This window comes from Massilia genomosp. 1, assembly GCF_011682185.1.
Taxonomy (GTDB): domain Bacteria; phylum Pseudomonadota; class Gammaproteobacteria; order Burkholderiales; family Burkholderiaceae_D; genus Telluria_A; species Telluria_A rubra.
Map to the genome: position 1 here is coordinate 1 of NZ_WHJF01000061.1, position 42,070 is coordinate 42,070.

Below are 42,070 nucleotides of genomic sequence, written 5' to 3' on the forward strand. Positions count from 1 at the left end.
GCTTCATTGACTGTCCCGTTCAATTGGGTAGGGACGCTATCGCCCGCGACATTCCGATTCAAGTTGAAAAGGTCCTGCATCGGAAAAGCGGCGCTGCGGCGGTGGTTTGTGCAACATTCAGGCTAGGCGATGTTGGTAACGATATGGATAAAGTCGGCCAGCGCGGCCGGCGTGGCGCCGTCGCCGCGCGCGCCGTAGCGCGAACCGGACGGCAGCAGGTGCAGGCGCACATCGACCATCTCGGGCACGCTGCGGTTGCGGATGTCGGCCACGTTCGAGACCATGTGGCGCCCGTCGATCACGGTGACCGCGCCGGCGCCCAGGATTTCGATGCCGCCGCCGGCTTCGATCAACAGCGCCGTGTCTTCGTCGATGCCCACGCCCAGCAGGTAGGGGTTCTGCGCCACCACCGTCAACAGGCGCGCAAGGCGCTGGCGCTGCGAAAAGTGCTGGTCGATCACCACGCGCTGCACGAAGCCGATGCCGGCGCCCAGGCTGACCGCGCCTTTTTCGGGATGCAGATCGGCTTTGCCGTCGGCCAGCATGTGCGCGGACATGGCCGACGCGCCCGCGCTGGTGCCGGCGATGCAGGCGCCACGCGCGAGCGCGGCATGCAGTGCCTCGTCCAGCGTGGTTCCTCCGATCAGCGCCAGCAGGCGTTTCTGGTCGCCGCCGGTGATGAAGACGCCGTCCGCCTGCGCCAGGTCGGCCGCCACGGCGGCGTCGTTCGCTTCAAGGCGGCTGGAGACGCGCAGCTCGCTGCGGCGCGCCACGCCCATGCCGCCGAACGCGCAATCGTAGATGGCCCACATTTTTTCGGGCACGCGGCTGGCGGCCGTGAGCACCACGATGCGCTTGTCCGGCCCGCCGCACAGGGCGACGAAGCGTTCCAGTACCTGCATGTCGTCCTCGCGGTCTTCGCCGCCGCCGATGATCAGGAGCCTGCCGCGCGCCGGCTCGCTCATGCGGCAGCAAGCGGGCGCGTGGCGCACAGCCACACCGCCGCGATCCGGTCGGCGTAGGCATACGGGGCTTCGTCGAGTTCTTCGCCAAAGACGTCGGGGTCGATTTCGTCGTAGGTCCAGTGGAAACCGGCCGCGCGCAGGCGCGGTTCGACCGCCTGGCGGAACGGGTCGGCGCTGGCCACGATGGCTGCCCCCGTGTACAGCATCAAGGCGCCGCCGGGCGCGAGGCGCTTGATCGCTTCGTCCACGATCGCCACCGACAGTGCCGCGCCCAGGTCGCCGCCGCCGTGGCGGTAGGCGCGCTGTTCGCGGTCGATCAGGTAGGGCGGGTTGGCGACGATCAGGTCGAACTGGCCGTCGACCCGCGACAGCAGGTTGCTGTTCGTCGGCACCACGTTGGTCACGCCGGCGATGCGGGCGTTGACGTCGGCCAGCACCAGCGCGGCCGGGTTGATGTCGACCGCGAACACGCTGGCGTCGGGATGGGCCAGCGCGATCGTGATGGCGCCAGGTCCGGCGCCGCAGCCGATGTCCGCCGCGCGCCGCACGGGCAGGCTGCGCGCCGCCAGTGAAGCGCGCAGGGCGCGCACGAAGCGGTAGGTGTCGGGGCCGAAGAATACGGCGTCGGCCGCGCTGGTAGGGTAGGCCGAATGCAGGTACAACTGGCCGTCCAGCGTCGAGGCGCGCAGCACGCTGCGCAGCATGCCGTTATCGTGGTTGAGCACCTCGCCCTGGTGCAGCAACTCCATCAGGGTCGGGTTGACCACGGCCGGCTTGAAGGGGCGGCTCCAGCCGAAAATGCCGGCCAGGTCGTGCGCCCAGCCATTGGCCAGGCGCGCGTTGACGCGGCTGTGGGTGAGCGGCGTGACGGTGGTGAAGACGTAGCCGTGCTGCTTCAGGCCGCAGCCAAGCGCATACAGCGCGGCGCGGCGCTCGGCGCCGGCGATGCCGATCGGCGGCGCCTGGTCGAGCCGGTGCCCGTCGATGGAGATAATGGAGGCGCTCATGCGGGTCCTGTCGGTGAATCCGGTCATCCGAGCAAGCGCACGTACATGCGCGTTGCCATCAGGCCGGTGGGGGTGTGGTGGCGGGCCGGCGACATGTGCGCGGTCAACAGTTTCATGGCGGCGCTGGTCGACGGCGCCAGCGCGACGGCTTGTTCGAGCTTGCGCAGCTGGTCGTTTTCGGCTTCGTGCTCGCCGGCCTGGCCGGCGTACGGGTAGCGGATCAGGGCGCGCGCGCCATGCGCCTTGGGCGCCGCGTTGCGGGCCGGGGCCTGGGCGCGCTGGCGCGCGCGGAACGAGGCCACGCGCGGCGCGGCGCTGGCGCTGTCGCCGTCCTGCGCGGGGCTGGCGATCCAGTCAGCCAGCACCTGCTGTTCGTAGCTCGAGAACACGCCGAACATCTCGGCATGGTCGCCTTGCAGCAGGCCCCAGAAACGGCTTTCGTGCGGGGCGGCGCCGCGCTTGATCCAGCCGGTGCTTTGAAACGCGCGCAGCAGGGTGGGGATTTGCTGGGGATCGGCCAGCCAGGCGTTGATGGTCTTGCCGGCCACGCGGCAGTAATCGCTATGCATGTTTTGTCCGACCACGGCCTTGGCCGCGAGGATGCGCACCAGTTCTTGTTCCAGGTCGAAGGAGGCGATCACGGAACCGGTGTTCTCGCCCAGTTCATTGAGCTTGTAGCCTTCGCGCACGCGGCGATAGAATTCGGCCGGGTCGGCGGCGCGCGCGATCACCCGGGCAAGGGCGTCGACGGCGTCGCGCGCGTGCCCGGTGGAGCCATTGTCGACCGTGATATGCAGGGTGAAGTAGTAGGGATCGATGCCCAGTTCGTTCAATTCGTAGGCGGTGATGAGCAGGTGCAGCGGCAGCTGTTCGTAGCCGAGGTTATAGCCTATCATCTCGGGCAAGAAGGCGTCGCCCGCATACGCCAGCGCCAGTTGCAGCGCGCCCTGGGTGAAGTGGGCGCCGCCAAGGTCGTCCCACTCGGCGCAACCATGGTTGTCGAGCAGGCGCTGGTATAGCGTGACGTGGTTCTTGTGCGGCAGCCCGTCCCCGAGTTCTTCGACATAGGTCTTGACCAGCGGGCGGAAGTCGTTTTCTTGCCAGCGTTGCAGGGTGCTGTACAGCCAGGCGCCGTCCACCAGTTTGGTGGGGGCCACGCAGCGCAGGAAGTACAGCGCATGCGACTTGTTGCTAAAGAAGCGGCGCGGGGCGCCGTCGCGGCGGCCGGCCAGGTAGCGCTGGTACTCGGCGCCGATGGCGGCGCCGCGTGGCGCGATCCAGCCATCCAGGCCGGCCGGGGTGTCGGGCAGGTCGCACGGGAGCGCGGCGGCGCGCGCCAGTTGGCCGGCCAGGTACGCCTGGGCGTCGGCCCCGGCGCCGTCGGGCAGCTCGGCCTGGGAGAGCGTATCGTACAGTGCGCGGCAGGTGGTGGCGGCGGGCGCGCCGGGGCGCGCGGCGTCGAAGTGCGGCGGGACGAACACGGTGCTTTGCATGGTGGTCATGGGTGCGGGCGATCAGTTTTCGAGAAAGGCCTCATTATCTCCGTGGCCCGGCGCGCCTCGTATCGGTGACCAAGCTGTGCTTGGGTAGGACAACGATTACGCGGGCCGGCCCTCGGCCTGGCAAATCATGGCGCGGCCGGTGTGCGGCGCCACCCCCTGCGCCGCATTGCACGCCCCCGCTTAAACTGTTGGTTTGCCTGTGAGTGCGACTGCTTGTGTATCCTTGCGAACTGACAATGCACCAGACTCGGCGTAGACTCTTTCACATGGCCGCTTTGCGGCTTCTTACTTGGAGCGCTCAATGTCAGTGTCCGAAATTATTGCTACCAATCAACTTGAGTTGCGACCACGCAAACACACCGGCGATGCCGCCATCCGCGCCATGCCGCGCGTGGTCCCTCAGGATGGCGTGACCTTGCGCGACGCTTTGCGCGCCCGTTGCGAAGAAGCGCTGTTGCGCTGTTCGGCCCAGTCGGCGGGCATCAGCATTTTCGACAGTAATGACCTCGACGAACTGACCTGGGCCGCCACCGCCGGCGCGCTGGCGCCGTACGAAGGGCGCCGTTTTCCGCGTTCGAACAGTCCGTGCGGGCTGTGCTTTTCGTACCGCAGCACCCAGTTGTTTGTGCGGCCGCATCAGTATTTCCATTGGATGGCCGAGAACAACGTCCACATCAACGAAGCCCTGGTGACGCCCCTGATCGGCCAGTTCGGTGCCTTCTACGGCACCATCTGGGTGATGAGCCATGACGATATGGATATCCACTTCAACCGCGACGACGCCGACACCCTGGCCGACCTGAGCCGTGGATTGGCCAGCACCATCCGCCTTAACGATATCGGTCCCGCCCGGGACGGGCGCATCGTTTAACGCCTCGGTTAAGCAAGCCGTTCCTTCCTTCCCGCAGCCTGTCGCACGGCGCGTCCGGCACGCGCGCGGCGCTGTCATACTGGACGCCTTTTTACATCAAGGCTCCTTCATGAAAAAAATCGCGCTCCTTCATGCCATCGTGCTTGCCTCGGCACTGGCCGGCCCGGCGCACGGCCAGGGTTCGGGGCGCGCGTGGGCCAGCGCGGCCGACGTGGCGCGCGACGGGAACAAGCCGCAGGCCGCGCTCGAGGCTTACCAGAAGGCGGCGCAAAGCGCTTACGCCAGCATGGTAATGGACTATAGACATGCGGCCACCGCCGCCCGGCTCGGGCATACGGAGCAGGCGCTCGGCATCCTCGGGCAGGCCGTCGCCAGTCGCCAGTTCCGCTTGCTCGACGAGTTGGCGCAGGAGGACGATTTTGCCGCGCTGCGCACCGATCCGCGCTGGGCCGGCATTGTCGCGAGCGCCAGCGCGAACGAGCGCGCTTACCGCGCGGCCCATGCCAGCCCGGAAGATTTCCGCGTCATTAGCAGCGACATCGCGCGTTTCTGGACCGTGTATGACAAGCTGGACGGCGCCGCCGATCCGGGCGCCTTGCTCGAGCGCGAGTACCTCGACGGCGGCACTGTCGGCTTGCAGGGTTTTGTCCACATGCGCATCAACAATGGCGCCAGCCTGTACCGCCGCATCAGCAAGCACGCGCAGTATTACCGCGCCATCCGCGCCAATACCTTGCGCGCAGCCTCGTTCGAACCGGTGATCCGCGCGGACATGCGGCGCTTCAAGGCGCTGTATCCAGAGGCAGTGTTCCCGGATATTTACTTTGTGATCGGACGCCTGAGCGCTGGCGGCACCGCCTCCACCGACGGCCTGTTGATCGGCACCGAGATGTACGGACGCGGCCCGGGCGTGCCGACCGGCGAGCTGGACGCCTGGCTGCAGGCGGGCACGTCGACTATCGACACGCTGCCGGCCATTGTCACGCACGAGCTGATGCATTTCCAGCAGCGGCTCGATCCGCAAACCCTGCTCGGCCATGCGATCAAGGAAGGGTCATGCGATTTCCTCGCTTCGTTGGTGAGCAAGGGCAAGTTCAACGCAGCGATCTACCGCTATGGCTATGCCAACGAGGCGCGGCTGAAAACGGCGTTTTTGGCGGACATGGATGGCGCCGACCTCAAGCGCTGGCTGTACAGCGGCGCGCCGGAAGGCGAGCGCCCGGCCGACCTGGGCTACTTCATGGGTTTCCGCATCACCGAGGCGTATTACAAGCAGGCCAGGGACAAGCGCCAGGCCATCGTCGACATCTTGCACATCACCGATTTCAAGCGCTTCCTGGCCCAGAGCGGGTATGCCGGCCAGCCCTGAGGCGCGCTCAGGGTCGGCCGAAATCCCGGCTGTACAGATCATGCATCGGGTCGTCGGAGCCGGAAGTCAATGGATTTCCCGCACAGACATCCATCACCATGCCGCATGAGAAGTCAGGTGCGGCGCAAAAGAAAAAGCTGATCCGCTCCCTGGTCAGTGCGTTGAAGCGATACCACTGCGCGGCGCTCGCGCGCTGTATTTCCATGACGGGTAAATCGGAACGGATGTATTCCCGGCTGGCGTGCTAATGCGGGAAGAAACATCGTCACGCCGGCAGGTCGGGAAGGCTGGCGATTGCCGCCAGCGCTTTCTCATCGATCACATGGTAGCGCTGCGCGTAAAAGGTCTCTTTTTCATTCTTTCATCGCCAAGCATGGCAGTGATTTTTTGAAGAATGTCACTTGAGTCAGGAAAGTAGATCGCCTTGAGGAGCGATGTTCCTGGCGCGCCGCCGCGCTCTTGCGCAAGCAACTGCTTGAGATGCCGGCGCTGTGCATTCTGAACGATCTTTATCAGCAAATTTTCCTTGTTCACTTGTCCAGTCCCGTCACGTTCCCGGCCCGGCGCGCAGGTAGCCGTCCAGGGCGTCGACGATGCAGCGTTCGATGTCGGCCGGCGCGAAGCGCGCCGGCGCGTCCATCACGGCCGCGTGTACCAGCGACTCCATCATGCGCAGCAGGACCCAGGTGGCCAGGTCGAGGTCGGGCTGGCCGATCTCGTCGCGGTGCCTGCCGAGCATGTCCAGGATGCGCTGGAAGGAATTGTTGTCGGCCGCGCTGTCCTGGGCCGGCGCGTCGAAAAACGGAAATTCCTTTTCCAGCACCTTGTGCAGCTCCGGCTCGACCTGGTGCGCCACCAGCCAGGCATGCACCATGGCCGCCAGATGCTCGCGCAGGGTGTACGCACCGGCGTTGGCCAGCACCGCATCGATGGCCGCGTACATCTGCGCGCCATGGCGCTCGTGCAGCGCCGTGATCAGCGAATCCTTGTTCGGAAAATACTGGTACACCGAGCCCACGCTCACGCCGGCGCGCGCGGCCACCGCGTTGGTGTTCATGCCGGCGTAACCGCGTTCTTCCAGAATGCGAGCCGTGGCCTGCAAAATCTGCTCGACCATGTGCTGGGAACGGGCCTGGCGCGGCGCTTTGCGGGGCGTGGGAAGAGGGCGCATGCGGGTCCTTGGAATGCGAGTTTTCAATATGAGTAATTACTCGTATTCTCTCATATCGCGAGCATTTGCTCGTCTTTTATGTGAGGCATCGCCATGCAATCCCCTTCGAATGTCGCGGCCGCTTCGCCGCGCAGCCTGTTTCTTGAATTGCTCCCGATAACCCTGACGGTGTTCGTCGGTTTCCTCACGCTGGGGCTGGCGCTGCCGGTGCTGCCGCTGCACCTGCAGTCCGCCTTAAAAATGAGCCCGCTGGTCATCGGGACCGTCATCGCCAGCCAGTTTGCCGCCGCGCTCCTCACGCGCGCCTGGGCCGGCAGCATGGTCGACACGCGCGGCGCCAAGCGCGCCGTAGTCATCGGCCTGGCCCTGGGCGCCTGTTCCGGCCTGGCCTACCTGGCGTCGCTGGGCGCGCCGGCCGGCTATGCCGCGCTGGCCGTCCTGATCGGCGCGCGCCTGCTGCTCGGCTGCGCCGAAAGCCTGGTGGTCACCGGCGCGCTCGGTTGGGGCGTGGGCCTGGCCGGACCGAGCAAGGCCGGCAAGGTCATGGCCTGGGTCGGCATCGCCATATATGGCGCGTATGCCGCCGGCGCACCGCTGGGCGTGTTCGTGTACGGCCGTTTCGGCTTTGCCGGCATTGCGCTGGCCAGCGTGATCATTGCCTTGCTGGCGCTGGCCATCGTGGCGCGCGTGCCGGCCCTGGCGCCGTCGCACAAGGCGCGGGTGCCGTTCTATAAAGTGCTGCGCGCGGTGTGGCTGCCGGGCCTCGGGCTGGCGCTCTCGAGCATGGGCTTTTGCGCCATCACCGCCTTCGTGGCGCTGCTGTTCTCCAGCCGGGGATGGGGCGACGCGGCGCTGGCGTTCACTTCCTTCGGCGTCGCCTTCATCGGTGCGCGCCTGCTGTTCGGGCACTTGCCCGATACGCTCGGCGGGGCCAGGGTGGCGCTGGTGTGCGTGCTGATCGAAGCGGCCGGCCAGTTGCTGATGTGGAGCGCGCCGACCGCCTTGCTGGCCTGCCTTGGCGCGGCCGTTACCGGGTTTGGCTATTCGCTCGCGTTTCCCGGCTTCGGCGTGGAAGCGGTGCGCCGCGCGCCGCCGCAAAGCCGGGCGTCGGCCATGGGCGCTTACGTCGCCTTCCTCGATATATCGCTGGCTGTCTGCGGGCCGCTGGCCGGCCTGCTTGCCATGCGCTGGGACGTGGGCAGCGTGTACCTGGCCGGCGCGCTGGTGGTGGCGTCATCGGCCCTGGTGGCGCTGCGCCTGGTGCTGACCCGTCCCGCCTGACCATTCATTTTTTTCACTGTAACGGAGTCATGACTTATGCCGGACCATATCGATAACCTGCCCGCCAGCGCCCTGGCCAACCGCATCCACGCCGCACTCGAGGCCATGCGCGCCGGCGTGCCCGTGATCTTGATGGACGATCACGACCGCGAAAACGAGGCCGACCTGATTGTCGCCGCCGAGCGCCTGACGGTGGAGACGATGGCGCTGATGATCCGCGAATGCAGCGGCATCGTTTGCCTGTGCCTGCCGCCGGAAACGGTGAGCGCGCTGGCGCTGGCGCCCATGAGCGCGCGCAACGGCAGCCGCCACGGCACGGCCTTCACCGTGTCGATCGAAGCGAAGGAGGGCGTGACGACCGGCGTGTCGGCGTTCGATCGGGTGGCGACGATCCGGGCGGCGATCGCGCCGGGCGCGCGCGCCGGCGACATCGTCAGTCCGGGCCATGTGTTCCCGCTGGCGGCGCGTGCGGGCGGGGTGCTGGCGCGGCGCGGACACACCGAAGGCTCGGTCGACCTTGCGGTGCTGGCGGGCCTGCGCCCGGCCGCCGTGCTGTGCGAGTTGATGAATGCCGACGGCAGCATGATGCGCGGGGCGCAGATCGAACGCTTCGCGGCGGACCGGGCCTTGCCGCTGCTGTCGGTGGCCGATATCGTGGCCTGGCGCGGCGGCCTGGCGTAAGGTTTTCCGCGCCTGGCAGCCAGGCCGGTCAACCGGATCGGGCGGCTACCGCCGGTTGCGCCCGCGTCTCTCAGTCGCCCAGCACGGACGCGCGTTCGCGCCGCGACGACGCCGCCGGCGCGTCCGGGCAGACCCGGTTGCGCCCGGTCGACTTGGCCAGGTACAGGGCCTTGTCGGCCGCTTCGACCAACTGCTTGCTATCCATATCCTTGCCTGGCACCAGCGCATGTACGCCGCAGCTGATGGTGACGATGCCGGCCGGATTGGCCGCGTGCTCGCGCCCGGCCGTCGCGATCGAGCGGCGCACCGCTTCGGCCACCACGATGGCGCCGTACAAGTCGGTATTGGGCAGCAGGATCGCAAACTCTTCGCCGCCGACGCGCGCCGCCAGGTTGCCGGCGCGGCGCCGTCCGGTACGGATGCACTGGCCGATGAATTGCAGGCAGGCGTCGCCGGCCGGGTGGCCGTAGTGATCGTTGTACTTCTTGAAGAAATCGACATCGAGCAGCACCAGCGCCAGCGAGGTGCCGTCGCGCACGGCGCGGTTGAATTCGGCGTCGAGGCGGGCGTCGAACAGGCGCCGGTTGGCGATCCCGGTCAGGCCATCGTTACGCGCCAGCAGCTTGAGCGAGCGGTTCTTGGTCACCAGCGCCAGCTGGGCGTTGCGCAGTTGTTCTTCGAGCTCGTCGCGCAGGGTGACCTGGCGGAACAGGCGCAAGCCCATCCAGCACAGGATCAGCAGCAGGATCACCACCCACGCCGTCGAGAGGTAGGCGTTGGCCCACCAGTTCGACAGCGTTTCGTCGGTCGACAGGCCCACCGCCACGAACAGCGGATAGCGCCGCAGCTGGCGCAGGCTGTAGATGCGGTCGGCGGCGTCCATGTCGACCGGGATGGCGAGCGATCCGGGCGTGCCGCGCTCGCGCCACTGCTTGAACAAGGGTTCGGTCGCGATCGAGCCGCCAATCTGTTCTTGCAGGTAAGGGCGGCGCATGACCAGCGCGCCCTGCTCGGTGGCGAGGGTGATGTTGCCACGCGTACCAATGTCGAAACTGTCGTAAAAGGTGCGGAAAAAACCCAGTTGCACCGTGGCCAGGGCGACGCCGGCAAAACTGCCGTCCGGGTTTTCCAGGCGGCGCGACACCGGCAGCACCCAGGTATCGGTGGAACGGCTGCGCACCGGCGGGCCGACGTGCGCCAGCTTGTCCTTGTGCGTCTGGTGATAGATGAAATATTCGCGGTCGGCGTTGTTGAGCACCGGTACCGGGGCGCGCAGCGAGTGCAGCGCCCAGTCGCCCTTGGCGTCGTAAATATACATGCCCTGCAGCGAAGGGGTGCGGCTGACACGGTCGATCAGGTGCAGGTGCAGTCGCTCGCCGTAGTGGCTGATGCCGTCATGCTGCACGCTTTCGACCACGCCGGCGAGGATGGTGTCGACCAGCTCGATGGTGCTGTCGGCGTGATCGGCCAGGGCGCGCGCCGTGTTGGCGGTGGCCGCGGTGCTCTGCGCCAGCTGGGTTTCGCGCGCGCTGTAAATGCTCCAGCCCTGCACCGCCACCAGGGAAATGCAGACGACGAACAGGAACGAGGCGGCAATGGCGATCAGCGGCCGCTTTTTGCCATCAAGTTCTGCAACGGGCGATAACTGCTTTTCAGCTTTCATGGCGGAGGAGGTCGCGTTCGAAAAGAATCTGGGGGCGCGCTGGCCCGGGTTAGTGCAGGGATCCGCACGAAGGTGGTACGGGTGGATTGAATCGCAACATGGCGCCTGTACTCACATCGTCGTTGCCTGCGCAAGGCAAGGTGGCCTTGGGTGGCCGGATGCATGCGGTGATTGAATAATAGAGCGGCCATTCTACCTTAGCCCATGCGAACTGGAATCAAATATTTATCCAAAGAATGCTTGTCTGTTGTTTCACAAAGCCAATCCCAGGCATGCCGTACGTATTCTCCGGGCTGTGCGCCAAGTTGCCTCAGAGTAAAATCAAGGAAACACGATAAAGCGCTTGTGTACCGGCCCGGTCAGCCACACACCGTTGGCGGAAAGATAAAACGGCTGGCCTTGCTCATGCAGGGCAAGGGCCTTGATCGTCAGCACCACCGGCACGCCGTGACGCCCACCGACGGTGACGGCGGTGGTGGTATCGGCCGACAGGTGTACATGGTGACGGGTGCCGGGAAGGAGGCCTTGGTCGCCGATGGAGGCGGCAAAGCGCGAGGCGGTGCCATGATACAGCACGTCCGGCGGCGTGACCGGGACCAGTTCGAGGTCGACGCCTTTGACCGAATGGCCCTGGTTGGCGCGGATGCGCTTGCCGTCGTCGCTGATGGTGAAGCGCTTTTTATCATTGTCGGCAACGACCGCTTCCAGCAGCTTGCGGTTGATTTTGGTGCCATGGCTGGCGGCGCCGGCAAGCAGTTCGTCGATATCGGCCCAACCGTTTTCATCGAGCTTGAGCTTGATGGTGGCAGGGCTGTGACGCAGGATCAGGGACAGGAATTTACTGACTTTGACAGTCTGGTTGGAATCTTTCATCAATTTATCGATGGTTCTTTTCTGTTTTTATGGTTGTTCATGAAGCGTCATTATACGTGACGGCAATGCAAGGATAGCAAGATAATAAGCGCATGCGTGTTGCATGAAACGCAAATCGGTCTGCGTGGACGGGATTCACAGGCCGCGTTCGAGCACGGTGAGGGTTTTCCGCACTGCCGCTTTCAGGCGGTACAGCTGGGCCGGGCGGTGGGCGCCGGCCGCTTCGAACTGGCCGTCGACCGGGTCGAGTATGTCCATCTCGCTCATTTTACGTCGAAAACTGACCTTGTTCAGGGTTTCTCCGAGCAGCAGCTCATATAGCCGCTGCAATTGCGGCAGGGTGAAGGTGTCGCCGGCCAGGAAGCAGGGCAGGGAGGAATACTGGCTCTTGTTGCGCAGGCGTTCGAGCGCGGTGTCGATCATCGCCTTGTGGTCGAACGGCAGCGTGCCCAGTTGCGACACGGGCACGATATGCACCGCCGCGTCCTTGCGCGCCGCCAGCAATGGGTACGGCACCAGCGCGTAGTGCGCCACCGACAAGGACCAGCCGCGCGGATCGCGCGTCGCGCCCGAGAACGTGGACAGTTGCTCCAGGTAGGGTGCGACGATGCCGGTTTTGCTCTTGACGACACGCATGGCCGCGTCGTGGGCGCTCAGGTCGTCTTGCGGATGCACGTAGCCGCCGGGAATGGCCAGCGCACCCTGGAACGGCGCATGCTCGCGCCGCAACAGCACCGCCGCCAGTTCCTCGCCCAACAGCGTGAGCAGCACGATATCGACGGTGCAGATGACCGCGCTCATGCTGTGCGCGTCAACTGCGGGTTGCTCAAAACTAACTTCGCCGACATCGGTTTCTCCTTCATCTGGTCAAGCCGGCTGGCGGCTGAACAAATTATTGCATAGTTAGTTGCAAAAGTAAATTAAGTAGCTTATGCTTGTCGTACTGTACTCACAAGGACAAGCAAATGAAACGCAAGCTGCACCTGCTCGTAATCGATCCGCAAAACGATTTCTGCGATTTGCCGGCTGACTATCTGCCGTCGCCGGTGGGCGTCAAGGCCGCGCCGGTGCTGCCGGCGCTGCCGGTGCTGCCGGCGCTGCCGGTTCCCGGCGCGCATGCCGACATGCTGCGCGTGGCCGAGCTGATTCGCCAGGGCCGGGATGGCCTGTCCGCGATCAGCATCACGCTCGATTCGCACCACCGCTTCGACATAGCCCACAGTTCGTTCTGGATGGATGCGGGGCAGGGCGCGGTCGCCCCGTTCACGCAGATCACGGCGCTTGAGGTCCGCCAGGGCAAGTACCTGGCGCGCAAAGCCAGCGCGCTGCCGCGCGTGCTGGCCTACCTGGACGCGCTGGAGGCGGCCGGGCGCTACACCCTGATGGCCTGGCCGGTGCATTGCGAGATCGGCTCCTGGGGCCACAACGTGCATGCCGACGTGCGCGCCGCCTACAACGCGTGGGAAGATAGCGCGCTGGGCATGGTCAACAAGATCAGCAAGGGCAGCAATCCCTGGACCGAGCACTATTCGGCGGTGCAGGCCGAAGTGCCCGATGCCGACGACGACAGCACCCAGGTCAACCAGGCCTTCCTGGCGCTGCTGCGCGGGTACGACCAGGTGTATATCACCGGCGAAGCGGGCAGCCACTGCGTGCGCGCCACCACCGAGCATATCGTCGCCAACTGGGACCCCAAGCAGCTCTCGCAACTGGTGCTGCTGACCGACTGCATGAGCCCCGTGACCGGCTTCGACGCGCAGTACGACGACTTTGTGCGCGACATGCGCGCGCGCGGCCTGCAGATTGCGCAGGCGGCCGATATCGTGCCCGAGCTGCTTGCCAACGCGCGCCGCTAAACTCTTATCCCTTTTCCGACGCGCGCCGACGCGAACCATATGACCCCGATTGTCCATAGCCTGCTCGAAACCGACCTGTATAAATTCACGATGTGGCAGGCCCTGTTGCACCGCCACCCGGCCGCCCAGGCCGAATATGCCTTCACCTGCCGCAACGTGCCGGCCTACCCGCTGGCCGAACTGAAGGCCGACGTCGAGCGCGAGCTCGATCATCTGTGTTCGCTCTCGTTCAAGGCGGAAGAAATCGCCTACCTGCGCAGCCTGCGCTTCATCAAGAGCGACTTTGCCGATTTCCTCACCGTGTTCCGCTTCCAGCGCCATTTCCTGAGCGTCGAAACCGATGGCGAGGAACTGCAGATCCGCGCCACCGGGCCGCAGGTACACGTGATGGGCTTCGAAATCTATGTCCTGTACATCGTCAACGAGCTGTATTTCCGCCGTTTCGACCAGGGAGCCGCGCTGGCCGAAGGGCGCAAGCGCCTGCAAGCGAAGATCGCCCTGCTGCGCGAGCTGGCCAGCGAGCCGGCCAGGCGCCATCCGTTCGAGTTTTTCGACTTCGGCGTGCGCCGCCGTTTTTCCGGCGCCTGGCATGAGGAAGTCGTCGCCACCCTGGCGCGCGAAGTGCCCACCTACTTCAAGGGCACCTCGAACGTGTATTTCGCGATGAAATACAAGCTGGTTCCGATCGGTACCATGGCGCACGAATACCTGCAAAGCTTCCAGTCGTTCGGCGTGCGCCTGCGCGACTTCCAGAAGGCCGCGCTGGAAGACTGGGTGCAGGAGTATCGCGGCGACCTCGGTACCGCGCTGACCGACGTGGTGGGCATGGATGCGTTTTTGGGCGACTTCGACCTGTATTTCGCCAAGCTGTTCGACGGCTTGCGCCACGATTCGGGCGATCCGGTGGTGTGGGGCGAAAAAGCGCTGGCGCACTACGCCAAGCTGCGCCTGGACGCGCATACGCGGCGCCTGGTGTTCTCCGACGGCCTCGATCTGCCGACCGCGTTTTCGCTGTACCGCCACTTCGCCGACCGCACCATGACCGGTTTTGGCATCGGCACCAACCTGTCGAACGATGTCGGCATCACGCCGCTCAACATCGTGATGAAGCTGATGAGCTGCAACGGCCAGCCGGTGGCCAAGCTGTCCGACTCCCAGGGCAAAACGCTGTGCAAGGACGAGACCTTCCTGGCTTACCTGCGCCAGGTGTTCAATCACCCTTCCGCCTGAGAAGCGGGCAATCGAAAGAACCCGATGCTTAAAATCGCCATCGCCCAGTTGAACCCGACCGTCGGGGATATCGACGGCAACAGCGGCGCCATCATCGCGGCCATGCAGCGCGCCGCGGGGCAGGGCGCCGACCTGGCCGTTTTCACCGAGCTGGCCCTGTGCGGCTACTATCCGGGCGACCTGCTGGAAGAACCGGCCTTCCTGGCCCGCATGGCCGCTGGACTGGAGCGCGTGTTAGACGCCTCGCGCGTCTTGCCCGGACTGGTGTCGGTGGTCGGCGCCGTGCGCGCCAACGACGGCCCCGGCAAACCGCTGTTCAACGCCTTGCTGGCCATCCGCGACGGCGTCATCGTCGCCGAATACTACAAGCAGCTGTTGCCGACCTACGGCGTGTTCGACGACCGCCGCCACTTCGAACCGGGCCCGGAAGGCGCCTGCGTGCTGCAGGTCGGTGTACACCGCATCGGCTTTTTGATCTGCGAAGACGGCTGGAACCACGAAGGGCGCGACTACAAGGTCAATCCCTTCACCGCGCTGCGCGAGGCGCGGCCCGAGCTGGTGGTGAGCATCAACGCCAGCCCGTCCGATATCGGCAAGCGCGAACTGCGCCACGCGCTGTTTCGCACGGCGTCGGTCCACAACGAACTGCCGATTTTGTATGTGAACCAGGTCGGCGGGCAGGACCAGCTGGTGTACGACGGCGCCTCGTTCGCGGTATCGCCCTCGCAGGGCATCGTGTTCGAAGCGCAGCGCTTTTGCGAAGATTTCCAGGTGATCGGCTTTGCGCAAGGGCGTTTCAGCGCGTTTGACGGCTTTGCACTGGCCGCGCCAAATGCCGGGGGCTTGCCGGTGGCCGAATTCGCGCGCCGCCAGATCGTGCTCGGCTTGCAGGATTATGCGCGCCGCTGCGGCTTTGCCAAGGTGGTGGTGGGCTCCTCGGGCGGCATCGACTCGGCCCTGACCCTGGCGCTGGCGGTCGATGCGCTGGGCCCGGAAAACGTGATCGCGGTGACCATGCCGTCGGCGTTTTCGAGCGATGGCTCGGTCAGCGACTCGGTGGCGCTGTGCGCCAACCTTGGCATTACCTTGTACACGCACCCGATCCTGGAGCTGGTCGAGCAGTACGGCGCCGGTTTCGACCGTGCCTTCGACCAGCCCTTGCAAGGCCTGCCGCTCGAAAACCTGCAGGCGCGCGTGCGCGGCACCATCCTGATGGCGTATTCGAATGCGTCCGGCGCCTTGCTGCTCACGACCGGCAACAAGAGCGAAATCTCGGTCGGCTACTGCACTTTGTATGGCGACACCAACGGCGGCCTTGGCCTGATCGGCGACCTGTACAAAACCGAGGTGTACGCCTTGTCGCGCCATGTGAACCAGCGCGCCGGGCGCGAGCTCATTCCCGCGGCGGTGCTGAGCAAGCCGCCGTCGGCCGAACTGGCGCCCGGCCAGCAGGATACCGACAGCCTGCCCGAGTACGAGGTGCTCGACGAGATCCTCAAGTGGCACATCGAAGGACGCCGCCTGCCGCTGGCCGAAGCGGCGCTGGCCGAGCAGTTTGTCGCCGGCCTGGTGGCCGGCGCCAGCGGCGCGGCGCTGGTCAGGCGCATCCACGGCATGGTCGCGCGTAACGAATACAAACGGCGCCAGGCGCCTCCGATTATCCGGGTGCGTGCGCGCGCCTTTGGCAGCGGCCGTCAATTGCCGATTGCCGCCTACTATTGAACCCCATGAACACACAAACCAAGCAAACCTCCACCGATGTCGCCGTCCTGATCGGCCGCTTCCAGCCTTTCCACCGCGGGCACGTCGTCCTGCTCCAGCGCGCGCTGGTGAGTGCGCCGCACGTGGTGCTGGTGCTGGGCTCCTCGTTCCAGGCGCGCAATGCGAAAAATCCGTTCACGTGGGAGGAACGCGCCGCGATGATCGGCGCCACCCTGACCGAGCAAGACCGGGCGCGCGTCAGTTTCGTGGCCGTGCGCGACTACTACGACGATTCCCTGTGGTCGGCGGCGGTGCGCAAGGCGGTCGCCCAAAGTGCGCCGGATGCGGCGCACGTGGCGCTGGTGGGCCACTTCAAGGATGCGTCGAGCTACTACCTGAATCACTTCCCGAAATGGGAAAACATCGTCGTCGAATCGGAACGCGCCATCGACGCCACCTGCGTACGACGCGTGTTCCTCGAAGCCGAAGACCTCGACATCTCGCTCAGTGTGCTCGACGACATGGTGCCGCACGCGGTGCGCCAGTACCTGAAAGCCTGGGCGCTGCTGCCGCACTACCCTGCGCTGGTGGAAGAACACCGCCGCATCGTGGCCTACAAAACGGCCTGGAAAAGCGCGCCGTACCCGCCCATCTTCACCACCGCCGACGCGGTGGTGGTCAGTGGCGGCAATGTGCTCCTGATCCGCCGTGGCGGCTTTCCCGGAAAAGGGCAGTGGGCCGTTCCGGGCGGCTTTGTGGAACAGCGCGAACGGCTGCTGCACGCCGCCATTCGCGAACTGGCCGAGGAAACCAAGCTGGCGCTGCTCGGCGCCACATTGGAAGGCATGCTGGTCGACGTCAAGGTGTTCGACCATCCCGACCGCAGCCAGCGTGGCCGCACCATCACCCACGCCCACTTTTTCGACCTGCAAACCGAGAACCTGCCGCCGGTGGAAGCGTCGGACGACGCCTCGCACGCGGCCTGGATTCCCATCGTGGAACTGGCCGGCATGGAAGACCAGTTTTTCGAGGACCACTTCCACATTCTCGACTCCTTCCTGTCGCTGAGCGAGAAACTGGCATGAGCGGTACGCGCGACCGCTATCGCGGCAGCTTGCTGGGACTGGCCTGCGGCGACGCCGTCGGCACCACCGTGGAGTTTTCGCCGCGCGGCTCGTTCGCCCCGGTGACCGACATGACGGGTGGCGGCCCGTTCAGGCTCAAGGCGGGCCAGTGGACCGACGATACGTCGATGGCGCTGTGCCTGGCCGAGAGCTTCCTGACCAAGGGCGAATTCGACCCGCTCGACCAGATCAACCGCTACCGCAACTGGTGCCAGTGGGGTTACCTGAGCTCGACCGGGGCCTGTTTCGACATCGGCATGACAGTGCAGGATGCCTTGTCGCGTTTTTCCGTCAGCGGCAATCCGTACAGCGGCTCGACCAATCCGCGCAGCGCCGGCAACGGCTCGCTGATGCGGCTCGTTCCCGCGGTGCTGTTCGCGTATCCCGACCGCGCGCGCGTATTGCAGCATGCCGCCGACAGTTCGCGCACCACGCACGGCGCGCCGGAAGCGGTGCAGGCCTGCCAGCTGTTCGCCGGCATCCTGAGCGCGGCGCTCGACGGCCAGCCCAAGGAAGCGCTGCTGGCCAACGCCGGCTTTGCGCCGAGCGAGCCGAAACTGGCGGCCATGGCGACGGGCGCCTTTCTCGACAAGGCCGACAGCGACATCCAGGGCACCGGCTATGCCGTCGATTCGCTGGAAGCGGCGCTGTGGTGCTTCTTCCATACCGACAGTTACGAAGCCGCAGTCCTGCGCGCGACCAACCTGGGCGACGACGCCGACACCACGGCCGCCATCACCGGCCAGCTTGCCGGCGCCTTCTACGGCGTGCAGGGCATCCCGGCGCGCTGGCTCGACCAGATCAGCATGCGCGCCGAGATCGACGACATGGCCTGCCGCCTGTTCGACCGTTTTCATCCTGTCAATTGCGAGAGCATGGCGTGATCGGCGCGCTTGAAATCGCGGCCAACGTGGGGGCCAGCGCCGCCATCCTGCTGGCCGGGCGCAACAGCGTACACACCTGGTGGACCGGCATCATCGGCTGCGCCTTGTTCGGCGTCTTGTTCTACCAGTCCAATTTGTATGCCGACGTGGCGCTGCAAGGCTTCTTCATCGTCTCGAGCATCGTCGGATGGCTGCAATGGCGGCGCGGGGAACGGGGCAGCGAACTGCCGATCACCCACGCCAGCGTCAAGTCGCTGGCCTGGCTCGTTCCGGCCGGCGTGGGCGCGACCGCCGCCTACGGGGCGCTGCTGCACTACTTTACCAATGCCTATGCGCCGTTCATCGATTCGGCGGTGCTGGTGTTCAGCGTCGTGGCGCAGTTGCTGCTGATGCGGCGCAAGGTGGAGAACTGGGCGTTCTGGATTCTGGTGAACACGGTCGCCGTACCCTTGTACGCCAGTCGCGGCCTGTACCTGACCGCGTTCCTGTACGCCTGCTACTGGGTCAACGCGATCGTGTCGTGGCTGTGGTGGCGCCGCCTGGCGCGCACGGCGCCATGAACGGGCTTGTCAGACAGTGGCGACGCGGCCTCGTGGTCGGCAAATTCTGCCCGCTGCACCGTGGCCACATGCTGGTGATCGACAGCGCGCTGGCCGCCTGCGACGAGGTGGTCGTGATCAGCTACACCAGGCCGGAATTCGCCGGCTGCGGCCCGGCAGTGCGCGAGGCGTGGCTGCGCGCGCTGTACCCGCAGGTGCGCCTGCTGGTGCTGGACGCCGGCAGTGTTCCCGGCAACGACGCGCCCGACGCGGTGCTGCGCGACTTCTGCGCCTCGCTGTGCCTGGACGTGCTGGGCGTGACGGTGGACGCGGTATTTACCAGCGAAGACTACGGCGACGGCTTCGCGCTGGCGCTGAGCGCCTTTTTCGACGCGCGGCGCGGGCCTGGCGCACAGGTAGCACATGTCTCGGTGGACCGTGCGCGCGCGCTGGTGCCGGTGTCAGGGACGGCGATCCGCGCCGATCCGCACGCCATGCGCGCGTTTTTGCATCCGCTGGTGTACGCCAGCTTCGTGCGCAAGGTATGCGTGCTCGGCGGCGAGTCGAGCGGCAAGACCACGCTTGCCGCCGCGCTGGCGCAGGCCTTGGGCAGCGTCTGGGCGCCGGAATTCGGCCGCGAACTGTGGATCGGGAAGGATGGCGCGCTGGTGTTCGACGACATGCTCGCCATCGGCCGCGCCCAGCTGGCGCGCGAAGCGGCGCTGCTGCCGCACGCCACGCGCGCCATGGTGTGCGACACCAGTCCATTGACGACCATGTTTTACAGTATGGATATGTTCGGAAAGGCCGATCCGGCCCTGGTGGCGCTGGCGGCGCAGCCCTATGATGTGACCTTGCTGTGCGCGCCCGACTTTGATTTCGTCCAGGATGGCACGCGCCGCAACGATGGTTTCCGCCAGCGCCAGCACGCTTGGTACGTGGAGCAGCTGGCCTGCCGTGGCGTACCCTATACGGTCGTGCACGGCCCGCTGGCGCAGCGCATGCGGCAGGTACTGGCCCTGCTTGATGGCGCCTGAGGCGCGGCGGGCCGGACAAACTCCACGCTTGTTGCAAGTAACACCACAAAATGCGGCGATTCCGCTCGGTCCTTGGCCTTACTTTTGGTATCATTTTGGAAAATTGAGCCTACTCCGGAGCCCGCCATGGAATCCATGCACGACAACGCCATCGACATCCTGATCATCGAGCACGAGGAAGTGACCGCGCTGTTTGAACAATTTCGCGGCCTCAGTGCGCGCTCCACAGAGAGCAAGAAGCGCATCGCGACCGATATCTGCGACGCGTTGACGGTGCATGCCGCGCTGGAGAAGGATATTTTCTATCCGGCCGTGCGCACCGTCCTCAAGGAAGGCGAGCTGATCGCCCAGTCCATCGTCGAACATGCCAGTGCGTGCGAGCTGATCGAGCGCATCCGCGTCATGGAGCCGGAGAACGAATTGTTCGACGCCACGGTCAAGGTGCTGTGGGACCAGGTAACACGCCACGCGCGCGAGGAGGAAGAGAAGATGTTCCCGCGCCTGCGCAAGAGCAAGCTGGACCTGATGGCGCTCGGCGCGCGCATGAGGACATACCGCCAGACGGTTGACATCGCGCTGCTGAATGTCAAAATATAAACATTTAAATTTTACCACATGAGGTGTTAAAATGTACATACCGCATGGCTTGAATAAGGAGAGTGTTTATGGTTGTCGATATGGAGTTTGATGGGCAGGTCTTGACGTGGAATGGTTCCGGTAGATTTAAAGCGACGAGTGGGCTTCCTGATAATCAGGTGCCAAAGGATCAATGTGTCAAGGATAAAGGGCCTGTTCCTGAGGGAGTCTACAAGGTGCTTTTCACCGATCGTGGCGTAGCACAAGATGACGGTACGGGAAAATGCGGCTTGATACCGGGATGGGGCGTCCAGACAATTCCACGCGGAGCGCAGGCCGGAAGTTGCGAAAAGTATTGGGCGAACTGGGGAAGAAACCGGGCAATGATGGTAGCGGCTGACCCCGCGACGCGCAACGCTTGCGCGACCGAAAGATCTGGTTTCTATCTACACGATTCAACCAAGGGCTACAGCCACGGTTGCATCGAAGTTGAGACAAGTTTCTTCGCGGCGTTGCAATCGCGGGCGAAAAACAGCCGTTCCCGTAACTATTTCATTCTGAAAGTGAAGTACGTGGGCAATCGGGTGACGAATGGGGGAACCCTTGAATAACTTACGCATCATACTGGCAGCGTTAAGCGGTGTCGCCGCTATTAGCAGCGCGCATGCTGGGGAAGTGACGTTTCAGAATGATTTGCGCGCCTGCGCCGCGATCACGGCAGTAAAAATCTCGACGCAAGTGAATCTGGTGTTGGCAAACACAGATATTAAGTTGAGCAAATCCATCGGCGATTGCAGATGTCTCTCGGCCCTGGCAAGCTATACCAGCAGTGTCGAGGTGGGTGGAGTGAGGCAAATATTGCAGAGCGGATTGATTGGGCTTGACATTGGCGGCGCGAGAACATTTGTGCTGGCGTCGGATCCGGCTCTGGTCGTGAACAGGAAGGTGCAGGTGACATTTTCCTGCGCCGGTCCCCTGTAGGCGTTGTCGTGGGGGAGAGCATTCCTCGTCTAGGCTGCTCGACCTCCATTCATTGCCGGACGCCCGTCCGGCACCGCGTGTCTGTCTTACGCAGCGTAGGACTTAGATGACAAACCGTCATTGTTGATGCCTACAGGAAGCCATCCACTGGTCCGATGGTTGCGTTTGATACCAAGCCTTACAGTAGAGCCATTGATGAGTTGAACCTGACAAACACCGAGGCCTACCATGTACCGCACGCAAAATATCGATTCGAACAGCAACGCCACCAACGCTATCCGCACCATCGCCCTGGGCGCCGCCGCTGCCAAGCCGGCCGCCGTCAAGCCGATGATCAGCGTCGCCGGGGCCCAGCAGAACGAATTGCTGCGTGCCTTGTCCCGCACCGACCTGGAAGCCCTGTTCCCGCACCTGGAACTGGTACCGATGGTGGCGGGCAAGCATCTGTATGACTTCGGCAGCAAGTTCGACTACGCTTACTTCCCGACCAACGCCATCGTCTCGCTGCTGTACGTCATGGAAGACGGCGCCACCACCGAAATCGGCGTGGTCGGCCGTGAAGGCGTGCTGGGCCTGGCGATGTACGATGCCGAACGCGCTACCTGCAGCGCCGTGGTGCAGACCGCCGGTTACGCTTACCGCCTGAAAAGCAGCGTGCTGCGCGAACTGGTCGCCGCCGGCGGCGCCATGGCCCAGCTGCTGATGCGCTACACCTTCGCCATGTTCGCTCAACTGGCGCAGAACGTGGTGGGCGGGCGTCACTGCAGCATCGAACAAAAACTGTGCCGCTGGTTGCTGGACCGCCTCGACCGTTCGCTGTCGGACGAAATCAAGGTCACGCAAGACACCATGGCGAGCATGCTGGGCGTGCGTCGCGAAACCATCACCATGACCGCGCGCAAGCTGCAAGCCGACGGCCTGATTCAATATCGTCGCGGCACTGTCGCCATCCTCGACCGTGCCGGCCTGGAAGCGTGCGCCGGCACCTGCTACCGCGCCGGCAAGATCGGTTTCGAGCAGATGCAGGCAAGCGCCTGGAACAACGCGTAACGGTTTTCCTGGCGGCGCGGACAGCACATCACCGCCCGCGCCGCCATCCGCATGTTGCGGGTCCGCCGCTCGCCGGCCCGCCCGAGCGCCATTCCCATCTCCATGCTATTTTATGCCGTGACAGACGCGAAAAACCGCGTCCGTTCTTCTTTCACGGCATTCGATAAGGCATGCGCATGCACATCTCAGATATTCCCTTCGGCATTACCGAGTGGGCCGGCGTGGAACGCACCGAGCATCGCGGCGAAACCGGCACGGCCTGGTGGCAGACGCGCCAGTTCGGCCCCATCCGCGTGCGCATGGTCGAGTACAGCGCCGCTTACCTGGCCGATCACTGGTGCGGCAAGGGCCATATCCTGTTATGCCTTGAGGGCGAGCTCGAAAGCGAACTTGCCGATGGCCGCAAGTTCATCCTCACGCCGGGTGTCAGTTACCAGGTGGCCGATAGCGCCGAAGCGCATCGTTCCAGCACGCGCGGCGGCGCCAAACTGTTTATCGTCGATTGAGGAGCGCGCCATGCCGACATTGCGGGCCGCTGCGCTGTCCGACATCGACGCCATGTGGGCGCTGCGCACGCGCGCGATTCGTCATGGTTGTCGCGATCATTATGCGCCCGAGGTGATCGGGCCGTGGTCGGCGGCGCCGGCGCCGCTATCGTATCCGGGGCTGGTGGGCAAGGGCGGCGCCGTGATTGCGGAAGAGCAGGGCGCGATGCTGGGCTACGCCATCCTGGATGTGGGCACGGGCGAGGTCGATGCGGTGTTTGTCGATCCGGCGGCGGGTGGACGGGGAATCGGGACGACGATGCTGGCCGCCCTGGAGCGGATGGCGCTCGGGCGCGGCTTTACGCGACTGACTTTATCGGCGTCGCTGAACGCGCTGGCGTTTTACCGGGCGGCGGGATTTGTCGCACTGCGCGAGGCGCTGTATGCGCATCCGAGCGGTGTGGCGCTGGGCTGCGTCGAGATGGGCAAAACCCTGGGAAATGCAGGGACGCCAGCTTATTGGCGGGACGTGCTGGAACATTGACGCCGACGTCACATTCAAATACGCTGATGCTGCAAGCAGGCCGCTTCCACCCCCACCTTTGATTGCGAAAAAATGAGCAAAATACAGGAAAAACCAACCTGGCTGACGATTATGGAAAACGGTTCGGCAGGCGAGGCCCGCACCAAGGCCCTCTTGCTGGACCGGTTCTGGGTCCTGGAACGTTCGGTCGACATCGACGGCGCCGATTTTATCGTGCAGCGCCGCCAAACCATGTATCGACTGGAATCGGGGGAGGCGCTCCTGGGGCTGGTACAAGCCAAATTTCTGCAGGATACGTCGACCACGGTTTACATCAATCCAGACTACGTGTTCGATGAAAATACTCAAGCGCGCGACGCGTTTTTCCTGGTTGCTCATACCGGAGTCGAAGACGGCCAGTATATGTACTTCCTCACCGCGAGGGAGATCATGAGCAATTTCCAGCGGGTCCCGGCGGAGAACAAAAAGAATGCGCTGAAGTACAGGCTTCCCGGCGCGGAAATCCTCGTTGAAAAATACAGGCTATCGCGCTCGCAAATCTTGAACAGCATTGAGCGCGCCCTGATGAAGGCGGATGCGGAAAAGAACAAAACCTTCTTCAGTCCCTACGTTCGGGACGTGGACGCCTACGCGAAGCCATTCGAATTGAACCTGGAGAATTGCCAACGCCACGCGATGGTCGACAAGGATCGCCACGAAGGCATGATCGGCAATGTGAACGTTCTGAAGAAAAAAACGCCGAAGCTCATCGCGGATATCAAGCATCTGCTCTTGCTGGCGCAAACGCTCAAGGAAAGCCTGGACCCGATCGAAGCTGCTTATGCGGCGGACGAGCTGAACCATGAGATCGGCGAACTCGGTCGCGCCGGGATGTTGCCATCGTATGAAAGGGAATCCAAGTACTTATCCGAACTCATCAAGGAAACCTACTCCTTATCGTTTTATAACAAGTATCACAGGGAAGGTAAATGGCAAACGTGGCTTGACGCCCTGGAAAAGTTCAGATCGGACGTGACGCAGTTTTTGCTGGCGGGGGTTGACGGATCCGCCACCCATCTTCAGATCGAGGTGCAGTTCGCGGAGGATGCGCTGATCGGCTCCGTTACGATGACGGCTGTTACGATCGAACGTGGAAACTACAGTGCGGAAGGCCGCGTTAGTAATTCTGACAGAATCATCAGGATAAGCGCCCCACTACCGAAGGCGCCGGCCGATGCGGCGGCAATCGCGCGCTTTGTCGACAATCTCGAACCTTTGTTCGAAGAGAAGTTCTCGCAACTTGTTTTGTGGACGTATAAGTACCACCACCCTGACAACTGGATCGGCGTCAATTAGCTCCCGAGCGCGCGCAAGCCCGATTGTTCGCACACAGGCGCGAACAATCGGGCCGGGCTTATTTCAATGCCTTGAACAGCGCCTCGAACTGTGTGCTCAATGAGTGATCGTGCTGCTTAATCGGCGGCACTTCGCGTTTGATGTCGAGCAGTTCGTACACCGCCATCTGGGCGGCGCGCACCGAATACTCCACCGTGAACACCACGTCATCGGCAACCTCGACGAACTGGCTGATGAAGGCCAGGTTCTTCGATTCCTTCGGCACCGGCAGCGGACGGTCGCTGTGTACGCGCGGCATGAACATGCTGGTGATGTAGGGCATGCGGCAAGGGATGCAATTGGCTGTTTCCACCGCGTCCAGATCGAAGCGCAAATGGCCGCACAGCTCGCGCAGGATTTCTTCGCCGGTGCAGTCCGACATCGGCTTGGCGACAAAATTGCCGATCCGGTCAGGCGACAGCCCATAACCCCAGAACACTTGCACGCCGGCCGGCTGGTTGGCAAAGTGCGGCTGGTGCGCCAGCACGATCGACATGAACCAGTTCGAATCCTTGAACGTGACCAGGCCGCCGGTGCCGGCTTCGTTGCCGCTGAACGCCTGCATCTTGTCGAAGAAGCGCGGGTCCTGCAAGGTCACCGTGAACGACTCCCAGTACGATTCCGCGATACTGCTGTTGAACGCGGCCGGATTGCCGAAGCCGGGTTGCGCGGCGGCCAGCTTTTCCCACAAGGTCCAGCCTTGGCTGTCGGTCTTGTCGAGTTTTTCGGGGGCGCTGGTCATGCTGCCCAGGCTGGACGCGTCGGTCATCGAACCGTTCTGGAAGAACACCAGGTCGCCGGCGGGCACGTCCACGTGCTCGCTGTTGCCCGCATGCAGGCACTCGAAGCCGGTGACGACGAATTTGCCATCGACCGTGGCGTGACCGATATCGGTCACCTTGCAGTCGAGGATGAATTGCACGCCTTGCTCTTGCAGCCATGCCTGCAAGGGCCGCACCAGCGAATCGTACTGGTTATAGATCGTGCGGCGCACCCCGCCCAGGGTTTCGATGCGCGAAAACTCCAGCATGAAGCGGTGCAGGTAGCGTTTGAATTCCACCGCGCTGTGCCACGGCTGGAAGGCGAAGGTGGTGGCCCACATGAACCAGAACTCGGTTTCGAAAAATGCCGGGTCGAGCCAGTCGCTGATGGTGTCGGCGCCGAGCGTGTCTTCACTGGCCAGGCTCAGCTTGAGCAACTGGGCGCGGTCGTGCATCGAAAAGCCCATCGAGGTGACCGGCACAATGGCGCGGCGCATGTCGACCAGGCGCGCTTGCGAGTGCGACTTGTGCAGTTCGTTGAAGTCGACGGTTTCGTCGAACACGCTCTTGTTTTCGTCGGCGAGGGAGGGGATCGACTTGAACAGGTCCCAGGTACACTCGTAGTTATCGAAGGTGAACATGCGGCCGCCGCGCAGCGAGTAGCCGTGCTCGGGGGAACCGGCGCCGTCCAGGCTGCCGCCGAGCTGGGGGGCCGCTTCGTAGATGCGGATGTTTGCGCCGGGAACATTACCGTCGCGTATCATAAACGCGGCCGCGGAAAGCGAGCCGATACCGCCGCCAAGCAGGTGGGCTTTTACATTGTTGTTCATAGGGGAGTCGTCCAAAAAAGGTGCATCGGTGTCCGGTACGATCCGGACAAGGTGTTCCGGACGACATTGGCATCAGCAATTTGTTGCGACGCAGCATGCGTCCGGAGGCATGCAGAATCGCATGCGCGCGCCCCAAAAAAATTGATGCACATCAAAATTGCCAAAGCATTAATAGAGGGCACGCTCAAGTAATGCGCCTGGAAATGCCGCGTGCATGCAATCCTCTATAATTCCAGCACCTTTCTGACTGGATCCCGCATGACGCCTTTTCACTCCCGCACACTTGTTCGCCCGGCGCTGGCCGCCGCCATGCTCCTGATGGGTGGCAGCGCCGCCGCCGCCGACACCTGCGGCGGCGCGCCACGCCTGGTGGTCAGCACGCCGCCCGGTTTTTGCGCGGGCATCATCGGCCAGGGATTCAAGTTCGCGCGCGGCGTGCAGCCGATGGCCGACGGCAGCGTGCTGGTGGTCGACCTGGGCGGCTGGCAGCCGAACCAGGGCAGCGTCTGGCTGCTCAAGCCGGGTGCGGCGGGTTTCCAGAAAACCCTGCTGATGAAGAAACTCGACCGCCCCAACGGCATCGTGCTCGGTCCCGACGGCCTGGTGTATGTGGGCGCGATCAAGCGCATCTTCCGCTTCGATCCGCGCGATCCCGAAGGCACGGTCAAGGATGTTATCGGCGGCAATTCCGGCACGCCGGCGCTGCCCGGCCTCGGGCGCCATCCTTTGACCGCGATGCGCTTCGACGCCAAGGGCGACTTGTATGTGAATGTCGGTTCGGGCAGCGACCATTGCGAAGGCAAGGATGGCAAGGCGCCGGATGCGGGCAAGCCCTGCCTTGAGGCGAGCGGGGCGAACGCGCTGGGCGCGCTGCGCAAGTATCGGATGCAATGGCCGGCCGGCACCGTCAAAAGCTGGGAAGTCCATGCGACCGGGCTGCGCAATTCGATGGCGCTGGCAGTCCACCCGGGCACGCAAGCCTTGTGGCAGGGCGAAAACTCGCGCGACGCGCTCCAGGCGGCCATGAAGGGCTTGAAGAACGATAACGACTTGCCGCACGATGAGTTGAACCTGATCGAGGCGAAGGGCAACTACGGCTGGCCTTACTGCTACGATAACAATGTGGCCAGCCCGGAGTATCCAGACGCCAAGTGCGGCGCTTACCGCGCGCCGCTGCGCCTGCTGCCGGCCCATGCGGCGCCGCTGGGCATGACCTTTTACACGGCCGACATGTTCCCCGCGCAATACAAGAACAGCCTGATCATCGGCTACCACGGTTACCGCGCGAATGGGCGCCGGCTGGTGGCCTTGCTGCCGGATGCGCAGGGCGCGCCGCTGGGCAAGATGATCGAACTGATCAGCGACTGGGGCCCCAAGCCGAAGCAGTTGCCCGGCGCGCCGGTCGATGTCAAGCAGGGGCCGGACGGCGCGATTTACCTGGTCGAGGACCACAGCGGGCGGGTCGTCAGGTTGCAGTATGCATCCCCGGCTCCGGCGCCGCGCAAATAGGCTTCCACGGCGCGCGCGCGGTCGCTTCGCTGGCCGCTGCACTGGCCTGTGCGCGGGCGCACCAGGCGAACAGCTCCTCGGGCGCGAGCGGCCGGGCGAACAGGTAACCCTGGCCCTCGTCGCAGCCCTGGTCGTGCAGCAACTGCCGCACGTCATCGGTTTCGATGCCTTCCGCCACCACGCGAAAGCCCAGCTCGTGCGAGAGGGAAATCATGGTGTTCACCAGCGTGCGGTTGCGCTCGCCGCCCGCCATGTTGCGTACAAAACTCTGGTCGATCTTGACCACGTGCGCCGGCATGCTCTGCAGGTACGACAGGCTGCTGTAGCCGGTGCCGAAGTCGTCGATCGCCAGGCGCACGCCGGCCTGGTCGAGCGCGGCCAGGGTGGCCAGCGCGGTGCCCTGGTTTTCCATGATCGCGCTTTCCGTCACTTCCAGTTCCAGCCAGCCGGGCGCCATGCGGTGCTGGTTCAGCAGCGCCGTCACGGTGCTGACAAAATCGGCTTCGAGCAGGTTGGCGGCCGAGACGTTGACCGACATCTGCAAGCGCAAGCCGGCGCCGTGCCAGGCGGCCAGCTGGCGCACGGCCTCGCGCAGCACCCAGCTGGTGGCGGCGCGCACCATCGAGGTCTGTTCCACCACGGGGATGAATTCGCCGGGCGGCACGTCGCCCAGCTCGGGATGACGCCAGCGCAACAGGGCTTCGGCGCCGATGCAGGCGCCGCTGATGAGGTCGATGCGCGGCTGGTAGACCAGGCGCAGCTGGCTGGTGTCGCCCAGCGCCGCGTCGAAGGCGTTGAGCAGGGTGAAGCGGCGGCGATAGGCCTCATCCTGGGCGGAGGAATAGGTGCCGATCAGCTGGCCGGTCTGGTGCGCGTCCTGCATGGCGTTCTGGGCAATGCGCAGCACGTCCAGGCAATCGGTGCGGCCCAGCTGGAAGGGCGCGATGCCGATCGCCGGCGTGGTCACGAAGCGGGACGTGCTCCATTGGCCGCGGCTGCCCAGCCAGTGCGCCAGGCGCGCCCGGTAAGCGCCGGCGCCGGCGCCATCGCCGGCGCCGGGCGGGGCGATGGTGATGAACTGGGTCGCCGCCAGTTGATACACCGTGTGCTCGTTGCCCATGACGGCGCGGTAAGAAATGATCGCCTCGTTCACCAGGTCATCAAAATACGAGGCGCCCATGACCCGTGCGGCGTTGTTGAGCTGCTCCTGGTTGGCCATGTTGACCAGCACCGCCACGCGCTGCTCGCCATGCGGGCGGTCCATTTGCAGGTCGGCGTAGTCTTCGATAAATTGTTTGCGATTCGGCATGCCGCTGAGCGGATCGACCCGGCCCAGGGTGTGCTGCAGCTCGATCTGGGCCATGACCATGGCCGCCAGGTCGGTCAGCGCGTCGCGTTCGGTGGCGCTGATGGTGCGCGGCTCCAGGCCCAGCACGCATATCGCACCGAGGTTGAAGCCGTCGCTGGTGGTCAAGGGAGCGCCGGCGTAGAAACGCACGCCACTGTGGGCCAGGTGGCTGTCGCGGAAAAACGCATCTTCGTACAGGTCGTCAATCACGAGCAGGGCGCCGCTGTCGGCCACGCTGGCGCAGGGCGCCTTGATGCGCGGAATCGCGGTATGGGCCATGCCGACCCGCGACTTGAACCACTGGCGGTCGCTGTCGGTCAGCGACACGGCTGCGATCGGCAAGCCGAACACGCGCGCCGCCATGCGGGTGATGCGGTCGAACGCTTCCGTGGGGGCGCTGTCGAGCAGGTTGAGCTTGCGCAGCGCCAACAGGCGGTCGGTTTCATTGCGGGTATTCATAGTCATGCCTTTTTGCCCGGAGCGCTGGGCCACATCGTGAACGCTATGTCATTCGGCGCGCTCGTTGTCACTGTTAACAAAGCAATGATGCAGGAAATGGGTATCGGGAAAAGCGTGAGGCATGCCGCACAAGCCGGGGAAGAGCGGGTCAAGGCGCATGAAACAATTGTAGCATCGAAAGAAAATTAATGCCTTACAGCATTAAACGTACGAACGGCGCAACAAACCTGGTCGCTTGGGGTGAAACCTGATGATGCTGTAGGAATATTTACACGTATAATCGATTGGACTGGAGCGCCGGTTTGCCCGCGTTGCATGCTTCACCTCTCACCCTGATCCCCCATCCCCCGGGATCGACCAGCTCCGTCTGTCGGCCCAAGCCCGCCGATGCATCAGAACGCCAGGTTCGCGTCATCGCAGCACAACGCGCTCACACAGTTGCCGCCGGCCGCCGTCCAGCCGGGCGCAGGGAAAAGGAAAAAATGAATAACGTTCAACAGGATATCGACGAAAGAAGCAATCTCACCAGTCTCAACAAGCTGGAATTGCTCCTGTTCCGCTTGGGTGGCGACGCCGAAGGCAAGCACTCCGAGCTGTATGCGATCAACGTGTTCAAGATCCGTGAAATCGTCGCGATGCCGCACGTCACGCCGATTGCGGATTCTCATCCGCATATGTTGGGTGTTGTCAATTTGCGCGAGCAGATTATTCCTGTCATCAATCTCCCGGCGGTGGTGGGATGCATTCCGGCGTCGGGGCTCAAGCTGCTGTTGATTACCGAATTCGCCCGCACCACGCAAGCATTCGCTGTGGAGGCGGTGGAAGAAATCGTGCGGCTGGAGTGGACCTCGGTGCTGCCGGGCGACAAAACCGCCAGCGGCGCGCTGGTGACCAGCATTGCCAAGGTCGATGGGGACGTGCCGAACACGCGCCTGGCCCAGGTGCTCGATGTGGAATCGATTTTGCGCCAGTTGCACAGCAATGACGAGCCGGACGTGGATGTCGACAGCATGGGCGCGCCGCTCAACCTGCCCGAGGGGCAGGTGATTCTGGCAGCGGACGACTCCGTGATCGCGCGCGCGCTGATCGAAAACGCGCTGCAGGCGATGGGCGCGAAGTACGTGATGACCAATTCCGGCAAGCAGGCCTGGGACAAGCTCGAAGCGATCGACATCGCGGCCAAGAAAGAGGGTAAAACGGCGCGCGACAAGGTGGCGCTGGTGTTGAGCGACCTGGAAATGCCGGAGATGGATGGGTTTACGCTTACCCGCAACATCAAGCAGGACAGCCGCTTCTCGACGATTCCTGTGATTATCCATTCCTCGCTGTCGGGCGCGGCCAATGAAAATCATGTGAATGGGGTGGGGGCGGACGCGTATATTGCCAAGTTCGTGCCGGTGGAACTGGCGGCCTTGCTGCGCAAGACGCTGGCGAAAAGTAACACGCCGCAAAAGCGGGGGTGACACGACGACGGTTGCGGCGCGGTGTCAAGGGGGCACCGCCGCCTCAGGGAGCCACCGCCCCGTCGTCCCCGCGAAGGCGGGGACGACGCGGCCGCATCGTCCGATATCAGTGGTTTTGCTTCTGCTTGGCGCCACCACCCGCACCGTCATCCTTGCCCGCTTTCACACGGCTTTTTTCATCGTGGCTGCTCTTCTCATCCTTCTTGCCCGCCGCCGAATTGACGTCCGCTTCGGTTTCCGGGCTGCCCGACTGCTTGTTCTGCGTACCGCTCGATTTCGATTGTGTCATGGTAAATCTCCTTGTGGCAGTGAAAAAACCTGTTTGACGCGCCGCTGCCTAATGCAGCGTCGCCCCCGTATCTTGCTGCGCCCACGAGGCAATATGCGCGTAGCCCGCGCGGGCCCCGACTTCGAGCCTGGCTACCGCAGCCATGATTGCGTCCGGATGGGCGTAATGCAGCATGTGCCCGCAGCCTTCTTCAAGCTGCAGGTCGCTGTGCGGAACATCCTTGTGAAAACGCACAGCGTGCGCCTCGGCACTGACAAGCTGGTCGTCGCAGCCGGCCAGCACCGCAATGGGCAAGCGCAGCTCGCCATAACGCTGCGACAGGCGCGCCGCGGCCGACATCAGCATGCCGCTTTCGGCGGCGCTGGCGCCCAGTTGCGCCGGCCGCAGCGACATCCATGCGGGGAAGTGAGCGAAGCGCTCCGGCACCGGCGCCGGCCCGAACATGCGCCGCGCCAGGGCCGGCCACATCAGCCGTCCAAGCAGCGGCGCCAGCGTATTTCTCAACACGTGCCCCAGCAGCGGCAGGGCAGGGACGGCGGCCAGCGGCGCGTCCAGGCGCATGGTCGGATAGTAATAGCCCGACACCAGCGTCATGGCGCGCACGTAGCGCGGGTAGTTCAGCGCCAGCGCCAGCGTCACCAGGGCGCCCCAGGAATGCCCGACGATGACCGGGCGCTCCGCGCCCAGCGCGCGCAAGGCCTTGTAGATCAGGCGCGCCTGGGCTTCCGGCGTCCAGCTGGTATCGCCCGGGCGCTCGCTGTGGCCGAATCCGGGCCGGTCGAATACGATTACGCGATGCGATGCGGCCGCCGCGTCGAGCAGGCCGCTGAGCGCAAAGTCATCCGAATGCAAGCCATTCCCGTGCAGCAGCACCAGCGGCAAGCCTTCGCCGCGTTCCAGGTAGTGCAAACGAACACCGTCGACCTCGATCACCTGGCCTTGCGCGGGATTGGCTTGCTCGGCTTCGCGTTTTTTGGCGTGTACGTAGACCATCGACGCGGCCAGGCCTGCGGCGGCGGCGAGCAGGGCAATGCTGCCCCAGCCGGGCGTGCCCGGTTCGGTGTGGGTGGAAATGCGATGCGGCATGGCGGTGCGGTTGTAAGGCATTGTGTGTCCTGCGGCAGGTGGATGAATGGCTGTCGTGGACGTACTGTGCCTGTCGCGGTCGGCGCCGGTCTGTGCGCCAGTCAACAGTACGCGCACCTTGCCTGCGGATCAGTCCTGTAGTTGCCGGTAGGCGGCACTGACCGCTTCCGGGCCGTACAGCCGTTCCAGCCGGCGCACCGTAAAGTGCCCGCGCGCCATGTCCTGGAAATGGTTGATGAACAAGGTGTTGACCAGTGCGCCGCCGGCCGCGCCGATGATCGGCACCATCATCGCGGCCGCTTTCTGCGACACGTGTACGTTGAAGCGGGTGGCGATCTGCGCAATCAGGCGCACCAGCGCCGGCGCCGCTTCGCTCGCCACGCCATGCTTGGCCAGGTAGGCGGTGGCGTCCGCCATGGCCTGCGCCAGCGCGACGCGCGCCGCGTAATAACCGGCATCCGAGGCGTCGTCGTCGGCCGTCTTGCCGCCCAGCGAAAACACCATCAGGCAAGCCAGTTGCGCCTCGCCCGAGGCCAGGTCTTCGCCGTGCGCGCGGCCGATATCGGCAATCGAGCGCAGCATGACGACGGTGGACACCGGCAACTCGACGGCCAGCCCGGCAATGCCGAACGCGCCACCGGCCGCGCCGCTCAAGGCCACCGCCGCGCTGTGCAGCTTGGGGAAGGACGAGGTTCCGGTCGGGCGCAGGGTGGCGTTGGCCACCTTCAGGCATTTGGTCAGCGACGTGTTGGTGACGGAGGCGATCTTGCCGCTCCAGGAAGCGGGCAGGGCCTTGACAGCCGCTTCCAGCGGCATGCCGATCACGTCGGTGATGCGGGCCACATAGCCGGGATGCTCGAGCAGGTGCCTGGCCTGCTTCAATTCGGCCAGGTGCTGCTGCGACAAGCTCGCGCCGGCGCCGGCCGGGTGTGGACGTTCCATATTTCCTCACTGTTCAAGTGCCGCTGCGCACGGTGCGACAGGGCGATGCGTGGAGTATAGGCGAGTCGCGCCACGCCGGCCCGCGCGCGCGGAAGGCTGCTACAATTTCCGCATTGATCGGTTGCGCGAACACTGTCAGGGATGCGAGCGATGATGCCGACCACGCCACGCTGTTTTTCCCCACGCGGCGCGGCCGCGCCGGCCTTGCGCCTGCTGCTCGCGGCGCTGCTGGGCGCGCCGCTGGCGCAGGTCTCGGCGGCGCCCACCGCCTGCACCGGCGTGGCGCCCGGCGGCGCGCTGTTCGCCACGCGCGTACCCGGCACGACGCCGGCCGGCGCCGAAGCGGGCCTGTACGAAGGCCCGGTCTGGATCGGCGATGCGCTGTATTTTTCCCATGTCACGTTCGGCCCCGGTTTTCCCTCGCGCATTCTGCGCCTCGGCCCGGACGGCAAGCTCGGCACGGCGATCGCTGACAGCGGCAGCAATGGCCTGGCGCTCGACGCGCGCGGCAACATTGTCGCCGGCACCCACACGTTCAAGGGCGTATCGCGCTTCGACCTGGTCAGCGGCAAGCGCAGCCTGCTTGCCTGCGCCTATCGGGGCAAGGTCTTCAACTCGCCCAACGATATCGCCATCGGCGCCGACGGCACGATCTATTTCACCGATCCCTCCTTCCAGCGCGGTGCCGCTCCGGGCGGGCAGGACGCCACCCGCGTGTACCGGGTGGCGCCCGGCGGCAAGGTCACGGTGGTCGACGGCGGGCTCGCCAATCCGAACGGGATTGCTTTGTCGCCGGCCGGCGATACGCTGTATGTCAGCGGCGGCGGCGAGCACGGCGTGCTGCGCGCCTATTCCCTGCTGCGCGGCGTGCCCGGCAAGGGGCGCGACCTGGTCAGCGGCCTGGCCATGCCGGACGGAATGAGTGTCGATTGCCAGGGCAATCTGTACGTGACCGAGCATACGGCGCAGCGGCTGCGCGTGTTTTCGCCGGCCGGCAAGGAACTGGCTGTGATCAAGGTCGATGCCAACATCACCAACGCCGCGTTCGGTGGCGCCGACGGCAAGACCTTGTTCATGACGGGCGCCGGCGCGCTCTGGCAGATCCGGCTGGGCCTGCCCGGCAAGCCCTATTAGGAACAGCGGGTGAAAACTTTTGGTGTCTTATGTTATGAGTCGAACATACGCAGCGGGCGCGGGTACGCATACTGGATTCATGCAGTAACTTTTTAACCGAAAGAAATCATGAAAACCGCGCTTTGCCCGTTTCGCGTCCTGACCGTATCGCCACTGCCATCGTGCCGGAGCGTCTGACATGAAAACCACCAAACCCGATCCCCGGCCAGCGTCGCGCATCGAACGCGAAATCGAGCGCGAGCGCGACCAGCGCCACAAGAACGACGACGAGCGCTCGGGCGTGAGCCCGGCATCCGATTTCCGCATCAAGGATGCGCGCGAAAGCAGCGATTCCGGCATCCTGCACCGCTCGCGCTCGCGCTACGACTGATCATGGGGCATCACGCCCCTGAGCAATTGCTGTCTTGACACGTGCGCCTGACCCAACCAGAATGGAACGTTCTGGTTGCCGGCGCGCGCGCCGCGACCGCTTTGTCAGGAGTATGCCGTGACCAGTTTCCGTAACAATTCCGATCGCCTGCTGGAAGTGACCCTTCAAAAGGAAACGGTGCTTGCCATTGCCGGTTCCATGGTCGCCTATACCGGTACCATCAAGTTCGAAAAATCCATTCTCGGCGGCGAAGGCATCTTCGGCGCGCTCAAGCGCAAGGTGACCAACGAAGGCATGCAGCTGATGCAAGCCTCGGGCACCGGCACGGTGTTTTTCGCCCAGAATGCGGCCGAAATCACCGTCATCGCCTTGTCCGGCGAAAAGATGACCATCGAAAGCAGCAGCCTGCTCGCTTACGACACCTCGCTCAAGACCGGCACCAGTTTCGCCGGCCTGCGCGGCGCGGTGTCGGGCCAGGGCTTGTTCAGCACCACGGTCGAGGGACAGGGCAGCATCGCCGTCATCTCGCGCGGCAACCTGATCATGCTGGAAGTGACGCCCGCCAACCCGCTGCGCGTCGATCCGGACGCCTTCGTGGGTTACAAGGGCAATATCACCCAGGAATTCGTGTTCGACGTCAACTGGCGCACCATGGTCGGCCAGTCGTCGGGCGAGTCCTACCAGCACAAGTTCAGCGGTCAGGGCGTGGTCTTCATCCAGCCCGCCGAGCGCTGACCGGGTGGCGCGCAGCGCTCTTGAACAATCGAATTTAGTGGGAGAATGCCATGCCGGCGTACCAGCAGATCAATGAAAAAATGATTGAGGTCAAACTCAATAACGAGGAAGTCTTCGCCAAGAAGGGTGCGATGATTTCGTACCAGGGCGAGGTTGCCTTCAGCAGTTCCTTCCTGGCGGGCCAGGGTGTCGAGAGCATGGCCATGCGCGCCGCCACCAACGAGGGCTACTCGCTGATGCTGGCCAGGGGCCGCGGCTCGGTCTACTACGCCTACAACGGCCTGTTCGTCACCATCATCCCGGTGCGCGGCGAGACCCTGTATGTGGAAAGCGAGAATGTGCTCGCCTTTGATGCGCGCATGACCGCCGGGACCATGTTCCTGGGCAACCAGGGCGGCATCCAGGGCATCGCGCGCGGGGCGGTGTCGGGGCAGGGCTTGTTCACCAGCACCTTCCAGGGCACGGGCGAGGTGGCGATCCTGTCGGACGGCAACGCGATCGGCTTGCCGGTCACGCACGATGTGCCTGTGTGCGTCGATCCGCAAGCCTACATCGGCCATACCGGGCAGTTGAGCTCGTCCATCATCACCGACCTGAACTGGAAGACCTTCGTCGGCCAGGCCTCGGGCGAGTCGTATCAAGTCAAATTCAGCGGCCAGGGCACGGTCTACATCCAAGCGAGCGAGAGGTAAGTCATGACAACCTACAATCCAGCGACCTTGCCGAGGAACGATAACCTGAACCGGTTTGCCTTCGTGGTGGACGTGAGCGACCAGATTTTCATCCGCAAGGGCAAGATGATCGCCTTTTACGGCAACCTCAGTTTTGAGGCGATGGGCAGCAGCGTCGTCGAGATGCTGGCGCGGCGCGCGTTCAACGCGCCGAAGTACATCCACAATTTCGTGGTGGCGCAAGGGCAGGGTCAGCTGATTTTGGGCGACAACGGCAACGACCTGGCCTGCTACGACCTGGACGCGGCCAACATGACGATCCGCGCCAAGAACCTGCTGGGCTTTTCGAAGAACGTCATCTGCCAGGAATCGACCCTGCCGGGCTACCTGACCCTGCTCGGGACCGGCAAGGTGATCGCCTCGTCCAACGGCCCGGTGCATTTCCTCGAACTGCCGTGCCGGGTGGATGAACAGGCGGTGCTGGGCTGGGCCGACTGTCCGAGTCCGTCGTACCGCTACGATTACGCGCACGTCACCGGCTTTGTGTCGACGGTGGGGGCGCTGAGCGGCTTGACGCTGTCGGGCGAGGAAAAGCAGGTCGATTTTACCGGCGCCGGCACGGTGCTGGTGCAGTCGTCCGAGCTGGAACTGAGCGGCAACTCAGCCCTGGAGCACTTGCTGGCGCATTTGCCGATGCTGGGCAAGGAAGATTTGAGCAAGCTCAGCTTGTCGGTGCAGCAGCAGAGCCAGCAGCGGCGCTAGTACTCTGGGGGCCGATCGGCGCGTCGTGCGCGCCGGCATCGACGTACGGGCGCTATCAATCGACTCTCAGCGGCAGAAGTTTCCACGCAGAATCAGCGTTCATGCGTTTGAACAAGGCATTCGGCGCACTGGCATACACCCCGCCGTCGCCGCCGTCAAGTACCTGTTCGATGATGGCCTGCCTGCCCGCTGGCGTCGTGCCCGTCTGCAAGCCGGCGTCGGCGCTTGAAGCGATCAGCGTCACCAGTGCGAGTCATACCACGGCAGATGCGCTGTTGCGCCCTGGAGTGCGCATGTCGGGTCCTGTATGCATGTTGACTATCCAATGTGATCGGGACTAAACCCCACGGTCGCCGTGGGTTGAACCGCATGCATCCGCACGGCCCACACCACGCCTGCCACCAGCAAGACAATCGCCGCGCTTTCCAGCACCCGGGGAAACTGGCGGTGATACACAAAGCCGTAGCACAGGGCGAACAGCGTTTCGAACAAGATCAGCTGCCCCGACAGGGTCACCGGCACGCGCCGGCTGGCGATATTCCACAAATGGTTGCCGATGACCGAGGCGCCCAGCGCCACCAGTACATTGATTACCCAAAACACCGTCCAGTTGCGCCCGCTTGCCGCACCCGCCGCGCCGGTCACGTCGCCATGCCAGATGGCAAAGGCAACTGCGCCGATCGCCAGCGCGATCAGCCCGCTGGCCATGCCGTACAGGGCCGACCATTCGGCGCTGCTGAAATGCGCATTGCGCTTGAGGAAACGCGCATTGTCGAGCCCGTACCAGCTCCAGCACAGCAGGGCGCCGAACGCGCACAGCACGCCGAGCAAGGTCGCGCCGGGACTGGCGCCGCTGGCGCGCGCGTGCAGGAACACATCGAGATTGATACAGGCGATGCCGGCACCCACCACCAGCAGCGGCAGCGCCAGTTGCGACATCGGAATGGCGCCATGATCCTTGCGGCCGAGCAGGGTGAGGGTGATCGGCAGCAAGCCGATAATGAGCGAGGTCGGCGCCACCCCGGCCAGCTTGACGCCCAGCGCCAGCAGCATGTAGTAGACGATGTTGCCGGCCAGCGCATGGCGCACCAGCGCGCCGCAGTCGCTGCGGTCGAGCCGCTGCAACAGGCCACGCAGGCGCGGCAGCATCAGCCCGGTGGCAATCGCCCCGTAGGCGATGTAACGCCCCACGGCCAGTTCGACCGGCGAAAACGCCGCCAGTAATTCCGGCACGATGAACACCATGCCCCACATCGCGCCGGCCAGCAGGCCGCACAGTACGCCAGTCCACATCGATTATATTCCCGTCATGCATTCAATTGCCAAGTTCGCCAGTGTGGCACGAAGCGCGTCCCGCTGCAGGCCGGCCAGGCAAAAACCAGGGCGTGTGTGCCCTGTTACCATCGGCGTGAACTTACATGAGGAAATTGAATGGGGAAGGTCGCTTTTGCGCTCGATGTTGCCGAGGATGGCCGCCGGCGGTCACCGGGCACATATGGTGTGCAAAGACGGAAATGAGTGAATGGAAAGCTTGGGTTGTGCGGTGGCGTTCCCTGCCTGCGGGTAGGCGCAGGCAGGCTTGCGGCGGGCATCGCCGGCATGCGCGCCGACCAGGCGACTCGACGCCCGCCTCAAGACGGCGCCGAGCCGACGCTTACAGTGAAGCAGTCACTGCGCGCGCAGCGCGTCAGTTCCGTTCAGGCCGTCTTCAGGGACGTCGCACGACGGCGTGCCAAGCCCACGACGCCCAGGCCAAATGCCATCATCGCATAGGTCTCGGGTTCGGGAACGGCGCTGATGGTGACGGCGCCGGGCCCGCCAATGGTCGTGCTGTACTTGCCATACTCGAAGCCTTCAAAACCGGTAATCACCAGTACGTAAGGCGTGTTGGCGGCCAGGTTGGTCACGAAGCCCGATGTGGTCGTACCAAGAAGATCGTCGTTACCGATCAGGGCGTTCGTCAGCGACGAGTTGGGATTGAAGCTCGGGCTGTAAAGGAAAACCAAGGAGTCGAAAGCCGCCGTCGTCAAGAACGAGTACTCGCCCGCCGCTGAAACCGTAAATCGGAATTGGTTGAAGCTGACATCCTTGCCGATTGCCGACAAGCCGGAAAGGTCCTCGACCGGTCGCGTAAAAATGGCGGCGCCAGTCGTGTCGCCGGTGATGGTGTGGATGGAATCAGCCTGGGCGGTCGATGCAAAGGCACAAAAGGCGAGGGCGAGCAGTGTCGATTTCAGAAACATGGTCATTCCTTTTCGATAGTTACTAAGTCATTGGATGGTAGGGCGACAGCGCAAGCAAGAGCGCAGCGCGGGTCTTGCCAGCACGTTGCTATTTGGTTTCGGCTGGCAGGATGGCAATCCGCCGGCCTCGCCCGTCGACCGAGATGTTCGCCGTCGTGCTCGATGTGGCAGCCCGGCCGTTTTGCACGGTGAAGGACGAGATTTTCGAACGTCGCTTGCCGTCGAACTCGCCATCGACCTGCACCGCCAGATTGCTCGTGCCCGCTCCTGGCGTGTACTTGACCAGCAACGTCATCACCTGGCCGGCGGCGAAAGTGCCGCCGATGACGGGTGACTTGGTTCCAACCACGGTCAGGCCATCCACGCCGTAGACACGGACATTGACCTGCTGCGCAGCCGACTCGAAGGCGATCTTCAGCGTGGCTTGTTGAGCTTGCACAGTCCCGACGATTTCCACAGGCGCATGTGGCTTCCCCTCGACGGCCGCGGCCGTGAATGAGGTGATCAGTCCGACGGCGAGCGCCGCCGCCAGCGTTGAAATTTTCATTTGCATGATGGCATCCTTAGGGAGGCGGGAACGCTTTAGCGGACCGCTTTGGTTTTTTGATTGACAATCGTGGCCTTGCCCGCAATATCACCGCTTGCGATGCGAACCGAGGCAGTGTATTGGCCGCTCGATTTGATAAGGAAGCCTTGCACCGTGAGGACGTACACCTTGTTCGCCTTGGCAACGAACGAGAACTGCTCGGTTCCGCTGTAATTGTTGTCGGCAATGGCGATCTTCTTGCCGTCTTCGAGCAGCGTGAGCCCGATGTCGCGGATCGAGTCCCCGATGACCTGGATCGGACCTGCGGCAGGGCTGGTGAACCTGATGTAGCGGTTCGCTCCAAGCCTGTTGATGTTGTCCACATCGGCCAGGAACGTCAGGGTCTCGCTGGCGCCGTCCACCGTCATCTGCCGGAACAGCGGCAGGTTCGCCGCATTGCCGCCGTCGTTGGTCTCGCCGGTCCCAAACGCGTCTTGAATGGGGGTGATACCCGACGCTGAGGTCAGTCTGTCGATTGCCGCAATCGTGGCGGCCGAGGTGCCGGGGACTGCTTTCAAGGCCTTGGTGAACGAGAAAATGGACGTCACGGCCGGGGTACTCTTCTGCCCCCCCCGTCATGATGTCGTAGATGGGTCCCAGTCCAAGCGCCACGTTGTCAAACGACTCATTGGCCGGGTCGAAGAGGTCATACAGCACGGATTGCACCGACGCTTCGGAGAACCAACCCGGCTTCGGATCGTCGGAGTCGTTGGTTTCCATGTCGATGACGAGCGTCGTCCGGGCCTGGCCGGCTCCTCCGGTATCCTTGTATTTCGCGTCCGGAAAAAGGATCATCGCGCTCAACGCATTTCCCCACCCTTCGCCAAAGGCAAGCCGTGGATCGACGATGTCGCCAGAGCCGTGCGTGCCACCGATGCTGTCCGAGCGACCCATCTTGTCTTCAAAGTAATGACCCCATTCATGCACCATGACATGGGCATCGTATTCGTCGGTATCCACATCCGCCTTGCCGAGGATGAAGATGCCGCCCACGCCCTTGTTGTAGTGCGACGTGTTGATCTGGCCCAAAGCACTGTCGCCAGGTTCCGGGCGATTGTTGACGCTCCAGTTAATTGGCAGCAAAGGAAAATTCACCAGGGGTCGCACCGCCATGAAAGCGCGTGCCGTCGCGTAGAGCGTGTCGAGGCTGGCAAACGGCGCAGCCGCACGCGCGCCCGTGTAGGATGACCCTCCCCAGCCGCTGCCTGCGTTCAGGTCCTTGACGGTAACCGCCGCGGTGGTCGTCATTGCGGCAGACTCCAGTGCGTACAAGGCGTTGCCGTTGGTGTTGTCCTGAACCCGCAATGGCGGATTGGCCGTCTCCGCGAACGCCCGGACCCTGACCCGCGTGACCAGGTCGGGAACCGGGAAGCTGTAGCTACCGTCTTCCCCTGAGGTGGTGACCGCGAGTTCCGTGTTCGCGCCGCCCTCTTTGCTGTATTCAACCAGCACCACCCGCACGTTGCGGATGGGCTTTTGGACAACCGCGCTGTAGTTAAGCCCGTTCTCCAGCGTCGACGGTACCCGGTCGTATGTCAGCTTTCCGTACAACACCTTACCCTTGGTGTCGGCTTTGGCTTCGTTCGCAGCCAAACCTAAAACGCCGAACAAACAGAGTGCCCCGACGCCAACGAGCCGAGCCAGGCGGCTCGTCTCACGCTGGCGACGGCCATATCCAAATGTGCCCCGAACATGCATGAAGATCTCTCCTATTGGTCCATCGCCAGAAAAACCAAGGCAACCCTGTTGCCGTGGTCACGTTTCGTTGCCCAGGGCTGTAAGGGCCGCAGCGAGCACGGGGCTCATACCGCTGTGCGGCGGATTTGCCTGTTAACAATATCTCATTGTTAACAAATATTTATATGTTTTTTGACACTTGTCAGATGCCCACGCCGGCTCTTGCTATTCGTTGGACAAAAACAACAAGCAGCGAATGATTGCTGTCACTTGCTGTACCAATACCGCCCATGCGCCTGCTCGACTGCATCCATTTAGCCTGAATTTTGCACAAAAAAGGGCAAGAATGCCGTAAGTGATTGATAGAATGGGAGTTATCTAAAAACCTACCCTATCAGCACGAACACACCTTGCCCGACATGAATTCTACCCCAGAGCAGC

The 42,070-nt window shown here is 63.8% G+C and carries 45 protein-coding genes; 26 read left to right on the forward strand and 19 right to left on the reverse strand.

The features are described 5' to 3' along the window. Window positions 1-122: 122 nt before the first annotated feature. Genes F1735_RS20885 through F1735_RS20895 form a run of 3 tightly spaced genes read right to left on the reverse strand, consistent with a single transcriptional unit; the run spans window position 123 to window position 3,474 of the window. Window positions 123-965, reverse strand: coding sequence for a cyanophycinase (locus tag F1735_RS20885; protein ID WP_167238736.1), 843 nt, complete (start codon window positions 963-965; stop codon window positions 123-125). Next, complete coding sequence (locus F1735_RS20890) at window positions 962-1,972, reverse strand: methyltransferase (RefSeq protein ID WP_187364310.1); 1,011 nt, start codon at window positions 1,970-1,972, stop codon at window positions 962-964. The genes F1735_RS20885 and F1735_RS20890 overlap by 4 nt, the downstream gene beginning before the upstream one ends. Before the next feature lie 23 nt (window positions 1,973-1,995). Further along, a complete protein-coding gene (locus tag F1735_RS20895) occupies window positions 1,996-3,474 on the reverse strand; it encodes an iron-containing redox enzyme family protein (RefSeq protein ID WP_229505882.1) in 1,479 nt (492 codons plus the stop codon). Between the two features lie 301 nt (window positions 3,475-3,775). Between F1735_RS20895 and F1735_RS20900 the strand changes: the two genes are divergently transcribed. Both F1735_RS20900 and F1735_RS20905 read left to right on the forward strand, forming a co-directional pair. Further along, window positions 3,776-4,345, forward strand: a complete 570-nt coding sequence (locus tag F1735_RS20900) for a hypothetical protein (protein WP_167238737.1) — start codon at window positions 3,776-3,778, stop codon at window positions 4,343-4,345. Between the two features lie 109 nt (window positions 4,346-4,454). After that, entirely contained in the window at window positions 4,455-5,714 is a 1,260-nt protein-coding gene (locus F1735_RS20905) for a hypothetical protein (RefSeq protein WP_167238738.1), read from the forward strand. 7 nt (window positions 5,715-5,721) lie between these two features. On the opposite strand, the gene F1735_RS20910 is transcribed toward F1735_RS20905, so the two are convergent. The 3 genes from F1735_RS20910 to F1735_RS20920 form a co-directional block, all read right to left on the reverse strand. Then, complete coding sequence (locus tag F1735_RS20910) at window positions 5,722-5,919, reverse strand: hypothetical protein (RefSeq protein ID WP_167238739.1); 198 nt, start codon at window positions 5,917-5,919, stop codon at window positions 5,722-5,724. Window positions 5,920-6,032: 113 nt separating this feature from the next. Continuing rightward, the gene (locus F1735_RS20915; RefSeq protein ID WP_167238740.1) at window positions 6,033-6,248 is read right to left on the reverse strand and encodes a hypothetical protein; all 216 of its coding nucleotides are present in this window, start codon (window positions 6,246-6,248) and stop codon (window positions 6,033-6,035) included. 13 nt (window positions 6,249-6,261) lie between these two features. Continuing rightward, window positions 6,262-6,885: a TetR/AcrR family transcriptional regulator gene (locus tag F1735_RS20920; RefSeq protein WP_167238741.1), complete on the reverse strand. Its 624-nt coding sequence runs from the start codon at window positions 6,883-6,885 to the stop codon at window positions 6,262-6,264. A gap of 93 nt (window positions 6,886-6,978) precedes the next feature. Here F1735_RS20920 and F1735_RS20925 point away from each other — a divergent pair, with 93 nt between their 5' ends. Further along, complete coding sequence (locus tag F1735_RS20925) at window positions 6,979-8,166, forward strand: arabinose transporter (protein WP_167238742.1); 1,188 nt, start codon at window positions 6,979-6,981, stop codon at window positions 8,164-8,166. Window positions 8,167-8,202: 36 nt separating this feature from the next. Beyond that, window positions 8,203-8,847 carry a 3,4-dihydroxy-2-butanone-4-phosphate synthase gene (ribB, locus tag F1735_RS20930; RefSeq protein ID WP_167238743.1) on the forward strand — a complete coding sequence of 215 codons (645 nt, stop codon included), beginning with the start codon at window positions 8,203-8,205 and terminating at the stop codon, window positions 8,845-8,847. A gap of 70 nt (window positions 8,848-8,917) precedes the next feature. Here the strand turns inward: ribB and F1735_RS20935 are convergent, their stop codons facing one another. The 3 genes from F1735_RS20935 to F1735_RS20945 form a co-directional block, all read right to left on the reverse strand. Beyond that, complete coding sequence (locus F1735_RS20935; protein ID WP_167238744.1) at window positions 8,918-10,510, reverse strand: GGDEF domain-containing protein; 1,593 nt, start codon at window positions 10,508-10,510, stop codon at window positions 8,918-8,920. Between the two features lie 321 nt (window positions 10,511-10,831). After that, a complete protein-coding gene (locus F1735_RS20940; protein ID WP_167238745.1) occupies window positions 10,832-11,383 on the reverse strand; it encodes an RNA 2'-phosphotransferase in 552 nt (183 codons plus the stop codon). 135 nt (window positions 11,384-11,518) lie between these two features. Further along, the gene (locus tag F1735_RS20945; protein WP_167238746.1) at window positions 11,519-12,184 is read right to left on the reverse strand and encodes an NUDIX hydrolase; all 666 of its coding nucleotides are present in this window, start codon (window positions 12,182-12,184) and stop codon (window positions 11,519-11,521) included. 164 nt (window positions 12,185-12,348) lie between these two features. Between F1735_RS20945 and F1735_RS20950 the strand changes: the two genes are divergently transcribed. The 14 genes from F1735_RS20950 to F1735_RS21015 all read left to right on the forward strand — a co-directional run bounded on the left by F1735_RS20950 (window position 12,349) and on the right by F1735_RS21015 (window position 24,725). Next, window positions 12,349-13,239 (forward strand): cysteine hydrolase, encoded by an 891-nt coding sequence (locus F1735_RS20950; RefSeq protein WP_167238747.1) that lies wholly within the window; start codon window positions 12,349-12,351, stop codon window positions 13,237-13,239. A 39-nt stretch (window positions 13,240-13,278) separates the two neighbouring features. Continuing rightward, window positions 13,279-14,469, forward strand: coding sequence for a nicotinate phosphoribosyltransferase (pncB, locus tag F1735_RS20955; protein ID WP_167238748.1), 1,191 nt, complete (start codon window positions 13,279-13,281; stop codon window positions 14,467-14,469). A 24-nt stretch (window positions 14,470-14,493) separates the two neighbouring features. Beyond that, complete coding sequence (locus F1735_RS20960; RefSeq protein ID WP_167238749.1) at window positions 14,494-16,191, forward strand: NAD+ synthase; 1,698 nt, start codon at window positions 14,494-14,496, stop codon at window positions 16,189-16,191. Between the two features lie 5 nt (window positions 16,192-16,196). Further along, window positions 16,197-17,255, forward strand: a complete 1,059-nt coding sequence (locus F1735_RS20965) for a bifunctional nicotinamide-nucleotide adenylyltransferase/Nudix hydroxylase (RefSeq protein ID WP_167238750.1) — start codon at window positions 16,197-16,199, stop codon at window positions 17,253-17,255. Next, window positions 17,252-18,178, forward strand: a complete 927-nt coding sequence (locus F1735_RS20970; RefSeq protein WP_167238751.1) for an ADP-ribosylglycohydrolase family protein — start codon at window positions 17,252-17,254, stop codon at window positions 18,176-18,178. Before F1735_RS20965 ends, F1735_RS20970 begins: the two co-directional genes overlap by 4 nt. Then, a complete protein-coding gene (gene pnuC / locus F1735_RS20975) occupies window positions 18,175-18,738 on the forward strand; it encodes a nicotinamide riboside transporter PnuC (RefSeq protein WP_167238752.1) in 564 nt (187 codons plus the stop codon). Before F1735_RS20970 ends, pnuC begins: the two co-directional genes overlap by 4 nt. Before the next feature lie 32 nt (window positions 18,739-18,770). Beyond that, entirely contained in the window at window positions 18,771-19,754 is a 984-nt protein-coding gene (locus F1735_RS20980; protein ID WP_373888559.1) for an AAA family ATPase, read from the forward strand. Between the two features lie 126 nt (window positions 19,755-19,880). Continuing rightward, window positions 19,881-20,351, forward strand: a complete 471-nt coding sequence (locus tag F1735_RS20985; protein WP_167238754.1) for a hemerythrin domain-containing protein — start codon at window positions 19,881-19,883, stop codon at window positions 20,349-20,351. 68 nt (window positions 20,352-20,419) lie between these two features. Continuing rightward, window positions 20,420-20,941 (forward strand): tlde1 domain-containing protein, encoded by a 522-nt coding sequence (locus F1735_RS20990; protein WP_167238755.1) that lies wholly within the window; start codon window positions 20,420-20,422, stop codon window positions 20,939-20,941. Beyond that, entirely contained in the window at window positions 20,934-21,311 is a 378-nt protein-coding gene (locus F1735_RS20995) for a DUF2195 family protein (protein ID WP_229505883.1), read from the forward strand. The genes F1735_RS20990 and F1735_RS20995 overlap by 8 nt, the downstream gene beginning before the upstream one ends. 228 nt (window positions 21,312-21,539) lie before the next feature. Continuing rightward, window positions 21,540-22,361: a Crp/Fnr family transcriptional regulator gene (locus F1735_RS21000; protein WP_373888560.1), complete on the forward strand. Its 822-nt coding sequence runs from the start codon at window positions 21,540-21,542 to the stop codon at window positions 22,359-22,361. Window positions 22,362-22,537: 176 nt separating this feature from the next. Next, entirely contained in the window at window positions 22,538-22,867 is a 330-nt protein-coding gene (locus tag F1735_RS21005) for a DHCW motif cupin fold protein (protein ID WP_167238757.1), read from the forward strand. Window positions 22,868-22,877: 10 nt separating this feature from the next. Continuing rightward, window positions 22,878-23,390, forward strand: coding sequence for a GNAT family N-acetyltransferase (locus tag F1735_RS21010; RefSeq protein WP_167238758.1), 513 nt, complete (start codon window positions 22,878-22,880; stop codon window positions 23,388-23,390). Between the two features lie 72 nt (window positions 23,391-23,462). After that, window positions 23,463-24,725 (forward strand): hypothetical protein, encoded by a 1,263-nt coding sequence (locus F1735_RS21015; protein ID WP_167238759.1) that lies wholly within the window; start codon window positions 23,463-23,465, stop codon window positions 24,723-24,725. 58 nt (window positions 24,726-24,783) lie between these two features. On the opposite strand, the gene F1735_RS21020 is transcribed toward F1735_RS21015, so the two are convergent. After that, window positions 24,784-26,355 carry an oleate hydratase gene (locus F1735_RS21020; RefSeq protein WP_167238760.1) on the reverse strand — a complete coding sequence of 524 codons (1,572 nt, stop codon included), beginning with the start codon at window positions 26,353-26,355 and terminating at the stop codon, window positions 24,784-24,786. Window positions 26,356-26,613: 258 nt separating this feature from the next. Here F1735_RS21020 and F1735_RS21025 point away from each other — a divergent pair, with 258 nt between their 5' ends. Then, complete coding sequence (locus F1735_RS21025; RefSeq protein ID WP_167238761.1) at window positions 26,614-27,864, forward strand: PQQ-dependent sugar dehydrogenase; 1,251 nt, start codon at window positions 26,614-26,616, stop codon at window positions 27,862-27,864. Here the strand turns inward: F1735_RS21025 and F1735_RS21030 are convergent. Then, window positions 27,821-29,671 (reverse strand): sensor domain-containing phosphodiesterase, encoded by a 1,851-nt coding sequence (locus tag F1735_RS21030; protein WP_167238762.1) that lies wholly within the window; start codon window positions 29,669-29,671, stop codon window positions 27,821-27,823. The two genes, F1735_RS21025 and F1735_RS21030, sit on opposite strands and share 44 nt — an antisense overlap. A 45-nt stretch (window positions 29,672-29,716) precedes the next feature. Here F1735_RS21030 and F1735_RS21035 point away from each other — a divergent pair, with 45 nt between their 5' ends. Together F1735_RS21035 and F1735_RS21040 are read left to right on the forward strand one after the other, a co-directional pair. Next, window positions 29,717-29,860 (forward strand): hypothetical protein, encoded by a 144-nt coding sequence (locus F1735_RS21035; RefSeq protein ID WP_222853041.1) that lies wholly within the window; start codon window positions 29,717-29,719, stop codon window positions 29,858-29,860. Between the two features lie 293 nt (window positions 29,861-30,153). Beyond that, entirely contained in the window at window positions 30,154-31,134 is a 981-nt protein-coding gene (locus tag F1735_RS21040) for a chemotaxis protein (protein ID WP_167238779.1), read from the forward strand. Between the two features lie 106 nt (window positions 31,135-31,240). Here F1735_RS21040 and F1735_RS21045 read toward each other — a convergent pair whose 3' ends face one another. From F1735_RS21045 to F1735_RS21055, 3 genes are all read right to left on the reverse strand, one after another. Then, the gene (locus F1735_RS21045) at window positions 31,241-31,423 is read right to left on the reverse strand and encodes a hypothetical protein (RefSeq protein WP_167238764.1); all 183 of its coding nucleotides are present in this window, start codon (window positions 31,421-31,423) and stop codon (window positions 31,241-31,243) included. A 48-nt stretch (window positions 31,424-31,471) separates the two neighbouring features. Next, window positions 31,472-32,530, reverse strand: coding sequence for an alpha/beta fold hydrolase (locus F1735_RS21050; RefSeq protein ID WP_167238765.1), 1,059 nt, complete (start codon window positions 32,528-32,530; stop codon window positions 31,472-31,474). Window positions 32,531-32,638: 108 nt separating this feature from the next. Continuing rightward, window positions 32,639-33,451, reverse strand: coding sequence for an EcsC family protein (locus tag F1735_RS21055; RefSeq protein ID WP_167238766.1), 813 nt, complete (start codon window positions 33,449-33,451; stop codon window positions 32,639-32,641). A 153-nt stretch (window positions 33,452-33,604) separates the two neighbouring features. On the opposite strand from F1735_RS21055, the gene F1735_RS21060 reads away from it, so the two are divergent. The 5 genes from F1735_RS21060 (at window position 33,605) to F1735_RS21080 (ending at window position 37,123) form a co-directional block, all read left to right on the forward strand. Continuing rightward, a complete protein-coding gene (locus F1735_RS21060; protein WP_167238767.1) occupies window positions 33,605-34,585 on the forward strand; it encodes an SMP-30/gluconolactonase/LRE family protein in 981 nt (326 codons plus the stop codon). A gap of 178 nt (window positions 34,586-34,763) precedes the next feature. Continuing rightward, entirely contained in the window at window positions 34,764-34,955 is a 192-nt protein-coding gene (locus F1735_RS21065; protein ID WP_167229452.1) for a hypothetical protein, read from the forward strand. Window positions 34,956-35,072: 117 nt separating this feature from the next. Next, window positions 35,073-35,690: an AIM24 family protein gene (locus tag F1735_RS21070; protein ID WP_167238768.1), complete on the forward strand. Its 618-nt coding sequence runs from the start codon at window positions 35,073-35,075 to the stop codon at window positions 35,688-35,690. 50 nt (window positions 35,691-35,740) lie between these two features. Beyond that, window positions 35,741-36,382, forward strand: coding sequence for an AIM24 family protein (locus F1735_RS21075; protein ID WP_167238769.1), 642 nt, complete (start codon window positions 35,741-35,743; stop codon window positions 36,380-36,382). A 3-nt stretch (window positions 36,383-36,385) separates the two neighbouring features. Next, on the forward strand, window positions 36,386-37,123 hold the full coding sequence (locus F1735_RS21080; protein ID WP_167238770.1) for an AIM24 family protein: 738 nt from the start codon (window positions 36,386-36,388) through the stop codon (window positions 37,121-37,123). Window positions 37,124-37,178: 55 nt separating this feature from the next. Here the strand turns inward: F1735_RS21080 and F1735_RS21085 are convergent, their stop codons facing one another. The 5 genes from F1735_RS21085 to F1735_RS21105 form a co-directional block, all read right to left on the reverse strand. After that, the gene (locus F1735_RS21085) at window positions 37,179-37,367 is read right to left on the reverse strand and encodes a hypothetical protein (protein WP_167238771.1); all 189 of its coding nucleotides are present in this window, start codon (window positions 37,365-37,367) and stop codon (window positions 37,179-37,181) included. Window positions 37,368-37,441: 74 nt separating this feature from the next. Then, window positions 37,442-38,416, reverse strand: a complete 975-nt coding sequence (locus F1735_RS21090; RefSeq protein ID WP_167238772.1) for a DMT family transporter — start codon at window positions 38,414-38,416, stop codon at window positions 37,442-37,444. Between the two features lie 404 nt (window positions 38,417-38,820). After that, window positions 38,821-39,366 carry an FxDxF family PEP-CTERM protein gene (locus F1735_RS21095; RefSeq protein WP_187364313.1) on the reverse strand — a complete coding sequence of 182 codons (546 nt, stop codon included), beginning with the start codon at window positions 39,364-39,366 and terminating at the stop codon, window positions 38,821-38,823. Between the two features lie 88 nt (window positions 39,367-39,454). Then, window positions 39,455-39,919 carry a hypothetical protein gene (locus tag F1735_RS21100; protein WP_167238774.1) on the reverse strand — a complete coding sequence of 155 codons (465 nt, stop codon included), beginning with the start codon at window positions 39,917-39,919 and terminating at the stop codon, window positions 39,455-39,457. A gap of 81 nt (window positions 39,920-40,000) precedes the next feature. After that, window positions 40,001-41,650: a hypothetical protein gene (locus tag F1735_RS21105; RefSeq protein ID WP_167238775.1), complete on the reverse strand. Its 1,650-nt coding sequence runs from the start codon at window positions 41,648-41,650 to the stop codon at window positions 40,001-40,003. Window positions 41,651-42,070: the final 420 nt, after the last annotated feature.

Bases quoted from the DNA above. Each gene is read 5' to 3' on its own strand.
- F1735_RS21080 (WP_167238770.1), top strand. From the start codon at position 36,386: ATGACAACCTACAATCCAGCGACCTTGCCGAGGAACGATAACCTGAAC.
- F1735_RS21020 (WP_167238760.1), bottom strand. From the start codon at position 26,355: ATGAACAACAATGTAAAAGCCCACCTGCTTGGCGGCGGTATCGGCTCG.
- F1735_RS21065 (WP_167229452.1), top strand. From the start codon at position 34,764: ATGAAAACCACCAAACCCGATCCCCGGCCAGCGTCGCGCATCGAACGC.
- F1735_RS21060 (WP_167238767.1), top strand. From the start codon at position 33,605: ATGCCGACCACGCCACGCTGTTTTTCCCCACGCGGCGCGGCCGCGCCG.
- F1735_RS21095 (WP_187364313.1), bottom strand. From the start codon at position 39,366: ATGTTTCTGAAATCGACACTGCTCGCCCTCGCCTTTTGTGCCTTTGCA.
- F1735_RS21000 (WP_373888560.1), top strand. From the start codon at position 21,540: ATGTACCGCACGCAAAATATCGATTCGAACAGCAACGCCACCAACGCT.
- F1735_RS20890 (WP_187364310.1), bottom strand. From the start codon at position 1,972: ATGAGCGCCTCCATTATCTCCATCGACGGGCACCGGCTCGACCAGGCG.
- F1735_RS20925 (WP_167238742.1), top strand. From the start codon at position 6,979: ATGCAATCCCCTTCGAATGTCGCGGCCGCTTCGCCGCGCAGCCTGTTT.
- F1735_RS20935 (WP_167238744.1), bottom strand. From the start codon at position 10,510: ATGAAAGCTGAAAAGCAGTTATCGCCCGTTGCAGAACTTGATGGCAAA.
- F1735_RS20950 (WP_167238747.1), top strand. From the start codon at position 12,349: ATGAAACGCAAGCTGCACCTGCTCGTAATCGATCCGCAAAACGATTTC.
- F1735_RS20985 (WP_167238754.1), top strand. From the start codon at position 19,881: ATGGAATCCATGCACGACAACGCCATCGACATCCTGATCATCGAGCAC.
- F1735_RS21100 (WP_167238774.1), bottom strand. From the start codon at position 39,919: ATGCAAATGAAAATTTCAACGCTGGCGGCGGCGCTCGCCGTCGGACTG.
- F1735_RS20920 (WP_167238741.1), bottom strand. From the start codon at position 6,885: ATGCGCCCTCTTCCCACGCCCCGCAAAGCGCCGCGCCAGGCCCGTTCC.
- ribB (WP_167238743.1), top strand. From the start codon at position 8,203: ATGCCGGACCATATCGATAACCTGCCCGCCAGCGCCCTGGCCAACCGC.
- F1735_RS20945 (WP_167238746.1), bottom strand. From the start codon at position 12,184: ATGAGCGCGGTCATCTGCACCGTCGATATCGTGCTGCTCACGCTGTTG.
- F1735_RS21075 (WP_167238769.1), top strand. From the start codon at position 35,741: ATGCCGGCGTACCAGCAGATCAATGAAAAAATGATTGAGGTCAAACTC.
- F1735_RS20910 (WP_167238739.1), bottom strand. From the start codon at position 5,919: ATGGAAATACAGCGCGCGAGCGCCGCGCAGTGGTATCGCTTCAACGCA.
- F1735_RS20885 (WP_167238736.1), bottom strand. From the start codon at position 965: ATGAGCGAGCCGGCGCGCGGCAGGCTCCTGATCATCGGCGGCGGCGAA.
- F1735_RS20970 (WP_167238751.1), top strand. From the start codon at position 17,252: ATGAGCGGTACGCGCGACCGCTATCGCGGCAGCTTGCTGGGACTGGCC.
- F1735_RS20965 (WP_167238750.1), top strand. From the start codon at position 16,197: ATGAACACACAAACCAAGCAAACCTCCACCGATGTCGCCGTCCTGATC.
- F1735_RS21035 (WP_222853041.1), top strand. From the start codon at position 29,717: ATGTCATTCGGCGCGCTCGTTGTCACTGTTAACAAAGCAATGATGCAG.
- F1735_RS21050 (WP_167238765.1), bottom strand. From the start codon at position 32,530: ATGCCTTACAACCGCACCGCCATGCCGCATCGCATTTCCACCCACACC.
- F1735_RS21010 (WP_167238758.1), top strand. From the start codon at position 22,878: ATGCCGACATTGCGGGCCGCTGCGCTGTCCGACATCGACGCCATGTGG.
- F1735_RS21005 (WP_167238757.1), top strand. From the start codon at position 22,538: ATGCACATCTCAGATATTCCCTTCGGCATTACCGAGTGGGCCGGCGTG.
- F1735_RS20900 (WP_167238737.1), top strand. From the start codon at position 3,776: ATGTCAGTGTCCGAAATTATTGCTACCAATCAACTTGAGTTGCGACCA.
- pncB (WP_167238748.1), top strand. From the start codon at position 13,279: ATGACCCCGATTGTCCATAGCCTGCTCGAAACCGACCTGTATAAATTC.
- F1735_RS21015 (WP_167238759.1), top strand. From the start codon at position 23,463: ATGAGCAAAATACAGGAAAAACCAACCTGGCTGACGATTATGGAAAAC.
- F1735_RS21105 (WP_167238775.1), bottom strand. From the start codon at position 41,650: ATGCATGTTCGGGGCACATTTGGATATGGCCGTCGCCAGCGTGAGACG.
- F1735_RS20895 (WP_229505882.1), bottom strand. From the start codon at position 3,474: ATGACCACCATGCAAAGCACCGTGTTCGTCCCGCCGCACTTCGACGCC.
- F1735_RS20940 (WP_167238745.1), bottom strand. From the start codon at position 11,383: ATGAAAGATTCCAACCAGACTGTCAAAGTCAGTAAATTCCTGTCCCTG.
- F1735_RS21045 (WP_167238764.1), bottom strand. From the start codon at position 31,423: ATGACACAATCGAAATCGAGCGGTACGCAGAACAAGCAGTCGGGCAGC.
- F1735_RS20990 (WP_167238755.1), top strand. From the start codon at position 20,420: ATGGTTGTCGATATGGAGTTTGATGGGCAGGTCTTGACGTGGAATGGT.
- F1735_RS20960 (WP_167238749.1), top strand. From the start codon at position 14,494: ATGCTTAAAATCGCCATCGCCCAGTTGAACCCGACCGTCGGGGATATC.
- F1735_RS21055 (WP_167238766.1), bottom strand. From the start codon at position 33,451: ATGGAACGTCCACACCCGGCCGGCGCCGGCGCGAGCTTGTCGCAGCAG.
- F1735_RS21025 (WP_167238761.1), top strand. From the start codon at position 26,614: ATGACGCCTTTTCACTCCCGCACACTTGTTCGCCCGGCGCTGGCCGCC.
- F1735_RS21030 (WP_167238762.1), bottom strand. From the start codon at position 29,671: ATGAATACCCGCAATGAAACCGACCGCCTGTTGGCGCTGCGCAAGCTC.
- F1735_RS21040 (WP_167238779.1), top strand. From the start codon at position 30,154: ATGAATAACGTTCAACAGGATATCGACGAAAGAAGCAATCTCACCAGT.
- F1735_RS20905 (WP_167238738.1), top strand. From the start codon at position 4,455: ATGAAAAAAATCGCGCTCCTTCATGCCATCGTGCTTGCCTCGGCACTG.
- F1735_RS21090 (WP_167238772.1), bottom strand. From the start codon at position 38,416: ATGTGGACTGGCGTACTGTGCGGCCTGCTGGCCGGCGCGATGTGGGGC.